Origin of the sequence: Arcobacter sp. CECT 8989 (genome assembly GCF_004116715.1) — a bacterium.
Taxonomy (GTDB): domain Bacteria; phylum Campylobacterota; class Campylobacteria; order Campylobacterales; family Arcobacteraceae; genus Halarcobacter.
Genome location: NZ_PDKE01000001.1, coordinates 115,344 through 173,014, shown reverse-complemented (window position 1 = coordinate 173,014; position 57,671 = coordinate 115,344). Strand labels below are relative to the sequence as shown.

Genomic DNA, 57,671 nt, shown 5'->3' with positions numbered 1-57,671 from the left:
GTTAGCAATAATATTTAATAAGTTAGATATTGACACAAATGCTGTATTAGAAGCAGCAGGTACTAAATGGAATTTTTTACCATTTAAGCCAGGACTTGTAGGTGGACATTGTATTGGTGTTGACCCTTATTATTTAACACATAAAGCTCAAAGTATTGGTTATAACCCTGAAATAATTTTAGCAGGTAGAAGACTTAATGATAATATGGGAATCTATGTGGCAAATCAAGTTATTAAACTAATGATTAAAAAAGGACATAAAATTGAAGGCTCTAATGTATTAGTTTTAGGAATTACTTTTAAAGAAAATTGTCCAGATACTAGAAACTCTAGAGTAATTGATGTAATTGAAGAGTTACAAGAGTTTGGATGCAATATTGATGTTTATGACCCTTGGGCAGATAAAGCAGAAGTAAAAGAAGAGTATAAGCTAGATTTAAAATCAAATTTAGAATTAGAAAAATATGATGGAATTATATTAGCCGTAGCTCATAATGAATTTAAAGATTTAAGTTTTTCAAACTTAAAGGATACAGTTGTTTATGATATTAAATCAATTTTAGAAGAAAGTGATGGGAAGTTATAAAATGAATATAAGAACTAAAGTTCAATGCAAGGAGGCACTAAATGCCTAATAGTAAAAAAAGATTTGCATTAATTGGTGCTTCAGGATATATTGCACCAAGACATATGAAAGCTATTACAGAAACAGGGAATGAACTAGTTGCTGCACTTGACCCTTATGATGGAATAGGAATCATGGATTCTCATTTCCCTCAAGCAAGTTTTTTTACAGAGTTTGAAAGGTTTGATAGATTTATTGATAAGTATCATAGAGAAAATGAGAAGAAAATAGACTATATAGGAATTACTACTCCAAATTATCTTCATGATGCACATATTAGATTTGCACTTAAAAGTGGTTGTGATGCAATTTGTGAAAAACCATTAGTATTAAATCCTCACAATATTGATCAGTTAAAAATAATAGAAGATGAAACAGGTAAAAAAGTAAATAATATTTTACAATTAAGATTACATCCTTCAATTATTACTTTAAAAGAGAAAGTTCAACAAGAGTTAGAAGAGAATCCAAATAAGATTTATGATATTGATTTAACTTATCTTACAAGTAGAGGAAAGTGGTACTTTGTATCATGGAAGGGTGATGAAGATAAGTCTGGAGGAATTGCATCTAATATTGGTGTACATTTTTATGATATGTTATCTTGGATTTTTGGTGAAGTAAAAGAGAATATTGTTCACTTAAAACAGCCAGATGCAAATGCAGGATTATTAAGACTTAAAAATGCAAATGTAAGATGGTTTTTATCTGTAAATTATGATTATATTCCAGAAGAAATAAAAGCACAAGGGCAAACTACATTTAGATCAATCACTGTTGAAGGTGAAGAGATAGAGTTCTCTGGTGGATTTAAAGACTTACATACAAGGTCTTATGAAGAGATCTTATCTGGTAATGGGTTTGGATTAGATGAAGCTTATGGGTCAATAGATATTGTGTCTCAAATTAGAAAAACGACACCTATTGGATTAAAAGATGATTATCATCCTTTTTGTAAAAAGATTATCTAATGTCTAATTATTTTGCCCATGAATCATCTTATATTGATGATAATGTAAAAATAGGTAATGATACTAAGATATGGCATTTCTCTCATGTATTAAGTGGTACAACAATTGGAGATAATTGTTCTTTTGGACAAAATTGTGTTGTTGGACCAAAAGTAAATATTGGAAATGGTGTTAAAGTTCAAAACAATATTTCTATTTATGAAGGTGTTGAAGTAGAAGACGATGTTTTTTTAGGACCTTCAATGGTTTTTACAAATGTTATTAATCCAAGGTCATTTATAGTACGAAAAGAAGAGTTTAAAGTAACACTTCTTAAAAAAGGTTGCTCAATTGGTGCAAATGCAACAGTAGTATGTGGTAATACAATTGGTAAATATGCTTTAGTTGGAGCAGGTTCTGTAATAAATAAAGATGTGAAAGATTTTGCACTTATGGTTGGTGTTCCTGCAAGGCAAATTGGATGGGTTTCTATTTCTGGAAATAGATTAGAGTTTGATGAAAACTACATCGCTATAGATTCATTTGATAATAGTAAATATAGACTTCAAAATGATGAAGTAACTTTGGTAGAGGAATAATTTAATTATGATGATTAAGAGGAATTGCTATGCATAAAATAGATTTTGCAAAATTACAAGATCAGTACCAATTATACAAAATAGAAATAGATGAAGCTATACATGCTGTTTTAAATAAATCAAACTACATAATGGGTGAGGAAATTAGTCAATTGGAAAACTCACTTCAAGAGTTTACTAGTGCTAAATATGCAATCTCATGTAGTTCTGGTACAGATGCTTTACTTCTTGCTATGATGGCACTTGATATAAAACCTGGTGATGAAGTAATTACTACACCTTTTACATTTATAGCAACGGCAGAGACAATTGCTTTTTTAGGAGCAGTTCCTGTTTTTGTTGATATCGATGAAAAGACTTATAATATTAATCCAGATTTAATAGAAGATAAAATTACTCCTAAAACTAAAGCAATAATTCCTGTATCTATTTATGGACAACCATCGGATATGGAAAAAATTCAAAATATTGCAAATAAACATAATTTAAAAGTGATAATTGATGGTGCACAAAGTTTTGGTTCTACTTTTAATGCAATAACAGATTCTGCATGGGGAGATATTTCAACTACTTCTTTCTTCCCTGCAAAACCACTTGGATGTTTTGGTGATGGAGGAGCAGTTTTTACTGATAATAAAGAGATAGCCGAAAAAATGAAATCATTAAGAGTTCATGGACAAAGCAAAAGGTATCATCACAAATATATTGGTATGGGTGGAAGACTTGATACTATTCAAGCTGCAATTCTAAATGTAAAATTAAAATATTATGAAAAAGATTTAGCTCTAAGACAAGAAGTGGCAAGTAAATATACAAAAGCTTTATCTAGAAAAGATTTGATTTTACCTTTTGTTGATAAAAATGCAACTTCCGCTTGGGCACAATACTCAGTAAGAGTAAAAAATAGAGATAATATACAATCCTCTCTAAAAGAGAATGGTATACCAACAGCAGTGCATTATCCTATGCCATTGCATCTTCAGGAATGTTTTGAATGCCTAGGATATAAAAAAGGTGCTTTCCCTATCTCTGAAATAGTTTCAGAAGAGATTATGAGCTTACCAATGAATCCTTATTTAACAGATGAAGAAATAGAATATATTAGTGAGAATATTTAGTAGATGATCTATGATTATTTAATAGTTGGCTCAGGTATTATAGGTATGACAATTGCCTATGAACTAAAAGAAAGAAATTCTTCTTTAAAAATAGCTATTATTGATAAAGAAGAAGATGTAGCAAAACATGCAAGTGGAAGAAATAGTGGAGTTCTTCATGCAGGTTTTTATTACACTGCAAATAGTTTAAAAGCAAAATTTACAGTAGATGGAAATAGACTAATGAAAGAGTTTTGCAAAAAGAATAGTATTTTTGTAAATGAAACTCAGAAAATAGTTGTAGCAAAAAATGAAAAAGAAGTTCAAGGGATATATGAACTTCAAAAAAGAGCAGAAATAAATGGAGTTGAGACAAAAATTATAAGTGAAGAAGAAGTATCAAAAATTGATCCAAATATTAAAACTTATAAAAAAGCACTTTTTTCTCCAAATACTGCAAGTGTAGATCCAAAAGAAGTTTGTTATAAATTAAAAGAGGTTTTAAAAGAAAAAGGAATAAATTTTTATTTTAATACTTCTTTTGAAAATAGTGATTTAGAATATAAATATTTAATAAATTGTGCAGGAGCATATGCAGATAAAATTGCTCAAAGATTTGGTTTAGCAAAAGATTACACTTTACTACCTTTTAAAGGGATTTATTTAAAATATGCAACAAATAAAAGTGATATTAAAACAAATATATATCCTGTACCAAATTTGGCAAATCCTTTTTTAGGTGTTCATTATACAATTACAGTAGATGGAAGTATAAAAATAGGACCTACTGCTATTCCAGCCTTTTGGAGAGAAAACTATAAAGGTTTAAGTAATTTTAATTTTAAAGAAATGATTGAAATACTATACTTCGAAACTAAGTTGTTTATTCAAAATAGTTTTAATTTTAGAAAATTAGCAATTGAAGAAATGAAAAATTATCAATCACATATTTTTATCCAAAAAGCAAAAGATATGGTTAAAAGTATAGGAAATGACTTTACGCCAATTCCTGCTGGAATAAGGGCTCAGTTATTAAATAAAAAAACAAATGAATTGGTTCAAGATTTTGTACTTGAACACAGCAAAAACTCAACTCATATTTTAAATGCAGTAAGCCCTGCATTTACTTGTAGTTTTGCTTTCGCAAAATATGTAGTTAATGAAATTGAAAAAAATAAAGGAAATAATAATGAATAAATTAGAAAATGCAAGAGTTTTAGTTATAGGTGCAGCAGGTTTTATTGGTGGTTTTGTTGTAAGTGAATTATTAAAAGAACCTGTAAAAGAAGTTATTATTTATGATAATTTTACCCGTGGAAAGATGGAAAATCTTGAAGATAGTTTAAAAGATTCAAGATGTTCAATCTTCCCTTATGGTGGAGATGTAAGAGAAGTTGATATTTTAGATAAAGCTATGGAAGGTGTAGATTATGTATTTCATTTAGCTGCTATGTGGCTTTTACATTGTAAAGATTTTCCAAGAACAGCATTTGATGTAAATATTGCTGGTACTTTTAATGTATTAGAAGCTTGTGTAAAACATAAAGTTAAAAAATTAATTTATAGTTCTTCTGCGTCTGTTTATGGAGATGCTGTACAAGTTCCAATGACAGAAGACCATCCTTTCAATAATAAAAATTTCTATGGTGCAACAAAAATAGCTGGTGAAGCAATGTGTACAGCTTATAATGATAGATATGGTTTAGAAATTGTTGGACTTAGATACATGAATGTATATGGTCCAGGACAAGATCAACATGCTGTTTATAGTGGGGTAGTTCCTATTGTTTTAAATAAAATTGATAGAAATGAAGAACCTACTGTAAATGGTGATGGAAGTCAGGCATATGATTTTATTTATGTCGAAGATATTGCAAGATGTAATATATCTGCAGCTAAATCAGATGTAAAACTTGGATACTATAATGTTGGAACAGAGATCCAAACTACTATTAAAACACTGTGTGAAACAATGTTAAAATTAAAGGAGTCTAATTTAAAAATCAATTATATTCCTTATAGTGAAGATGATGCTAGACAACTAGTTCAAAATAGAATTGGATCAAGAGAAAAAGCAGAAAAAGAGCTTGGGTTTAAATATAAGTACTCTTTAGAAGATGGATTAAAGGCCTTAATTAGTTGGAGAGAGAGTAAAGGAATTAGAGGTTAATCTATGAAAATGAATATCCCTATTACAAAAACAATTTTTGGTGATGAAGAAAAAGAAGCAATGGTTAAACCTCTTGAAACTGGTTGGGTTGTACAAGGACCCAATGTAGCTAAATTTCAAGAAATGTTTAGTGTGTTTACTGGTGCTAAGTATTCTCATGCTACAACAAGTTGTACTACTGCCTTGCACTTAGGACTTGAAGCTATGGGTATTAAAAGAGGAGATAAAGTAATTGTTCCTTCTTTTACTTATGTGGCAAGTGCAAATGCAGTTGAATATACTGGTGCAGAAGTTGTATTTTGTGATATTGATTTAAGAACATTTAATATTGATGAAACAAAATTAGAAGACTTAATAAAAGGTGATAATTCAATTAAAGCAATAATGCCAGTAAATCTATTTGGACTTTGCTCAAACATGCCATATATTATAAACTTAGCTAAAAAATATAACTTGAAAGTTATTGAAGATAGTGCTTGTGGTTTTGATGGTTGGATTGGAGATAAACACTCTGGTACTTTTGGAGACTGTGGTTGTTTTTCTTTTCATCCAAGAAAATCAATATGTACGGGTGAAGGTGGTATGTTAATTACTAGTGATGAAGATATTGCAATTAGAGTATCTCAGTTAAAAGACCATGGTGCAAGTAAATCTGACCTTCAAAGACACAAAGAAAAAGGTGGTTCTTTATTACCTGACTTTACTATGAGAGGGTATAATTATAGAATGACAGATATGCAAGGTGCACTTGGGGTTTGTCAAATGAATAAAAAAGAGTATATTCTGAATGGTAGAAGAGTAGTTGCATCAAAATATGATGAAGTACTAAAAGATATATTTCAACTTGTGTCTCCTTTTACTCCTGAAAACTATAAACATGGATATCAATCATATGTTTGTATTTTTACTGATGGAGAAGATATTTCTACTCTTACTAAAGAGCAAATTGATAGAATCAATATAAAAAGAAATATTTTTATGGAAAAATTAGAAGATATGTCTATTGCTACAAGACAAGGTACTCATGCTGTACATACTTTAGGTTATTATAAAAACAAAAATAATTTTAGTGATGAAGATTTTCTTATGAGTTATGCTGCAGATAGATTATCTATTGCATTACCTCTTTATGCTGGTATGTCTGAAGAAGAGTTTGATTATGTAATTTTAAATATAAAAGAGGCATTAAAATAATATGTGTGGTATAGTAGGAGCATTATCGTTAAATAGACCATCTATAGATGTAAATTATATAAAAACTATGGCAGATAAAATCGCTCATAGAGGACCTGATGATGCAGGTTATTTATGCTTTCATACAGGTGCAAGACATAATAAAAGAATTTCTTTTTATCAAAATCTTACAGATGAAAGATTTAAAAATATAGATGATATGCTTCCTAGCATTGAATCAAGTTCTGCACAAAGAGAATTACATTCTCATGATTATGATCTTTACATGGGACATAGAAGGCTTTCTATTTTAGATATTTCTTATGCTGGACATCAGCCTATGAGTGACTTGTCTAAAAATATTTGGATAGCTTATAATGGTGAGATATATAACTTTAAAGAAATAAGAAAAGAACTTGAAGAATTAGGACATCGATTTAAAAGTTATACTGATACAGAAGTTATTATATATGCATATATAGAGTGGGGTATAGAATGTATCAAGCGATTTAATGGTATGTTTGCATTTTCTCTTTATGATAACTTTAATAAAAAGTTTTATCTTTGTAGAGATAGGTATGGAATAAAACCTGTATATTATCATCTATCTGAGGATAAAACTTTTATATATGGAAGTGAGATAAAGTCTATTTTGGAATATAAAGATTATAAAAGTGAAGTAGATAAAGAAGCACTTCTTGAGTACTTTACATTTCAAAATATATTTACAAATAAAACACTCCACAAAGATATCAAAATACTTGAAGCTGGACACTATTTTGAAATTAATTTATTAAGTAAAGAAATAGAGAAAAAACAATATTGGGATTTTGATTTTTCTGAACCAGAAAAAATAAAAGATGAAAGAGAATATATCGAAGAACTAGATAGACTTTTTATTCAAGCAGTAGAGCGTCAACTTGTAGCTGATGTACAAGTAGGAAGTTATCTAAGCGGTGGTATGGATAGTGGAAGTATAACTGCTATAGCTTCAAATCATTTTAAAAAATCAAATGATTTTTTAAAAACTTTTACAGTAGGTTTTGATTTGTCAAGTGCTAGTGGTATGGAACTTAGTTTTGATGAGCGAGCAAAATCTGAGTATATGTCATACAAGTTTAAAACTGAGCATTATGAAATGGTTTTAAAATCTGGCGATATGGAAAGATGCATTAATAATTTTGCTTATCATTTGGAAGAACCAAGAGTAGGACAAAGTTATCCAAACTATTATGCAGCAAAGCTTGCTTCAAAGTTTGTAAAAGTAGTATTAAGTGGAGCAGGTGGTGATGAACTTTTTGCAGGTTATCCTTGGCGATACTACAAAGCAGTAAATAATGATAACTTTGATGATTATATAGATAAATATTATAGTTTTTGGAAAAGGCTTATTGATAATAAAGATATAAAAAATGTATTTTCTCCTATTTTAAGTGATACAGAAAAAGTATGGACAAGAGATATATTTGCAAATGTGTTTAATATTCCTATTAAGAGTCAGACTCCTGAAGAGTATATAAATCATTCTTTATATTTTGAAGCAAAGACTTTTTTACATGGTTTACTAGTAGTTGATGATAAACTTTCTATGTCACATAGTTTAGAAACAAGAGTACCATTTTTGGATAATGATTTAGTAGATTTTGCACAAAAAGTACCAGCTAAATATAAACTTGGTGATTTACAAAAAGTAGTTAAGATGAATGAAAATGAAATAGGTAAAATGCAAAAAACTAATGATGGAAAAGTTATATTGCGAAAAGCTATGAGTAAGTATATCCCAGAAGATATTCATAAAGCGGTAAAACAAGGTTTTAGTTCTCCTGACCAAAGCTGGTTTAAAGGTGAAAGTATAGAGTTTGTAAAAGCAAAACTTTTAAATGAAAATGCAAATATATATAAATATATGGATAAAGATGCTACGTTTAAACTTATAAATGAGCATTTAAGTGGCAAAGAAAATAGACGATTGTTTATTTGGAGTCTTTTAAATTTTGAAGAGTGGAGTAATATTTATGTATAAAAAACTATTAAAACTTTTTTTAAAAAAAAGAGATATTACAAAATTAAAATTTAATAGAGTTTTACCATTTGGAGAATATATAAATGATAGGTGGGAAAAGGCTAAATATTTAGGTTTTGGAGATGGTAGTAGTATTTATGATAGTGCAATAGTCATAGGAAATGTAAAAGTGGGTGAGAATACTTGGATTGGACCAAATGTGCTTTTAGATGGAAGTGGTAATTTAGAAATTGGTTCAAATTGTTCTATCTCAGCAGGAGTACAAATTTATTCACATGATAGTATTAACTGGGCGATAAGTGGAGGAAAAGAAAAATATGAATATTCAAAAACAATTATTGAAGATAATTGTTATATAGCACCAAATGTCATTATTCAAAAAGGTATAAAAATAGGTAAAGGTTCAATAATTGGAGCAAATAGTTTTATAAATAAGAATATTCCTGCTAATTCAAAAGCATTTGGTACTCCTATAAAAATAAAAGGAAATGTAATTGATAATTAAAGAAGAATTAAATACCAATTTAAAAGTTTGTTCTAGATGTATTTATGATGAAAGAGTAGCTTCTATTGAATTTGATGAAAATGGAGTATGTAATTATTGTCATCAAGTTGATAAGTTAGTTAAAGAGTATGGAACAGGGCAAGAAAAAGGGAAAAAAGAATTTTTTGAAATTATTAATAAAATAAAAAAAGCTGGTAAGAATAAGAAGTATGACTGTATTATTGGAGTAAGTGGTGGTACAGATTCTTCTTATATGCTATATCTTGCTAAAAAATGGGGCTTAAGACCTCTTGCTGTTCATTATGATAATACTTGGAATACAGCAATTGCTACTGAGAATATTAGGAAAGTTCTTACTGCATTGGATGTAGATTTATATACCCATGTAATTGATAATAAAGAATCAGATGATATTTTTAAATCTTTTTTTTATGCAGATGTAGCAGAAATAGAAGCTTCAACTGATTTAGCTCTTGCAGAAGTAATGTATAGAGCAGCATGGAAATACAAGGTAAAATATGTATTAGAAGGGCACTCTTTTATTACTGAAGGTATTACTCCTGTAGGAAGAAACTATTTTGATGGTAAATACATCAAATCTATTCATAAAAAGTTTGGTAGATTACCTATGAAATCTTATCCTTTAATGACTTTTAGTAAATTTTTATTTTGGAGTATGTTTGCACAGATAAAAAAAATTAGACCTTTTTGGTACATAGATTATAATAAAGAGGATGCAAGAGCTTTTTTAGAAAAAGAGTATGACTGGAAATATTATGGTGGACATCATTTAGAAAATAGAATGACAGCTTTTTTTCATGGTATTTATGCTCCTCAAAAATTTAATACAGACTTTAGAAATAATACTTTATCTGCACTAGTAAGAAATGGTAAAAAAGATAGGCTTGAAGCATGGGCTGAGTATTCACAAGAGCCTAATGTAGAAAAAGATTTATTAGAATATTTTAAAAAAAGACTTGGCTTAACTAATGAAGAGTATATTAGAGTGATGTCAAGAAACCCAAAAAATTGGTTTGAATATCCTACCTATAAAAAAAGATTTGAATTTCTTAGACCATTATTTAAAATATTAGCAAAAGCAAACTTGGTACCAATGAGCTTTTATCTTAAATATTGTTTTCCTATAAAAAAGGATGATAAAAAATGATTACAATAGTTGATTATGGAATGGGAAATTTAGGTTCAATAAAAAATATGTTTAAATATATTGGTGTAGATGCAATAATTGAAAGTGATATTGATAAAATTAAAAAAGCATCAAAAATTTTACTTCCTGGTGTTGGTTCTTTTGATACAGCAATGAAAAAGATAAATGAAACTGATTTAAAAGAAGTATTAAATGAAAAAGCTTTAAAAGAACAAATACCCATACTAGGAATTTGTCTAGGTATGCAGTTATTGACTAATTCAAGTGAAGAGGGCACTATATCAGGACTTGGATGGATAGATGCTGAGGCTATCAGTTTTAAAGATAGAATTGCTAAAAATTATAGAATTCCACATATGGGATGGAATATAGTTAAAAAATCAAATAAGAGTTTACTTACTAATGGTTTTGAAGAATTTGATGAAACTAGATTTTACTTTGTACATTCTTATTTTGTGAAAGTAAAAAATGAAGATAATTCTATTTTAAAAGTAAACTATGGTTGTGAATTTGATTGTGCTATTCAAAAAGATAATATTTTTGGTGCACAATTTCATCCAGAAAAAAGCCATAAATTTGGTATGAAACTTTTTGAAAATTTTGCAGGGATATAGATATGTTAAGAACTAGATTAATTCCTTGTTTATTATTAAAAAATGAAAGTCTTGTAAAGACAGTAAAGTTTAAAGAATATAATTATATTGGTGACCCTGTTAACACTGTTAGAATATTTAATGAACTAGAAGTTGATGAATTAATGTTTTTGGATATTTTTGCATCAAAAGAAAATAGAGATATTAATTTTAAAATACTTGAAGATATTGCAAATGAATGTTTTATGCCATTAAGTTATGGTGGAAATATTAAAAGCTTAGATGATGCAAAAAAAATATTTAAAATAGGTTTTGAAAAAGTTGTTATAAATTCAAGTTCTTTTAATAACTTAAAATTAATAGAAGAAATTTCTAATTATTTTGGTGTTCAGAGTGTTGTTTGTTCAATAGATATAAAAAATAGTTTTTGGGGTACTCAGAAAATATATTCTCATCATGGAAGAAAAAAACAAAATGTAGATATTGTTTCCTGGGTAAAAAAACTTGAAAAAGCAGGTGCAGGAGAATTATTAGTTACTTCTATTGATAAGGAAGGAAGTTGGGAAGGTTATGATATTGAACTCATAAAAAAGATAACAAGTAATGTTCAGATACCAGTTATTGCAAATGGTGGCTGTGGTAAAGTTGAACATTTAGGTGAAGTTGTAGAAAAAGCAAATGCTTCAGCTTGTGCTATAGGTAGTATGCTAGTATATCAAAAAAAAGGAATGGGAGTGCTTGTTAATTTTCCAGATAAAAAAGAATTAAGTAAGGAGTTAAATGGATAATTTTACTTTTAAGTATTATAAAGAAATATTTCAAACAGCTTTAGCAAATAATTATCAAATAATAACTTTAAAAGAGTTTTTTTTAGATGAATTTGATAGTCAGAAAAAAGTTTTTATTAATAGAATTGATGTAGATATTAAGATAGAAAGATTACGAGATATTTATAAAATATTTACTGAACTTAAAATTAGAGCAAGTATCTATCTTAGATTACATGCTTCTAATTATAATTTATTATCAATTAGTAATATACTGATTATTCAAAAACTAAAATCAATGGGGTGTGAAATATCCTTACATACAGAACTTGAAGATGTGGGAGAATATTGCAATTTAAATAAAAATAATTTATTAAAGCAACAGATAGATTTATTTGAATTACTAATAGGAGATAAGGTTTATGGAACAGCTTCACATGGGGATAGAACACCTTATAATAATTTAAATTTTTGGGATAAAAATAAGCCGTCAGATTTTGGATTAGTTTATGAAGCGTATGACAAAAGGTTATGGAATAACTGTAGATATGTAAGTGATAGTGAATGGACTAAATGGAAGTCTTATGATAATGGAAAGCTATTAGAAAATGATAGAAGAACTCCTATTGAGCATATGTTAGATGACTCTCCTAGTTGTTTTCATCTTTTAACTCATCCCGAGAGTTGGTATTATGAGTATATTTATGAATAAAGAAAGGTAACTATGGATAAATTAGATTTTTTAAATCAATTAAATACTGATTTAACTCATTTAGAGAAAAAATTAAGTAAAAATATTGACTCTACTGAAAAGTTTTCCAATTTATTTATATTAGGACTACCAAGATCTGGGACAACTTTAATAGGACAAATTTTATTCAATTGTCTAAATGTTAATTGTGTAGATGAACTTTCTTCTAAGTTTTGGAAAGTCCCCTTAGTTGGTGCTCATTTAAGTAAATATGTATTAGGTGATTTCAAATCAAATAATTACGAATCATTTTATGGAAGAGCTTTAAATTTTGCAAATCCTCATGAGTTTTCTTGGTTTTGGCATGAGTATTTAGAAAAAGATGAAACTCATAAATTATATAATAGTATTACTAATGATAATTTACATAAACTTTCTAAAAAGATAAATCAACTTTCAAATATATATCAACAATCTTTAGTTTATAAGCCTTTAGATTTATTTTTTCCAGTTTTAGAGAATTTAGAAAATTTTAATAAAAAAAGTTTTTTTATTTATATTGATAGAAATGAATTAGATATTGGAATGTCTATTTTAAAAGCAAGACAAATAAATAATAAAAATATTAATGATTGGTGGAGTTCTTATCCTTTAGAAAATGATTACATAAAAATTAAGAATATGGATCCTTTTACACAAATTGCAGGCCAGATTTTCTTTTTAAAAAGACATTTTTTTAAACTTTTGGATAATATTCCTGAAGATAGACTAATTATTATTTCTTATGAAAAATTATGTAGTGACCCTTATAATACATTAAATTCTATAATAACAAAAATAAATAAAATTAATGAAAATAAACTTTCAATTATAAATAAACCAAAAGAGTTTGTAAAAAGAAAACATAATTATAATGAAAATGATCTCAAGAAAATGGAATCTAAATTAAAATTAATAAAAAAGGAATATAATGATTAAACTTGCAATTCATCAACCGGATTTTTTTCCTTGGTTAGGTTTCTTTCATAAACTTAGTTTAACAAATACATTTATTATTTTTGATCATGTACAAATAACTAGAGGTAAAAGTTGGTCCAGTCGAAATAAAATATTATTAAATAATAAAGAACAGTGGTTAACAATTCCTTTAAAAAAGTCAGGGCAATCATTTCAGTTAATTAATGAAACAGAAATAAATTATGAGCAAAATTTTATAAAAAAACATCTTGGTACTTTAAAACAAGCTTATGGTAAAAGTAAATATTTTAAAGAAGTTTATCCTGAAATAGAAAAAATATATATGAAAAATCATAAATTTTTAAGTAGTTTTAATAATGAATTTATTTTTTTGATAGCAGAAAAAATGGAATTAGATATAAAATTTATTTTTAGTAGCAATTTAGTGAAAGAAAAATCTGAATTATTGGAATTGTCATCTAATGAATTAGTTTTAGGATTATGTAAAGAAGTTAATTGTAATAAATATTATTCAGGAACAGGTTGTTTAGATTTTATTAAACCTGATACTTTTAAAAAAAATAATATAGAATTTATTTTTCAGGAATTTGAACACCCTTCATATAATCAAATTAATAATAAAGAATTCTATTCCCATCTTTCTTCTTTAGATGCTTTATTTAATTTAGGTTTTACTGGATTTTCAAATTTAATTAAGGAATGTGATGGATAATTTAATTTTATATTTTTTTTTAGTATGCTTTTTATATATTTTTAGAATATATGTCATTAAGTTACATTCTTTTCATTTTGATGATGGTATATCTGGTGATGCCTCAGGTCATTATACTATAATTAAAACATTTAAAGAAAAAATAACTTCAATTTATGTGAAACAATTTTTAATAAAAAACGAGGGACCTATGTCGTATGCTGTCTTTTATCATATGATAGCATCTCTCTTTTCTAAAAAAACTATAGAATCAAGATATAAAATTAATTTGTTTTTCTTTTGTATATTTGGACTTATTTATTTTCTTTTAGTGGAACATATTATTTCAAATAATTTGATTCAATATAATAGTTCAAGTTCTTTTTTCATTATTATTTGCTTCTTTTTATTTATTACATCTATAACAAATTTTTATTCATTTGGGACCAATATTGCTTATTTAGATTTAGGTGAACGTTTTTTAGCAAAAATTTTGACTTCTTTTTATTATTTTACTTTATTGATTTTTTTTAGTTCAGATAATGATTATTTTATTCTTTTATCAATACTTTTTTCCTCTTTATCTTTTTTAACATCAAATTTTGCAAGACAGGCATTAATAATACCTACATTGTTTTTTTCATTTTTTACTTTTTCATTTGTACCTATTTTAATTTTATTTTTAGGTCTAATATTAGCTATTATACTACAAAGTAAAAGGTTTCTTCGAAGTTTAAAATTTCAATACCTACATTTAAAACTCTACCAAAAGACATTTGCTAAAAGTGAGCTAAGAAAACATGTATTATCTTCTTTTATTTCTAAAAAAGATTTGGTCGGGTTTTTCAAGAATAAAAATTTAAAAAATTTGTATAATGTAATATTTAAAGAACCTATAAGAGGTATATTATTTATACCCGAAATAATTTTATTGTTTATTACTTACTTTTATACTAATGATAAATTATTAAATAACAGTATCCCTTTGTTTATTTCTATATATTTAACATATTTAATTGTTTCAACAAAAACATTTAATTTTATTGGTGAATCTTATCGTTATATTGAATACACAACATACTTTTTGTTTCCTTTTCTTTTATCTTATATATTTGTAAATGATTTATTACCTAATAAAGAATATTTTTTTATAATATATGGAGTTTATGTAAGTATATTTTTTATTTTATATTTGAAACTATTAAAATTTCAGAAAGAAAATTTTTCTACAAAATATTTATCTGATTTATTAGAAAATATACATTTTTCAGAAACTAATAATATTTTGCCTATTCCATTACGACTTACTTTAGATATTTGTGCAAGAACTGAAGCTAATGGAATATGGTGGCAACCAGGTAATTTGACGGAAAATATACAAAATAATTATTTAGAAGAATATCCTTTTCCTTCAAAAGATTTGTTTTCAATTATTAAAAAGCATAATATAACTCATGTAATTGTTGATATTAACTCATTAACTAAAATAAATTGGGAATATCCTTTTGATAAACTAATATTAATTTATGAAAATGAAACTCATAGAGTTTATAAGGTATAAATTAAGTGAAAAAATATGTAAAACGTTTATCTAAAGATTCAATGCTTTATGGTTTTGGAACAGCAATAGGACAACTATTTTCTTTTGTATTAGCTCCTATTTTAACTGCAGTTTTTTCACCGACAGAATTTGGAATAATATCTTTATTACAAACTTCTTTTGGTTTTATGATTATGATTGCATTAGCTAATTTAAGTTCAGGTGTTTATTTTTATTATTTTGATTTTAAAAAAGATTCTCAAAGAAAAGTTGTTTTAACAACATCTATTATTTTTCATTTTATTTTGGCATTATTTTTTTCTATTTTACTTTGGAGTTTATCTTCTTATATCTCTTCACTATTAAATATTAAAAAATCAATGGATGAATATATAGATTATTCGTATTTTATTGAAATATTATCAATAGGTTTATTCTTTTCTATAATAGATACACAGTTTAAAAATTTATTAAGAATGCTAAGAAAACCTATGTCTTTTACTATTTTAACTTTAATATATGTATTATCAAATTTTATTTTTATTTTAATTTTAGTTATATGGCTAGAAAAAGGTATAGAAGGTGTATTTATAGCAAGTGTAATCTCTACTGCTTTAAGTTCTCTTATTGGTTTATTTTTGGTAAAAAATGAATTTGGGAAAGAAATTTCTTTTATTTACTTAGGTTTATTCTTCTCTTATGCATTGCCACAATTTCCATCTGTTTTTTTTAATTGGGGTATAGCACAAAGTAATAGATACTTTATAAATTATTATTCAGAACTTTCTGAGCAAGGCTTATATGCAATAGGTTTAAAATTAGCCTCAATTTTTTTATTATTTACTGTTGCTTTTCGCTTAGCTTGGGACCCATTTGCATTGTCTGTAAAAGATAAAGAAGATGCAAAAATTATATATAAAAAGTTTTATAATTATTTTATGCTATTTTTTACTTGGTTAGGGTGCTCCGTAGCAGTTTTTTCTAAACCATTATTGATTTTACTTACCCCTGTTTCTTATCATGAAGCATATATACTATCAATAATTTTAGTATTTGCTTTTTTAATAAAAAATACAAATAATATTTTAGGCTTAGGAATTAGTTTAACAAAAAAAACAAAATATATTTCTTATATACAGTTTATTGTATTTTCTATTACAATATTACTGTCATATATACTTATCCCTTTATATCACAGTATTGGAGCAGCAATTTCCTTTTTATTAGGTTCCTTAATTCAAGGGTATTTATATTATTATATTTCTGAAAAACTGTATAGAGTAGAATATGATTTTTGGAAAATGAATTTTTATTTCTTAATAATGATAAGTATTATGATAATAAGTGTTTATTTCATTGACTCTTTAAATACTTTAATTTATTTATTTATTTTTGCAACAATAGTATCTTCTTTCCTTCTTGCCATATCTATTTTATTTTTCAATAAAATAGAAAAAGAATTTACGTTTAAAGGTAATATTTATGGTTAAAATAAAATATTTATTAAAAAAAATTATAGGTAACTTTTTATTACGACAAATATATTTCTTAAAAAAAAGAATTAATTTAGACAAATACGATAGTGAAGTTCTTATATATAAAATTGATAATAATAAGCTAAATAAAATTTATTTAGAAAAACATCTAATAAACAGTTTAATATCAAATAATCAATTAGTTTATGAAAATAAAAATGAATTTGATTTAAAACAAGGATTATACCGAATTTTTTCTTCTTCCAAAAAAAATAATTTCCAGTTTTTAGTAAAAGGGAATTCTTTTTTAGAAGATATGAAGAATTGTATGTATTTATTTGCAAGGGGAAACTATGATAATCCTTTATTACATGAAACAAAATTAGAAATTCTAAAGAAAAGAAAACTTATAATGACATGTAGTAGTGTATCAAGATTTATGAAATTATTTATTGAGCATTATTATCCTTCCATAAAAGTAAGGATTATTTATTTTTTAACTGAAAAAAAATACAATGGTTATAATGATGGTCATACAATTCTTGAAATATATTGTAATGAAAGAGAAAAGTGGATTGTAGTTGATTTTACTCGATCTTGTTTTTATTTAAAAAATAATATTTATTTGAGTGCATATGAATTATTGAATGTTAATAAAGTAACAACTGATATATATAATAAGTTTCCTATTGATCTAAGATTTCAAGAAAAGAATTTAAATTATATATTTTTTGAAGAATATTCCTATTCTGAAGAAGGAACTAAAGATTATATAAAACGCATTTTTAATATACTTATTATTCCCTCATATAATAAAGTTTATGCAGTTTCAAGTATCAAAAATTTAAAAAAAGTTAAGAAGATATATCCTAATATTGTTTTATTGGATAAAAAAGATTTTTTAGACAAATTTTATAAAGGAAATATATGAAAATATTAATTGTTGGAGCAAATGGCCTTTTGGGTAGATATTTAGTAAAATTTTTTAGTAAAGAGAATAATGTATATGCTTCAGTAAAAGATAAAAATAAGTTAAATTTTGAATTAAATAATAATATAGAAATAATAGAACTAGATTTAATGTCTCCAGATCTTTCTAAATTATCAACAGATATTGATGTAATATTTTACTTAGCTCAATCAAATAAGTTTAGAGATTTTCCTGAGGGGAGTGACGACATGATAAATGTTAATATAGTTGCTCCTAATTTAATTGCAGAGTGGGCAGTTAAAAATAATATACCTAAATTTATTTATGCCTCAAGTGGTGGTGTTTATGCTAGTTCAGATAATCCTGTTAAAGAGATATCGAATATTAATGCAAATAAAAAATTAGGATTTTATTTAAATAGTAAGTTAAGTGCAGAGATGCTTTTAAAGAACTATGCGAATATGTTTAATGGTTTTATTGTTATTCGACCTTTTTTTATGTATGGATTAGGGCAAAATTCATCAATGTTAATTCCTAGATTAATAGAAAATATTAAAATAAATAAAACAATTACACTTTCTGGAAAAAAAGGTATTAAAATTAATCCTATTTATATCGATGATGTTGTTAATGCAATGAATTCATTACTTTTTTTAAATGGAGAACATATTATAAATATTGCAGGGAGTGAAATTATTAGTTTGAAAGAGATTAGTGAAAAAATAGCTTTTCTTTTAAATAAAGAAGTATCTTTTTCTTTTAGTAAAGAACAAGAGGATTTAGTTGCTGATATAACAACAATGAAAGAAAAATTATGGGAACCTTCTATTCTTTTAGATGAAGGGCTTTCTAAAATGATAGGAATATACTAATGAATATATTACATCTTCCAACTTCAGTAGGAGGTAATTCATGGGGACTTTCACAAGCTGAAAATACAATATCTTTAAACTCAAAGGTTTTAATTGATTCTGATAATTGGTTAAATTATGACTATGATATTTGTTTGAATCTTGAAAAAAAAAATAAACTTTCTCAAATTTTAACAAGAATTAAAACTTTTTTTCAAATAAATGGAAAATATGATGTATATCATTTTAATTATGGATCTACTTTAATAGATTTTATAAACTACGATGTGCATTTATTAGATTTGCCATTCTATAAAGGAAAAAAGATTATTACTTATAATGGAAGTGATGCTAGACAAAATTTAAATAAATTAAAAAATAAATATATTGATGAAATATATGAACTTTATACTTATAATAATATAAAACAAAACTTGAGACTAAAAAAAAGAATCCAAAAAGTCTCAAAAAATGTTGATCATATATTTGCTTTAAACCCTGATTTAATGTACTTTCTACCTTCTGATAAAACCAGTTTTTTACCATATACAATTGCAGGTTGGGATAAGATTAATTATAATAATTATTTTATAGATGAAAAAATTAAAATTGTTCATTCCCCCACAAATAGAGAAGTAAAAGGTTCTAAGTATATTCTTGAGGCATTGTCAAATCTTCAAAAGAAATATTCTAATGTTGATATTGAAATTATAGAAAACATACCTTATTCTGAAGCGTTAAAAAAATATAATGAAGCTCATATTGTAATTGATCAAGTTTTAATTGGTTGGTATGGTGCTTTTGGTGTAGAGGTTATGAAAATGGGTAAACCTTTAGCTGTATATATAAGAGAAGAAGATTTAAAGTTTATACCTTCTGATATGGCAAAAGAACTTTTAAGTTCAGTAATTAATATCAAAAATGATAATATAGAAAAAATTCTTTCTTATTATATAGAAAATAAAGAATTATTATATGAAAAAAGTAATTTAGTACAAAAGTATGTTAACTATTGGCATTGTCCAAATAGAATAGCAAAAATAGTTAAATCAGTATATGAAAAATGATAAAGGAATAAAATAATAGATGTGTGGAATATTTGGACAAATTTCAAGAACAAAAATTGATGAAGAAAAATTTAATAAATTAGTAAAGCATTCAGAACAGAGAGGGATAGATTCAAGTGGACTTATCTATTATAAAGATGATTCATACGAGATAGCAAGAGCTGATTACAATATAGAAAAGCTTTTAAATAAAATAAAACCTTATAATCATAGAATAGTTTTAGGTCATAGTAGATTAATAACTAATGGTTTAGGGGATAATCAACCTGTAGTAAAAGATAACATTTGTGCAATTCATAATGGAATTATTGTAAATGATAATGACATTTGGGAACAATTAAGTGAGAAGCGTGAATTAAAAATTGATTCTGAAGTAATAATTGCTATAGCTAAAGAACATTTAAAACAGAATAATGAAATTTCAGAACTTCCACATAAAATTCTTGAACTTTGTAGAGGTGTAGTAGCTTGTGCATTAGTATTACCTGAGTATGGAAAATTATTACTTTTTTCAAATAATGGTAGTTTGTATGTTGGATACATAGGAGACGATATATATTTTGCTTCTGAAAGATATGCTTTAGATCAAATTTCGTGTGAAAATGTTCATCAAATAAAAGAAGAATCTCTTATTTTAGAAATACCAGTTTCAAATGAGAAGTTAAATATTTCTAATGATAATCATAGAGTAGAAAATTTAATTCCTGAATTTAAATTTAATAAAGAAGAAGAAAGCCTTTTAGAGTTTAAAGAAGATTTAAATATAAAAAGATGTAAAAGATGCATCTTACCTGAAACAATGCCTTTTATTAAATTTGATAATGAAGGTGTATGTAATTATTGTCATAACTATAAACCAAGAAATAATCCAAAACCAAAAGAAGAACTATTTAAAATAGTAGAACCATACAGAAGAAAAGGAAAAGAATTAGATTGTATTGTTCCTTTTTCAGGAGGAAGAGATAGTTGCTATGGCTTACACTTAATTATAAAAGAATTAGAAATGAAGCCTGTAACTTATACTTACGATTGGGGAATGGTTACTGATTTAGGAAGAAGAAATATTTCTCAAATGTGTGCTGATTTAGGTGTAGAAAATATTATTGTTGCAGCAGATATTTCTCAAAAAAGAAAAAATATTAAGATGAATTTAGAAGCTTGGTTAAAGTCTCCTCATTTAGGAATGATGGCTATGCTTACAGCGGGAGATAAACACTTTTTTAGATATGTTGAAGATATTAAAAAACAAACAGGAATAAGTTTAAATTTATGGGGAGTAAATCCTCTAGAAGTAACACATTTTAAGACAGGTTTCTTAGATATTGCTCCTGATTTTGAAGAAAAAAGAGTTTATAGTCATGGTATTATGAAACAACTTAGATATCATACAAAGAGATTTAAAGCAATGTGTGAGAGTCCAGGATACTTTAATAGTTCTTTATGGGATACCCTTTCAGGAGAATATTATAGAAGTTTTACTGAGAAAAAAGATTATTTTCATATTTTTGATTACTGGAGATGGGATGAAGAGATAGTTGATGATACTCTAATCAATGGATACAACTGGGAGACAGCGATAGATACGAGTACTACTTGGAGAATTGGAGATGGTACAGCAGCTTTCTATAATTATGTTTATTATACAGTAGCAGGATTTACTGAGCATGATACTTTTAGAAGTAATCAAATTAGAGAAGGACAAATAACTAGAGAAAAAGCTTTAGAATTAGTTAATGATGAGAATAGACCAAGATATCAAAATATTAGATGGTATCTAGATACATTAGAAATGGATTTTAAAGAAGTAATAAAAGTTGTTAACTCTATACCTAAATTATATAAGGAAGCAAATTAGTGAAAATTCTTCATTTAAGTTGTATGCGTGAATTAACTAAAGGACAAAGAAAACAATTAGAATTTGAGTATGAAGCATCAAAAGTAAATAGTTTGGATTGGGAAATTGTTGCTTTGCATAGAGGAAAAATTTTAAATAGAAATTTTGAAAAAAAAATACCAAAATTTTTTCAGTTAGTTTTTTTTAGAAATCTTTATGCTTGGTTATTTATGATCAAGAATAAGAATAAATATGATTTGATAATTATTCGACATATGACTTTTGATCCTTTTGTTTTATTTTTTGGCTGGTTAATAAAAAATAGAATATCTCTACATCATGCCAAAGAAGTAGAAGCATTAAAAGCTGTTCGTACAAACTGGATAGGAACATGTGCCTCTTATATTGAAAGGTTTACTGGATATGTTGCTTTAAAACAAGTTAAGGCTGCTATTTGTGTTACTTCTGATATTTGTACTTATCAAGAAAAAAGAGGTAATACTAGAACTTTTTTATATCCAAATGGTATAAAACTATCTAATAATGTGCAGTTAAAAGACACTAGAAAATTAGATGAAATAAATATTTTATTTATGTGTGGAACTTTTTCACCTTGGCATGGTTTAGATTTATTAATTAAATCAGTAAAGAAGTATAATAATTTTTTACATAAAAATAATGTAAAAATACATTTAGTAGGTAAACTTTTAAAAAAAGAAAAAGAGCTGATCTCTCAATATGGATTAGAAAATATTTTTATTTTACATGGCTCTTTGGATGAAGAAAACTATATAAAAATAATTGAAAAAAGTGATATTGGATTAGATTCATTAGCTTTATTTAGAGAAGGTTTGAAGGAAGGGGCAGCATTAAAAGTTAGAGAGTACTTAGCCTATGGCTTGCCTGTTTATTCTGCTTATAAAGATACTGCAATACCTTTATCTTTTGATTTTTATTATGTTGGTGAGGTTTCAGTAGTAGATGTTGTTAACTTTTCTAAAAAAATGAAAAATATTTCTAGAGAAAAGGTAAAATTAGATAGTGAAAAGTATATTTCAAAAGAAATATTACTCAAAAAGCTTTATAGGGAACTTGAGGAATTTTATTGCAAGAAATAGTGTTTTTTTTTGAAATACCTATTGATGTATTTACTTTTTTATTTTTGTTGATATTTGGTTTGTTTTTAATGGAAATATTGAGAAAGTATTTTAAAATAAGTTTTAAAAAAGCAATATTTTTGTTTGTGTGGCATCTTAGTTTTTCAATTATTTATGTTGTTTTTTCGTACTTTGATTTAAATGATAGTACGAGGTATTACTATAAAGCAATAAATGATAATATAGGTTATTCTTTAGGTACGGATATGATTGAAATTTTAACTTGGAGTATGTATAAAACAATATCTTTAACTTATTTAAACACATCAATTTTATATAGTTTTTTTGGTTATATTGGTTTATTAGCTTTTTATGCAAGTTTAAGACAACTAGTAGATAATAAACCTATAGTTTATAAGAGATTAGTGTTTTTTTTAGTATTGTTACCTGGGATAAGCTTTTGGAGTGTATCAATCGGTAAAGACTCTCTTTCTTTTATGAGTATAGGACTTACACTTTGGAGTGTATTGAACCTTAAAAAAAGATTTTGGCTTATAATGTTTGCAATAGGAGTCATGTTTTTAATTCGTCCTCATGTAGGAGGTATTATGATAGGATCTTTATTATTATTGTATCTGTTTGATAAAAATAGAAAAATAGCTACAAAACTTTTTTTAAGTACTATTTTTATATTTATTACTTTGATTGCATCTAGTATAGTTTTGAATAAATTAAAATTAGATATTAGTTCTATTGATTCTGTAGTTAGTTATATTGAAAAAAGACAATTATATAACCAAGATGGTGGTGGAGGGATAGATATCTCTACTATGTCACTGCCTGAGCAACTTTTTACTTATACTTTTAGACCGTTACCCTATGAAACACATTCTGTATTTGCATTGGCTGCTTCTTTGGAAAACTTAATTTTGTTAGTAATATTTTTATTTTTTATCAAATGTTATTTTACTAATAGAATAAGTCCTATTTTTAATAAAAATTTAGTTTTTATTTATAGTTTTGTCATTATCACTTCAATCGCTCTTGCCGTTACTACTGCAAACTTAGGAATATCCGTGCGACAAAAGTGGATGTTTATGCCGTTTTTAATTTATATTTGGTTTTTATATATTGCAGGAGAGAAGAAAGTAAAAAAAACTGTAGATAAGGAAATGATTTGCGAAAAATAGCATTTTTATCACACTTAGATTTAAACTTATATTTGTTTAGGCTGCCAATAATGGTTGCTCTAGTTGAAAGAGGTTACACTGTATATGCGATATGTCCAAGAGGAGAAAAGTTTCATCTTTTTGAACAGCATGGAATCAAGGCCTTGGAATATAGAATAAAAAGAAAAAGTTTAAATCCGATTAAAGAAATAAGCACAATAAGAAGTATTTATAAAGTACTTAAACCTTTAAATTTAGATATTCTACAAAACTTTACTGCCAAACCCAATACTTATGGTTCAATTGCTGGACATCTTGCAAAAGTACCTTTAATTGTTAATACTGTTACAGGACTTGGTAGTTTTTATATTGATACTAGTAAAAAATCAAAGCTTATAAAAAAGATAATGGAAACTCTTTATAAGGAAGCTAACAAAAAAGCTCAATATTGTATTTTCCAAAACAGTGATGATATGCAATATTTTATTGATAAAAAACTAGTATCTAAAGAAAAAGCTATTTTGATTAAAAGTTCTGGAATAAATACTGAAAAGTTTAAATTAGAAAAAAAAGAAGTTACAACTTCTATCAATGTTTTAATGATTGCAAGAGCTATATGGCATAAAGGTATTAAAGAGTTTTATGAAGCTGCAAAGCTTTTAAAAGATGAAAATATTAAATTTACACTTATTGGCGATACAGATGACGGAAATATTTCTTGTGCTAGCAAAGATTTTTTAACTTCTGGTAATGTAAATTGGCTTGGACATAGAGATGATATTAAAGAACAAATAGAAAAATGTGATATATTTGTTTTACCAAGTTATAGAGAAGGTGTACCAAGAACTCTTTTAGAAGCAGCTTCTATGTCTAAACCAATTGTAACTACTGACACAGTAGGTTGTAGAGAAGTAGTAGATGACAATATTAATGGCTTTTTAGTTCCAGTAGCAAATAGTGAAGCTTTAGCTCAAAAGATAAAACTTTTATCAAATGATGAAATGTTAAGAAAAAACATGGGCAAAGCAAGTAGACTAAAGGCAGAAAAAGAGTTTGATATTTCTGTTGTAGTAAAACAATATTTAAGGGTATATAATGCTTAAATCTATATTTGATAAATTTTTAGCACTTTTTTTGATAATATTATTTTCTCCTATTTATATAGTAGTAAGTTTACTTATTTTATGGAAAATGGGAAGTCCTATTCTTTTTAGACAAAAAAGACCAGGGTATAAAGAAAAAATATTTGGTATATATAAATTTAGAACTATGACAAATGATACAGATAAAGAAGGAAATCTACTTCCCGATAATAAAAGGCTTGTTGGAGTTGGAAAGTTTATTAGAAGTACAAGTTTAGATGAACTTCCACAATTATTTAATGTTTTAAAAGGTGAAATGAGTTTTGTAGGTCCAAGACCTTTGTTAGTTGAATACTTATATCTTTATAATGATGAGCAAAAAAGACGACACAATGTAAAACCTGGTATCACAGGTTGGGCACAAGTAAATGGAAGAAATGCTATTTCTTGGGAACAAAAATTTGAATATGATGTTTGGTATGTTGATAATCAATCTTTTTTATTAGATATGAAAATACTTTGGTTAACTTTTTTAAAAGTTCTAAAAAGAAGTGATATTAGCTCTTCTAGTAGTGTTACAATGGAAAAATTTACTGGGACAAAGTAAGATGAAAGAGTTATATATTTATGGAGCTAGTGGTCATGGTCTTGTAGTAGCAGATATTGCAAGAGATAATGGTTATGAAAATATTATATTTATTGATGATGGAGAAAATGAATACCCAACTTTTGAAGATATAAAAAATACTAATAATATTCCTATTGCTTTTGGAATAGGGAGTAATAATATTAGGGCCAAGCTTTTTAAAAAAGTAAAAGAAGAAGGCTTTCATGTAGCAACTTTAATTCATTCAAGTTCAATTATCTCTTCTAGTGTTTGTATTGAAGAAGGCACTGTTGTAATGCCAAATGTAGTTATAAATGCAAATTCGACTATTGGTAAAGCTGTGATATTAAATAGTAGTTCAATAATAGAACATGAATGTAATATAGAAGATTTTGTACATATCTCTCCTAATGTAGCTCTTGCAGGAAATGTGAATATAAAAGAATTAACTCATATTGGAATAGGTTCTTGTGTGATTCAAGGATTAACAGTAGGAAAAAATTCTTTAATTGGTGCTGGTTCAGTTGTTGTAAAAAATATAAAAGATAATATAAAAGCTTATGGTAATCCATGTTGTGAAGTTGAGGAATTATAAAAAATGAATAAAAGACTATTTTTAAGTGCGCCACATATGAGTGGAAATGAATTAAAATATATTGAAAAAGTATTTGAAAGTAATTATATAGCTCCATTAGGAGAGTATGTTAATAAGTTTGAAGAAAGTATTATAAACTATACTGGAACAAAAAATGCACTTGCTGTAACTTCTGGAACTGCAGCAATTCATCTTGCGTTAAGAGTTTTAGGAATAGGAAAAGGTGATGAAGTTTTAGCTTCAACATTTACTTTTATAGGCTCAATTACTGCAATCATCTATCAAAATGCAACACCTGTATTTTTAGATAGTGATAAAAAAACTTGGAATATCTGTCCAACTCTTTTAGAAGAATATTTAAAAACTTGTGATAAAAAACCTAAGGCCTTAATTATTACACATCTTTATGGAATGAGTTCTGATATTCAAAAGGTAAGTGACATCTGTAAAGAGTATGGAGTTTATTTAATAGAAGACGCTGCTGAGTCTTTAGGTGCTACGCAAAATGGAAAGCATAACGGAACTTTTGGTGACTTTGGGGTTTATAGTTTTAATGGTAATAAAATTCTTACTACAAGCGGTGGTGGAATGTTAGTATCAGATAATAAAGAGTGGATTGAAAAAGCAAAATTCTATTCAACTCAAGCAAAAGAACCTTTTATTCATTATGAACATGAAGAGTATGGCTATAATTATAGAATGTCAAATGTTTTAGCTGCAATTGGTGTTGCTCAAATGGAAGTTATTGAAGATAGAGTATCTAAAAAAAGAGAGATTTTTTCTTGGTATAAAGAATTTTTAGATGATATTGAAGAAATAGAGTTTATGCCTGAACTTGAAAATACTAGAGGAAATAGATGGCTTACTGCATTAACTTTTGATAAAACTTCACATAAAAAAATTATGCAAGTATTGGAAAAAGCAAATGTAGAGTCAAGACCTCTTTGGAAACCTATGCATCAACAGCCTCTATTCAATTCTTCAAAGTCATTTTTGAATGGTACAAGTGAAGAGCTATTTAAAAAAGGTTTATGCCTTGCAAGTAGTACTACAATGACAAAAGATGATGTAAAAATGATATGTGATACTATAAAAGAAAACTTGGATAAGTAGATGTTCCACATTGATAAACGAATTTTAAACTTTCTAGTTATTATTTCTCTTACTATATTTTCATTTGCATGGACTTTTTTTATATTTCATAAGTCTTTCGATTGGTTTGTTGTTTTAACAGTTATTGTTTTAAGAATGCTTTCATCACTTATTCTTTTTAAAGATTTTTCTCTTTCTTGGAGTAAGGCAACACAAAAGACATTTATTTTAAAAAGTATAGTTTATATTACGCCTTTCTTTTTATATGCACCATATTTTCATGGAGAAGTTAGATTTGCACTTCTTGCTTCAGAACTTTTCTTATTTGTCTTTTCTGCAAATTTTTTAATGTATTCATACTATTTTGTAGTAAATAGAAGTAAAGTTCAAAAAACAAAAAGAGTAGTAATCTATGGTGCTGGAAAAGCTGGTATGAAGCTTGAAGAAGAGTTTAGACCTAGTAAATATAAAGTAAGATATTTTATTGATGATGATAAAATTATTCAAGGTAGAAGTATTGATGGTATAAGAATCTTATCAAAAGAGAATTTTAAAGAAAAAGCTAAAAAGTACGATCTTCTTGTAATTGCTATGCCAAGTGCAACTCAAGAACAAATAAACTCTGTTTATAAAGAGTTAAAAGAGTATTTCTTTGAAATTCAAATTTTACCTTCTTTAGAAGAGATTTTGAGAGATAAAGATTTTTCAACACAGCTAAAAGATATCTCTGTTGAGGATTTATTAGCAAGACATCCAAAAGATTTAGATAAACAAAGAATCGAAAACTTTATTAAAAACAAAGTTGTACTTATTACCGGTGCTGGTGGAAGTATTGGTAGTGAGATTAGTAGACAGTGTAAGAAGTTTGGAGCTAAACAACTTATCTTAGTTGATCATAGTGAGTTTAATCTTTACAGTATTACTGATGAGTTAAACTCTGAAATAGTAGTTCCCGTTATGCAAACGGTTAGAAATTTTGGCTTTATAGAAGAGACTTTTAAAAAATATAAACCTGAAATTGTTATTCATGCGGCAGCTTATAAGCATGTACCCCTTGTAGAAGGTAATATTTTAGAAGGAATTTCAAATAATATTATGGGAACTAAAAACTGTATTGACCTTGCTATTAAGTACAAAGCTGAAAAATTTGTACTTATTTCTACAGATAAAGCAGTAAGGCCTACAAATGTGATGGGTACTACAAAACGTATTTGTGAACTTTATGCTCAGAATATAAATACAGACAAAAATACCGAAATAGTAGCTGTAAGATTTGGAAATGTTTTAGGAAGTAGTGGAAGTGTTATTCCTAAGTTTAAATCACAAATTGAAAAAGGTGGACCAATTACTGTAACACATCCTGATATTACAAGATATTTTATGCTTATTCCAGAAGCCTGTGAACTTGTACTTCAAGCAGCTAGTATTGGTAAAGGTGGTGAGATATTTATTCTTGATATGGGTGAGCCAATTAAGATTGTTGATTTAGCTAAAAATATGATTGAGTTAAGTGGAAGAAACGAGATTGAAATTGAGTATTGTGGTTTAAGACCTGGTGAAAAGCTTTATGAAGAGCTTTTAATTAACGATAGCGATATGAAAACACAATATGAATCAATCACAGTAGCAAGTCCTACAAAATATGATATAAATAGACTAAATCAAGATATAGAAGAGCTTTTAGTTTGTGAAGATAAAATAGCAAAACTAAAAGAGATAGTACCAGAGTTTGACCATAAATTAAACTGATTTAGAATCTAATAAAAATTTTGCTAAAATAGTATCTTTTAAATTAAAGAGAGAATACTATTATGAAATATACAAATATAGATTTTAATAACAAAACAATACTTATCACAGGAGCAGCAGGTTTTATTGGTTCAAGCCTATGCTTCTACTTTCAAGAAAACTACCCAGACGCAGAAATTATTGCCCTTGATTGCTTCAGAAGTGGAGAGACTTTTTCAAATGGAAACTTAAAAAGCTTTGGACACTTTAAAAATCTTTTAGGGTTTAATGGACAAGTAATAAGTGGTGATATAAATGACAAAGAATTACTAAAAAAGCTTGAAAGAAATTTCAACTTTGATTATATATTCCATCAAGCAGCAATCTCAGATACTACAGTTCAAGAACAAGATTTAATGGTACAAACAAATGTAAATGCATATGAAGACTTACTAAAAATCGCAATTGCTCATGGTGCAAATATGATTTATGCAAGTTCAGCTGCAACATATGGAGATAGCGATAGATTTGAAGTTGGATTTGAGCAACCAAACAATGCCTATGGATTCTCAAAAGTTATGATGGATAACATCTCATACAAATATATCAAAAAAGGTGTAGATATCTCAATTGTAGGACTAAAATATTTTAATGTATATGGTCCAAGAGAATTTTTCAAAAATAAAACTGCTTCTATGGTAGTTCAATTTGGACATCAAATCTTAAATGCTCAAACACCAAAACTATTTGAAGGTAGCGATAAAATTTTAAGAGACTTTATTTACATTGAAGATATCGTTCAAGCAAATATCAAAGCTTGTGCTGCAAAACAAAGTGGTGTTTACAATGTAGGTACTGGAAAAGCTAGAAGCTTTGAAGATATTGTAAATATTTTACAAAAAGAGTTAGAAATTGACAATGGAAAAGAGTATATCCCAAATCCATTTGTAGGTTCTTATCAATTCTTTACTGAAGCAAATATAGACTCTACAAAAGAAAACTTAGACTATGAGCCAAGATTTTCTATGGAAGAAGGAATTAAAGCTTACCTTCCAGAGATAAAAAGACTGTTTGTAACAGAAGTAAAAAAAGGTTAATCATTGGAAAATATTCAAAAACTAGCTTCAAACTATTCGCCAAAGATATTAGTAATAGGTGATTTGATGATTGATGAGTACCTTTGGGGTTCTTGCGATAGAATCTCTCCCGAAGCTCCTGTTCAAGTAGTTGATATCAAAAAAGAGACAAAAGTTCTAGGTGGGGCAGGAAATGTAATTAGCAATCTTGTAGCACTTGGAAGTGAAGTTTCAGTTATGTCTGTTATTGGTGATGATGAAGCAGGACATGAAGTAAAATCAATGCTTGATAAACAAGGGGTGAAATCTTTTTTAGTTGAACAAACTGGAAGAAAAACTTCAAGAAAAACAAGACTTATGGCTTCTCATTCTCAAGTTGTAAGATATGATAAAGAGAGTAAAAATTCTATTTCTGCAACAAGTGCAAAAGCTATTTTTGACAAGTTACAAGAGAAGATTACTAGCTATGATACAATTTTATTATCTGATTATAATAAAGGAGTTCTAACACGTGAACTTTTAGAAAAAATTATTCCTTATGCAAATAAATATAATAAAAAAGTTTTAGTAGACCCAAAAGGAAGTGACTTCTCAAAATACAAAGGAGCATATCTTTTAACTCCAAATAAAAAAGAAGCACAACTAGCTTCTGGTATTGAAATTGAAAATGATGATACTTTAAGAAAAGCACTTGAAAAACTAAAAGCTGATGCAAACCTTGGCGTTTCACTTATAACTCTTAGTGAAAATGGAATTGCCATACTAAATAATGATGAGGTAATAGTTAAGCCGACAGTAGCAAGGGAAGTTTATGACGTAACAGGAGCAGGAGATACTGTTCTTGCTTCATTAGGTTTTGCTCTAAGTTTAGATTGTGATATAGAGACTTGTTTAGAGTTTGCAAACTTAGCTGCTGGAGTTGTAGTTGGTAAGATAGGAAGTGCAACTGCTACTTTAGATGAAATTGAAGAGTATCAAGCAAGTTTACATAAAAGCTCAATTGAACTTCATATAAAATCAAAAGAAGATATAGCAAAAATATCTGCAAGATTAAAAGCTCAAGGTAAAAAAGTAGTATTTACAAATGGTTGCTTTGATATTTTACACAGAGGTCATGTAAGCTATTTAAATGTAGCAAAATCTTTTGGAGATGTTTTAATTTTAGGACTTAACTCAGATGCGAGTGTGAAAAGGCTTAAAGGTGAAAGTAGACCGATAAACAATGAAGAAGATAGAGCATATATTCTTTCAGCTTTAGAGTGTATTGATTATGTTGTTATCTTTGATGAAGATACTCCTTATGAGCTTATAAAAGAAGTTGAGCCTGATATTTTAGTTAAGGGTGCTGATTATGAAGGTAAAGAAGTAGTAGGAAGTGATATTGCAAAACAAACAAAACTAGTTGAGTTTGTTGATGGAAAAAGTACTACAAAAACAATAGAAAAAATCCAAGGAGCAAATTAAGTGAAAAATGTAATTGAAAATGAATTTGAAGCTCATTTAGAAACTATTTTAAAAGTTAAAGAAACTATGTCTGAGCCATTACAAAAGGCTTCAGCTCTTATCGTTGAAACACTTAAGAATGGAAATAAAGTTTTATTCTTTGGAAATGGTGGAAGTGCAGCAGATGCACAACACATTGCAGCAGAATTAACAGGAAGATACAAAACAGAAAGACGTGGGCTTCCTGGTATTGCACTTACAACTGATACTTCAGCTTTAACTGCTATTGGAAATGATTATGGTTATGATAGAGTTTTTGATAGACAAGTAGAAGCTTTAGCACAAAAGGGAGATTTACTTTTTGGTATTTCTACTTCAGGAAACTCAAAAAATGTTATCAATGCATTTAAAGTAGGGCAAGAAATTGGTTGTAAAATTGTTGGTATGTCAGGACGTGATGGTGGAGAGATGAATAATTATTGTGATGTTAATTTAGTTGTTCCCTCAGATGATACTCCAAGAATCCAAGAAATGCATATTCTTTTTGGTCATACAATTTGCCAAATAATAGATAACGAGTTATCATAAATGATTACAATAAACTATAAGACAAGAAATTCTCTTATAAGTAAACTTCTTGAAAAAGAGAATATTCAAGAAGTAAAAAAGCCATCACTTTTTTCTAAAGTCCTTGGAAATAAAGAGTTTGCAGATATCTATTTTCATAGTGGAAACTTAGATGCTCAGGCTATAGAAAACATTAAAAATGCTAAGAAAGTTTTTGTAAATTCTCAAACTGTTCACCACGAGTTACTTAAAAACTTTCAAGAAAACCTTGACAAAGTAGAAGTCTTATATCCAAGTGTAAATATTGAATATAAAAAACCAAAAGAGGTTAAGAAAGCTTTTTGTGAAGAGCAAAATATTGACCCTAAAAAGAAGATTATCTTTTTTACAGCTAAGAACTTTAAAACTTCAGGTGTGAAAGAGTTTATCTCTATTGTATTACAGTTAAGTAGTGACAACTACATTGCAGTAATTGAGAGTGATAAAAAACAAATCACAAGTCTTAGATTTCAACTATCAAAAATAAATGTAGAAGATAAAATTCTTTTATTAGAGGATTATCCAAATAAAGATGAACTATTTTTAGCAAGTGATATTTTTATATTACCTACTCATAGTAAAAACTTTGCTTCAAATATTTTAAAAGCTATGTATTGTAAGTGTGCTGTTTTTGTAACTGCAACAAATCCTGCTAAAGAGTTAGTTGATGTATTTGCTATGATGGAAAGTCCAGATGATAGAAGTATGCAGTTTAAAGTAGAAGCTTTACTTCAAAATAAAAATGATTTAAAACTAATCAAAAAACAAAATAGAAAGATAGCAAAAGAGCACTCTTTAGAAAATGCCTTATCAAAAGTTGAAGAGATAATTGCTACTTTATAATTAATCTTCTCTTACTCTTAAAAATGAAGCAAACTTCGGTTTGCCATTTTTAGTAAAACCATAATATTTAAAGCTAACTATTGTTCCTACTGTAAAAGAGTTTTCTCTTTGCTTTTTTGTAAAACCAGTACCTAGATTAAAAGTTATTCCATTTTCAAGTTTTACTTTTAAACTTTTTAGTACACCCGTTTTTTGAGATATATTTATAGCTATAACTTTTCCTTCCATATCAGAAAAATTTTTAACTTTAAGTATATTTGAACTTCTTCCTTGAAAATACTCTAAGTCAGGATTTTTTACTATTAGACCTTCACCTTTTTTATTTATTATCTCATTCTTATACTTTTCTAGATGGGCTTTGTCTTTTATTTTTATTTGTTTGATTACTTTAATATGTTGCAATTTCTCTTTTTTTATATATTTTTGTACTAACTCTAATCTTGAAAGGAAATCTCCTTTTTGATTTGGCACTTCAAAAATATTGTATGTTATCTCTTTCCATTTCTTTGAGGGTTTTTTATCCATTACTATACTTTGAATATTTTCAAAGTCATCTCTTTTTGTCCATAATTCACCATCAAGTTCAAAATTAGGTAGACTTTTTAAAAACCATTTTGGAGCATAAATCTTATTTCCTTTTCTTGTAAGAAGTTCCTTTGTATTCCAATAAGCTCTTATTCCATCTAGTTTTTCACTCATAACCCAGTTTTTTATGGTATGATGTTGTTTATAGTTTTTGGCCTTTTGTAGGTCAAGAGCAAAAATAAAACTATTTAGTATTAGTATCAAAAATATTTTGTTCACGTTAAACCTTTAAATCAAATAATAAAAAATATTATAATTATATGGCTTTAGAAAAAGTTAAAGATTAAGGTCTTGTTTAAACCAAACTTAAGAACAAAAGGATATAATACGCGAATATTTTTCACTAAAAAAAATTAAGGAAAGAAAATGTCAAGAAGATGCGCTGTATCAGGAAAAGGACCTATGGTTGGAAACAACGTAAGTCACGCAAATAACAAAACAAAAAGAAGATTTTTACCAAACTTAAGAACTGTTAGAGTTACTTTAGAAGATGGTACTACTAGAAAAATCAAAATCTCTGCAAAAGAGTTAAGAACTCTTAAAAAGAACTCATAGAAAGCACATGTAAAGTGCTTTCATGAGCATTTTTAAACGAATAAAAAAAGCTCTTGGCTGGGAGATACGTTCAGCTAAACCAGAATATGATTTAAATCCATTAATCTACTCAAAACTAAAACCAATAAGACTTCCTTTAATCTTAATTCAAGTTGTTTTAATGATAGGAACTATGGGTTATGTATATCTTGAAGATTATTCAATTATGCATGCCATTTTTCAATCAGCTTATACTTTAACTAACACAGGTTTTGGTGCATTAAACGAAGCAAATTTCAAAAATGTTACAATTGTATTTACAGTATGTCTAATGCTTGCAGGTTTCGCAAGTTTAATTTTTGCTGTGGGTATTGTAATTGACGTAATAACAAATGGTACCTTGAGAGAATTATTAAAGGAAAGAAGAATGCTTTACAAGATAGCAAGACTTAGAAGACATTTTGTGATTTTTTATCATAATGAGTATACTGCTCAATTAGCAAAGCAGTTTAATGAAAACCATATTCCATTTGTTGTTGTAGATCCAAGTGATGATTTAGAAGAGATTGCAAAAGAGTGTAACTATCCATATTTTGTAAAAGAAGAGCCTTATAAAGAGGATGCTTTCTTAAAATCACACCTAAGTTCAGCTAAGGGAGTTATTTCATTATCAAAGAATATCTCAAACAATATTACTCTTATTGCATCTGTTAGATTATATGAAAAAGAGTTAGGTAGAAGTCCTTTCTTAATCATTTCAAATGCAGAAACGCAAAATGAGAAAATCAGGCTTAAAAAACTTGGGGCTGATAAAGTTGTTGCAACTCCTTCTCTTATGGCAAAAAGAGTTTCAGCTATGGCTATTAGACCAGAGATGGAAAATGTACTTGAAGAGTTTTTATATAAAAGAGATACTCCTATTGATATGGAAGAAGCTTATGTAAATGAAAACTCATGGGTAATTAATAGAGAGATTAAAGATTTAAGGTTAAGGGATAAAATCAAAGTATCTGTTATTGGAATTACAGAGAAAAAAGGAAGATTTATCCAAATGCCAAAAGGTTCTACTATAATAACAGGAGAATCAAAACTACTTTTAGTTGGAAATCAAAAAGCAATCTCTAAAGCAAAAAGAATTATCTCTTTAGAAGAAAAACCAGAGGATTTATAAAAATGTTTACAATTCTACCAATAAAAGGTTTCATAGACCAAATTGATGGTTTTTACTGTGATGGTATTCATGCAGGATTAAAACCAAATGGAAACAAAGATTTAGGCTTTATTTATTCAGATACACTTTGTGAAGTAGAAGCAGTTTTTACTAAAAATAGATTTCAAGCTGCTCCACTTAAACATTATCAAATGTATGAAAAAGCTTTCCAGTCAAACTTTGTACTTATAAATTCAAAAAATGCAAATGCAATGACAGGACAAAGAGGAATTGATGATATAAATGAAATTTTCTCTTCTATAAATCATAATATTGTAAATCCAATTATGAGTTCAACTGGAGTTATAGGAAATCCTCTTCCAAAAGAGAAGATTATTGTAGGAGCTAACTCTTTTGATTTAAGTTCAAAAAGTGGACAAAATCTTTCAGAAGCTATTATGACAACTGATGCATATCCAAAAACTTGTATGTATGAAGTAAAAATTGATGAGGAGAACTCATTTAAAATAGGGGCAGTTGCAAAGGGTGCAGGGATGATAAATCCAAACCTTGCAACAATGCTTTGTTTTATCTGTACTGATGCAGCTGTTCCTAAAGAAGATATGAAAGAGCTTTTAAATGAAGCTTCACATACTTCATTTAATGCAATTTCTGTAGATGGTGATACATCTACAAATGATACAGTTCTTTTATTAGCTAACAAAAAATCAAATGCATATAACAAAGAGGCTTTTAAAGAGGTTTTAAAACTTGTAATGCATGATATGGCTATGTTAATGGTAGCAGATGGCGAAGGTGCTAAAAAAGCTGTTGCCTTTGAAGTAGTAGGTGCAAGAAGTGATGAAGAGGCTGAAAAAGCTGCAAAAGCTTTATCTAACTCTTTACTTGTTAAGACTGCACTTTTTGGGGAAGACCCAAACTTTGGAAGAATAGCTTCAACTATTGGTGCAAGCCAAATTGAGTGTGATGAAACAAAACTAACTATTTCATACAATGATGTTAAAGTTTTTGAAAAGGGAGTTATTCTTTTTGATGAAGTATGTGAAGCAAAGGCTGCTGAAGTACTTAAAAAGTGTGAATATAAGGTTTTATGTGATATTGGAATAGGTGAGGGTAAATTTACAGCATATGGTTGTGACTTAGGTTATAAATATGTTGAAATTAATGCTGACTATAGAACTTAAATTTAAATACAATTAAGTCCTAGGGTGATATAATTATTTAATAAACCAATATAAGGATTGAGAATGTTTCATGAATATAGAGAAGAAATAACTGAATTAAAACAAAAAGATGCGCATTTCGCAAAAGTGTTTGAAAAACATAATGCATTAGATGAAGAAATCCAAGAAATGGAAAAAAATCATGCTGATCAATTCGAAGTTGAAAAGAAGAAAAAAGAGAAATTACAACTAAAAGATGAAGTTTATAATATCATCGTAAATTATAAAAAATAGAACAATCTATAATTTTATAGATTATTTAACAAAAAGGATGGGAGTTTTTGACTTTCATCCTTTTTTTTTGCTTAAAACTACCGAAAACTAAGCCTTTTTTAGATAAAATATCTAAATTTTAGAACAAAGGCATTTATTAATGGAAAACCTTTTTGAAAATCAAGACATAATCGATATTAATATAGAAGATAGTATTAAGAGTTCTTATTTAGATTACTCTATGAGTGTTATTATTGGTAGAGCACTACCTGATGCAAAGGATGGTTTAAAACCAGTTCACAGAAGAATCCTTTACGCAATGCATGATTTAAATATGAGTTCAAGAAGCCCATATAAAAAATCAGCAAGGATTGTTGGGGACGTAATCGGTAAGTACCACCCACATGGAGATAGTTCTGTTTATGATGCATTAGTAAGAATGGCACAAGATTTTTCAATGAGAGCACCATTAGTTGATGGACAAGGTAACTTCGGTTCTATTGATGGTGATAATGCGGCAGCTATGAGGTATACGGAAGCTAGAATGACTAAAGTTTCTGAAGATATCTTAAAAGATATTGATAAAGATACAGTTAACTTTGTTCCTAACTATGATGATACTATGAGAGAACCAGATGTATTACCAACAAGAGTTCCAACTCTTTTATTAAATGGTTCAGAAGGTATTGCTGTTGGTATGGCAACAAAGATTCCACCTCATAACTTAGATGAGTTATTAGAGGCTATTCTTCACGTAATTGATAATCCAGAAGCTACTGCAGATGAGTTAATGCAATTTATTCAAGGTCCAGATTTCCCAACTGGTGGTACAATCTTTGGAAGAAGAGGTATTATTGATGCATATAATACTGGACGTGGAAGAGTAAAAATTAGAGCAAAACACCATATTGAAACTAAGGGTAAAAAAGAAGTTATTGTTTTAGATGAGCTTCCATACCAAGTAAACAAATCAAGACTTATTGAGCAAATTGCAACACTTGCAAAAGATAAACATATTGAAGGTATCTCAGAAGTTAGAGATGAGTCAGATAGAGAAGGTATTAGAGTTGTAATTGAGCTTAAAAAAGATGCAATGAGTGAAATTGTATTAAACAACCTTTACAAGTCAACTCCTATGGAAACTACATTTGGTATTATTCTTTTAGCTGTACATAACAAAGAGCCAAAAGTATTTACTTTACCAGAGTTATTAAATGTATTCTTATCTCATAGAAAAACTGTAATTATCAGAAGAACAATTTTTGATTTAGAAAAGGCAAAAGCAAGAGCACACATCTTAGAAGGTCTAAAAATTGCATTAGACAATATTGATGAAGTAGTTAAAATTATTAGAGCTAGTACAACTGATGCTGAAGCAAAAGAGAGCTTACAAAATAGATTTGGATTAAGCCCAATTCAATCACAAGCAATCTTAGATATGAGACTTGGAAGATTAACAGGTCTTCAAAGAGATAAGCTAGAAGCTGAGTACCAAGAGTTATTAACTCTTATTGCAGAGTTAGAAGCTATCTTAAAATCTGAAGATAAATTAAATGAAATCATCAGAGATGAATTATTAGAAATTAAAGAAAAATACTCTGAAGAGAGAAGAACTGAGATTGAAGATTCATATGACGAAATTGATATTGAAGATTTAATTCCAAATGAGCCAATGGTAGTTACTATTACTCATAACGGATATGTAAAAAGAGTTCCAATTAAATCTTATGAAAAACAAAGAAGAGGTGGAAAAGGTAAAGTAGCCGTAACCACTCATGAAGATGACTTCATTGAGAAGTTCTTCGTTTCAAATACCCATGATACCTTAATGTTCATTACGAATATGGGTCAGTTATACTGGTTAAAAGTATATAGAATTCCAGAAGGAAGTAGATCTGCAAAAGGTAAAGCAGTAGTTAACTTAATTAACTTAAGAGCTGATGAGAAAATTATGGCTATTTTACCAACATCAGATTTCGATGAGTCTAAATCATTAGCATTCTTTACAAGAAATGGTATTGTAAAAAGAACATCATTAAAAGACTTTAGCAACATTAGATCAAATGGTGTAAGAGCTATCGTTCTTGATGATGCTGATGAAGTTGTAACAGCTAAGATTACAACAGTTGAAACTCAAAACTTAATGATTTTCACAAGCTTAGGTCAATGTATTAGATTTGATATTGAGAAAACTAGAGAGCAAGGAAGAACTACAAGAGGGGTAAGAGGTATTAAGTTTAAACATGATACTGACTTCGTAGTTGATGCAGAAATTATAGAAGATGACCAAGATGAGTTATTAACAGTATCTGAAAAAGGTATTGGAAAAAGAACAACTGTAGATGAATACAGACTTACAAATAGAGCAGGTTCTGGTGTTATTTCTATGAAACTTCACCAAAAAACTGGAAATGTAATTGGTGCTGTACTTGTAGATGAAACACAAGACTTAATGGCATTAACATCTATTGGTAAGATGATTAGAGTTGATATGCAAACAATTAGAAAAGCTGGAAGAAATACTTCTGGTGTAATCATTGTGAATGTAGATGCAAAAGATAAAGTTGTATCTATTGCAAAATGTCCAAAAGAAGAAGATGAAGAGTTAAGCATTGAAAATGCAGATACTATGGATGGTATTGATTTAAATGAGTTTAACCTTTCAGATAAAAATGAAGAAACAAGTGAAAACCAAAACGATGGTTTAGATATAAACAATGACGAAAAAGGAAATGAATAATGAGAAAATTTAATGTAGCAGTCGTTGGTGCTACTGGTGCCGTTGGGGAAGAACTATTTAGAGTTTTAAAAGAGTATGATTTCCCTATCAATAACTTAGTTCCTCTAGCAAGTGCTAGAAGTGCTGGAGACAAAATCGAATATGCAGGAAAAGAGTATACAGTTTTAGAGTTAACTGATACTGTTTTTGAAGAGCAAGAAGTAGATATTGCATTCTTTAGTGCTGGTGGAAGTGTATCTGAAAAATTTGCAAAATTTGCAGTTGATGCAGGTGCAGTAGTTATTGATAATACAAGTCACTTTAGAATGGATCCAAATGTTCCATTAGTAGTTCCAGAAGTAAATCCAGAAGATATTGCAAAATGGAGAGAAACAGGAATTATTGCAAACCCAAATTGTTCAACTATTCAAATGGTAATGTCATTGAAGCCATTAGATGAGTTGTATGGAATCAAAAGAGTTGATGTATCAACTTATCAAGCAGTATCTGGTGCTGGTAAAACTGGTATGGAAGAACTTGTTAAACAAATGCAAGACTTCTTTGCATTTAAATTAGATGAGTCTCAAAAAGAAGCATTTGCTCACCAAATTGCTCTTAATGTAATTCCACAAATTGACGTAGCTCAACCAAATGGATTTACTAAAGAAGAGATGAAAATGATTAATGAAACTCAAAAAATCATGCACAAAGAGATTGCAGTAGCTGCAACTTGTGTTAGAGTTCCAGTATTAAGATCTCACTCTGAATCTATCACAGTTACATTTGAAAATGATGTAGATGTAGATGTAAACGAAGTAAGAGAGTCATTAGAAAGATTTGAAAATGTTGAAGTTATTGATGATTTAGAAAACAATGCATATCCAATGCCAATCATTTCAACTGATACTGATACTACTTATGTAGGTAGAATTAGAAAAGATGTTTATTCTCCAAATGTAGTACACTATTTTAACGTAGCAGACCAAGTAAGAGTTGGAGCAGCAACAAATGCTGTAAGAATCGGACTTAAGTGGGTTGAAATGGAGAATGAAGCTTAATGATGGAAAAAATCTTTGAAGGTGCAATGTGGAAGTCAAGATACCTTGTTCTTCTAGCTGTACTTTTTGGATTATTAGGAGCAGTAGTACTATTTGTAATCGCTAGTATGGATATTTTTGTTGTAGCAAAATATGCCTTTGATACGATAGTTACTAGTGCTCATCCTGAAAACTTTCACGAAGATTTAGTAAGTGGTATTATTGGAGCAGTTGATTTATATCTAATTGCTGTTGTTATGTTAATCTTTTCATTTGGTATTTATGAACTTTTCATATCTCCTATAAAGCATATTCAAGAGATGCAAGATGAACAAAGAGTATTAACAATCACTTCACTAGATCAATTAAAAGATAAAATAGCAAAAGTAATAGTAATGGTTCTTGTTGTAAACTTCTTCCAAAGAGTTTTACATACAGAATATAATGGTGCATTAGAAATGCTTTATTTCGCACTTGCTGTTGCTGCATTATCAGTAGGACTTTACTTCTTAGGTAAAGTTGGTAAAAAAGAAGAAAAGAAATAGATTTTAAAGGTTAATAGATGTCAAAAATTTTTGTAGATGCATGTTTAAGAAAAGAGACTCCTTACACTCCTGTATGGATGATGAGACAAGCTGGAAGATATCTTCCAGAGTATATGGAAGTAAGAGCTCAAGCAGGTAACTTCTTAAACCTTTGCCACGACCCTAAAAAAGCTTGTGAAGTAACTATTCAACCACTTGATATTGTTGGTGTTGATGCTGCTATTTTATTTAGTGATATTCTTGTTATTCCAGATGAGATGGGAATGGATTTAGAGTTTATTAAAGGTTTTGGTCCTAAATTCAATGACCCAATTGAAAAAGAAGAGGATTTAGATAGATTGATTGGTGGTGAAGAAGCTGCTGATAAATTAACTTATGTTTATGAAACTATTAAACTTTTAAAACAAGAGTTACCAGAAGATAAAGCTCTTATTGGATTTACAGGTGCACCTTGGACTTTAGCAACTTATATGATTGAAGGACAAGGAACAAAGACATATAACATTTGTAAAAAGATGATGTATTCAAACCCTGAATTCTTACATAGAATTTTAAGAAAAGTAACTGACGTAGTTAAACATTATATGATTAAGCAAATTGAAGCTGGTGCTGATGTTGTTCAAATCTTTGATTCATGGGCTGCTGCAATTGAACCTGGAAAATATGACGAATTTTCATGGAAGTATATGGTTGAGATTGCTGAGTATATTAAAGAAAAATACCCAGAGATTCCAGTTATTATGTTCCCTAAAGGAGTAGCTGCATTTATCGAAAGAGGTGGAGTTTACGGAAACTTTGATGTATTTGGTGTAGATTGGGGAACTCCAATGGCACTAGCAAAAGAAAAACTTGGTGATAAGTATGTATTACAAGGAAATATGGAACCTTGTAGACTATACTCAAAAGAAGCAACAACACAATGTGTAGAAGCTATTCAAAATGTAATGCAAGGTGAAGGTCACATCTTCAACCTAGGACATGGAATTTTACCTGATGTTCCAGTAGAAAATGCAAAACACTTTGTAAGTGAGTGTCAAAGAGTTTCAAAAAAGTAAATGTCTTATTCAAATAATATTATCTTTGGTCCTATTCCTTCAAGGAGATTTGGAATCTCTTTAGGAATAGACCTTTCCCCTTCAAAAAAACAATGCAATTTTGACTGTCTTTACTGTGAGCTTGAAAAAGCTAAAACAGTTGATACTATGACAACTTATCCAAGTGTAGAAGAAGTAGTCTCAGAAGTAAAAGCTTCTTTCGAAAAACATCCTAAAATTGATGTTATTACAATAACTGCAAATGGTGAGCCAACTTTATATCCAGATTTAGAAAAATTAGTTGATGAACTTAATAAAATAAAAAAAGATGCAAAGACTCTTATTCTTTCAAATGGAAGTACAATCTATGATGAAAAAATTTACAAGGCACTTCTTAAAATTGATACTGTAAAGTTATCATTAGATTGTGTAAGTGAAAAGTGTTTTAAAAAGCTTGATAGAATACATGATGGAATTGATATTGAGAAAATAGTTGATCATATGGCTAAATTTAGCCAAGAGACTAATAATATACTTGTATTAGAGGTTTTATTTGTAAAAACACTAAATGACAAGGAAGAAGAGATAATAGCTCTTTACGAAGCTATTAAGAAAATCAAACCACATAGAGTGGACATTGGTACAATTGATAGACCACCAGCATATAATGTAAAACCAGTCTCTTTTGAGACTTTAGAAAATATTGCAAATAACTTTGAAGGTATTAATGTAAATATTGCTTATAAAAATAGACCAAAACTTGAATCAAATTTCTCAGAAGAAGAAATAAAAGCAATGTTAAAAAGAAGACCTTTAACACAAGAAGACATAGATAATATGTTTGATAGTGATAGTAAAATGAGCTTAGAAAAGCTATTAAAAAATCAAGAAGTTACGCTTGTAGATAGTAGTGGAGTTAAATTTTATAGAAAATTATAAAAATTATAAAAAATCACTTGACAAATCAAGTATTTTTTACTATAATTCCAACCCATTTAAGAGGAAGAATAGATTCCGGCATAGCTCAGTGGTAGAGTAGATGACTGTTAATCATTTGGTCCCTGGTTCGAATCCAGGTGCCGGAGCCACTTATCATTCTTTTAGATGAACAATTTTAAATTTTATATAGATTCCGGCATAGCTCAGTGGTAGAGTAGATGACTGTTAATCATTTGGTCCCTGGTTCGAATCCAGGTGCCGGAGCCACTATTTAAATTTAAAACTTTTTTCAAAACAAATTCCGGCATAGCTCAGTGGTAGAGTAGATGACTGTTAATCATTTGGTCCCTGGTTCGAATCCAGGTGCCGGAGCCACTTTTTATTGTAACCCCTACAAATAGGATATTCCCACCTTAATTTTTTCATTGATTGCCAGTTTGACTGCCAACAATTGACAAATTTTTTATATACTTTTAATTTCTTATAAAAATAATTTTTTTCACTCTTTAAAAAAAGAACAATAAGTGATTGACAAACGACTGCCAAAATGACTGCCAAAATTTGTAATTTAACCTATAATTCAAGTGATATTAGAGAAAAATACTATTAAAAATATACAAGAAATTAAAAAAGAGAGTAAATGAGTTTTTGACTGCCAAAATGACTGCCAAACTAGATAATAGAGTTTAAAAAGACACCTCTTTTAATATGCGGTTTCTTCATGTATCTAGCATATTTAGATAGGGTTGTTGTAGAGTCAATATGACCCATCATATTAGCTACCCAAAGGATATCTTCATTTTCTATCATCATTGTTGCAAAAGAGTGTCTTGTATGATATATAGGTCTATATTTGAAATCACATTTTGCAAGAAGTTTTTTCCAATATGTATTTCTTAACCTTTTAATATCATAATAATGATTACCCTCTTTATTCAAAAAGACAAACTCACTTATATCTGCTGTTCTTTCATATTGTTCTTTTAAAAATGGGATTAGTGTATCAATCATATCAATAGTCCTAATACTATTAATAGTTTTAGGAAGTCTTATTAGACCCATTTTGATACTTCTTCTAATAGTGATTTCTTTTTTCTCAAAATCTATATCTTCCCATTTTAAGCCTATTAACTCTCCACTTCTAGCACCAGTAAAAAATGCAGTTGCAAGAAAGTTTTTAAATTGTCCTTCTGCATTAGATAGAAGAATTTTAATTTCTCCAATTTTGAAAGGTTGTATTTCAGGAGGAGCAACTCTAGGAGCTCTTACTCTAAGTAGAGGATTTTTATCTATAATCTCATCATCTATAGCATCATTGAAAAGTCTAGACATTACTTTTCTAACTGTTTTAACTCTACTAGGACTAAGTTTTTTAATTGTTATTAAATCGCTTTGCCATTTTTTTAAGTCAGATGGTTTTATCTCATATATTCTTTTGTGTCCGAAAACACTTTTTATATGATTCCTATAGATACTTTTATAATCAGCAGTTGTATCTTCATTTCTATATGATTTATGCATCTCTATTGATGTATGAATAAATTCATCAACTGTTAACATTTTACTTTGAAAGAACTCACTTGTATTTTCTTCAAGTGCTAAAAGCATTTTAGGAATAATATGATTTTCTGCTTTTCTAATATTTTCTTTTGTAGCAGGCAAACCAAGTGATTTTCTTTGTCTTCTTCCTTCATCATCGACAAAGTCTACTCCTAAATATTTACTTCCATTTTTTGTTTTTGTTATTCTCAATTTTACTTTTGACATTGATTATCCTTTTTCAGATAACCATTATCATCATAAATACAAATGTAATTATAATCCATAATAGTTAAATAATCAAAATATTATTTTCTAATAGAAGATATAATCTCCTCAATAGTTTCATCTATATTTAGATTTGTAGTAGTCTTTGGACTTTCTCCTTCAATCCATTTATCAAGTTCATATCTATTAAAGATAAGCTTTTTTATCTTTTTATGAAAATGTACACCTTGAACAAACTCCCCAGACCTAATTAGTTTTCTAATACTCTCTTCTGAGTAGCTAATATACTTAGCTGTTTCACTTACAGATAGCCACTTCTTTTCATTAGATACTTTTTCTTCAAGAGTATTGATTTTTTCTAATATAGTGTTTATTTTTTCATGGGTTTCAAATGAGATATACATTTAAAATCCTTTTATCTGTTTAGGGGAGGGGTGTAACCCTCATTTCTGTTTATACTTTTTAAAAAAGTATTAAAAGGTTTAATGCTCATAATGCACCTCCTTAGTTGAAACATTAGGAACTAAATCTCTTTTAAGAGCTTCTTTTAGTGCAACTTCATAAATATCTTTATTCCTTTTTGATTCATGTTGGGTTAGTTGAACCTTTTCTAAGTATCTAAGTAAATCATAATCACTTAGTGTTGATACAGATATAGTCTTAATTGGTTCAATTATTGTCTTATCTTCTAATTGTCTAAGATGTTGTTTTGAGTTATCAGGATTGATAACTTCTATATCTATATATCTTTTCTTTAGTTCTTTATTTGAGGTTGTTTTATTTTGTGATTCTTTTGCTTTTATAAATAAGCTAGATAAGTATTCACTATCTATTAGTAAATTATTTATAAATGCTTTTCTAAGTAAAGCTATATATTCAAACTCAAATTTGTTTTCATCATAAATAGATACTTTTCTTTTTACTCTTTTTAAACAAATACTTGATTGTAAGAAAGAGACTATATTAAACTCATCTTTTACCTCTTGCCATAGGCTGTGAGTTTTTGCTTTATACTTATTATGCTTTAAAGTATCCTCTGTAATAGATGTAGTATCTATTAGTCTTATATCTTCCATAGCTTGATTAAATAGATTCTTTGCATTATGTAGTAAGTCTTCTACTGTTAATATCTCATAGGCTCTTAAATGAGTTCTATTCATTTGAAACTCTATATTAAATAATGGTTCATCTAAACTAAGGTCATTGTTTAAAAAGTACTCATTCATAAGCTCATACTTCTTTGACTTTTTAAGCTCTAAACCTTTATTATAAATTCTTAGTTTAAATGGTTCTTTTCCTACATAGATAGTTTGTGTACTGTTTGCATCTCCTATCTCATTTATAGTTGAATACTTTCTTTTTCTTGTACTAAACATATCTTTTGAAATAAAAGATAAATCATACTGTATAAAACAGTTTATGTCTGCTCTTGTAACTGGTATATAATCACTTATATACCCTTTTAGCATATCTTTTAATAAATCTATCAAGGAACTAATACCAAGGGTATAAATACCATTTCCTTGAAGCTGTACTCTTATATCATTTAAACCTCTGTTTTTATACTTGTCTTTAAATCCAATTCTAAAAAACTCATTTAAATCTTTAAACCAATAAAAGCCTTCTTTCTTTCCTAAATAGTTTAAATGTATATCTTCTATAGTAATAGATATATCATTGTTCTCATATTCAATTTCTCTTTTTTCAAACTTTCCTTTTATATCTTCTATTTGGTCTAAAATATCTAAAAATAAATCATCATAATTTTCATTAGATTCAAAGAAGAAATATAAAGTATCAATGCCATAAAGTTTTTTTATTTCACTCATGTTTTTTTCTCCTTGTGTTTAAGCAAGGGGTATTACTAATAACCCCTAACTTTTTTGTTGCGACACCTTTAAAAAAATTTAATAAACCTCCGTTTATCAAGATTTTTTATAAATAGTGTCCCCATAGATTAAAGACCATAGAAACTATACTTAGATGATATGATTCCTACATCAACTTCAACCTCTTTGTTCTCTTTTCCTTTGTATAACTCAATCTTTGAATCAGGAATAGAAATTGTGTGAAGCTCTTTTACCTTTGTTCCATTTGCTCTTACTACTTCTGCTAAGATTTGAAGCTTTGCTTTTGTTTCAACTTCTAATCCATCATCTTTCTTATACTTGCTTTTACCAATTGTATTAATTAGTATTCCTTTTAGTTTTAACATTGTTTATCCTTTATGTGTTGTTTGGATAACGCGTTATCTTTTAATGTAATTACAAGGAGGATTATAGATTAGATTTTAGAATGATAGAAATGACTTTTTTTGTTTAGGAAGATTAACTTTTTTCGTTTTTAGTACTGTAAAGATACATCAATTCGAGTTTTATATAATCAATATGAGCATTTCTAAAAATATTTATAAATTCATCAATAGGGTATGATTTTAGTTTTTTATCAATAGATATTGCTTTATTTTGAATAGTTTTAGCAAGTTTTTTTTCTTCTTGTTTTGTATAGATGGGTTTATTCTTTTTATTATAATGTGAAAAGATAGGAAGATAGTTAAATACACTATGAACATAAATATCTTGTGATAACTCTTTTTTTGTATAGTCTTTTCTTGAATCTAAATCATAGAGTATATCATTACATAAGCGATTAGTTAAATCAAGTGAATCATTTTCATTTAGACACATTCTTTTTGTAAGAAATGTATATACTATAATCATTGAAGAGTGTTTTATTTTATTCTCTGAATAGTTCTCATACATAAAATAATCAATAGTTTTAAATAAAATATTGACTACATCATCATCTATTTTATTTAAAGATATTAATTTTTCCCAATTAATGACATTAAAGTTTAGGGCAATAGTGTAGATATAAAACTTAGCTCTTTTTTCATACTTCTTTGTAGTAAGTAGTTTTAGAATATTTTTTATTAAAGTATATGAAGCTTTATCTTTTCTATTAAGTCTTAGATTATTAGAAATAGATTCAAACTTTTTATATCTTTGATTCATTTTTCTTTTATCAAAACTAACATTGAAAATAGTATCTTTTAAATCATCTTCATGTTTTGTTCTAATAATATATGCTTCATGATAATTTGTAATAAAATTTAGTAAATTAAAGCACTCTTTTAAAATGATACTATCATTAAATTTAATAGCTTCACTTTCTAAGTGTTTGTTATATGGATAATTTGAGTATATTAAGTCTCTTCTTTTTTTTGAAACATCAAATAACCAATATTCTAGTTCTTTTAATTCTGACTTGGAAAATATATTAAAATCACTATTGGCTATATTTTCAAAATATAAATCCATAGTATTTTTCACATACTCTTTTTTATGAATCCATCCTTCTATATATTTCAGATTTGGTGTTTTTATTTGATTTAGGTAGTTATAAAATTTACTCATAAGTACTATTATAATAAAATGAATTATAAAAATGAATTATAAATAGTTAGTTTGTGGTTTTTATAAAAAGGTGACTTTATGAGTGATTATGATTTTTCAACTTTAAATGATGAAGAGTTTGAAGATTTATCAATAGAACTAATTTCTATTGATAAAGGTCAAAGATTTGAAACATTTAAAGCAGGAAGAGATGGTGGAATAGATGGTAGATTTATATATGATGATGGAAATACTGAGATTATTCAGTGTAAGCATTATCTTGGAACAGGTTATTCAGGATTGATTTCATCGTTAAAAACTAAAAAGAATAATATTAATGAAATAGATAAAGTGAATAATTTAAATCCTTTTAAATATATTTTTACTACATCTTTATCTCTTAGTGCAAAAAATAAAAAAGAAATTAAAGATTTATTTCATCCTCATATTAAAAATGAAAATGATATTTACGGAAAGAAAGATTTGAATTCAATACTATCAAGTAATCCTGAAATAGAAAAAAAGTATTATAAACTATGGTTAAGTAGCACAACTGTCTTGGATAGAATAATAAATAGTGCTTTAGAGAATAGAAGTGAGTCTTTACTTGAAGATATGAAAGAAAAAGCAAAGTATTATGTTATTACTAATAACCATAAGGAAGCTATTGAAAAAATAGAAAGTACAAATATACTTATTATTGCTGGTGAAGCAGGTATAGGTAAAAGTACTTTAGCAGACAATATATGTTTACACTATATAAAAGAAGGATTTAAATTCTATGATATAGAAGATTCAATGAATGATGCTCATAGTGCTTACAAGAAAGATGTAAAACAAATATTTTATTTTGATGACTTTCTTGGTGCAACATATCTTAATGCTATTGAAAATAAAACAGATTCTTCTGTTATGAAATTTATAAACAAAATAAAAAAAGACAATAATAAAAGATTTATTCTTACAACAAGAACAAATATATTCAATCAAGGTATAGAACTTAGTGATAAATTTAAAAGCGGAAAAATTCAAAAAAATGAATTTATTTTAAAAATTCAATCTTTAAAAAATATAGATAAGGCAAGAATTCTTTATAATCATTTATTTTTTAGTCAATTAAATTACAAGTTTCGAGAAGAGTTATTTTTTGAAAAAAGATATAGAAATATTATTAATCACAATAATTTCAATCCAAGATTAATTGAATTTATTACTGATGAAGAAAGAATATCAGATGAAAATATTGAAGTAAAAGATTATTGGAAGTATGTAAAAGAAAAATTGAGTAATCCTAAAGATATATGGGAGAACAGTTTTGATGAAGGTATAAATGAATTTGGGAGAATATTAATTGTTCTAACAGTATTAAATGGGAATAGAATAAAGGAAGAGGTTTTAATAGATAGTTATAATAGATATATTGAATTAGCAAATATTCAATCAGTATCACATCAATCAAAAGATTTTAATACTGTTATCAAGAAAGTTGTAAGATATTTTCTAAATAGAAATAAATTTTTTTCTGATAATAACTATACATTATTCAATCCATCAATAGCTGATTTTGTATTAAATAGATATTCTAAAGAAGAAAAAAAACTAAAATTATATTTCAGAGCATTACAAAATAATACTTCATTATCTGTCTTATCAAGTTTAAAAAGAAACCAAATAATCAATACTACTCTATATTCATCAATATTAGAAGAGTTATTAAAGAATTCTAATGTCTCTGATAATACAAACTATTTAATAAGTTTATATGATAAATGTATAAGGATTAAAGACTTTAATATTGATATAAAATTACTTCATAAATTAGTTCAAGGTGTAATAAATGGGAATTCAAATGTTACACTTGTTGAAGAATTTTATTCTATTGTAAATTTATTTGATGTAGATGACTTTAATATTGATAATTTTGATTTTTTTGATAATATAATTTTTGCAATTGATAAAGATATTGATGAAATAAATTGTGCTATAAACTTATATAATTATTTTAATATTGATGATAGTTCAATAGCTAGTGAATTAAATTATTTGATAAGCGAATATATGAAAGAAGAGTTAATTAATGATGCTGATTCTATATATGAACATGATGTTGATTTTGAGGAATCTATGAATGAAGAAGGTCAATTTGAGGTGGTTAATGATAGTGTAGAAGATTTAATTGATAGTTTGTATGAAGATATAGAAAATAGAATCGAATACTTTAATAATATTGATATAGATGAATATGATATTAAAAGTTCAATCGAAATAGATGATATTAAAAGTAGATTATCTTCAGACTATACTTATGACAAATATCAAAATTATGTAAATGATAATGAAGATACAAATTATTCAACTAGTAACTCTTTAGATGATATAGATGATTTATTTGAAAGGTTTCCACGAGTTTAAGTGTAAAGAATACAATGAATTTAGTCTAAATATATTTTGAAATAATTAATAAAAAATTTATTGTAAAATTCAATAGACTTTGCATTAGTAATTAAATAAACAGTAACAGCTTAAAAAGGAGTTTTAAATTGTTTAAAAATAGTATTTGTGAGAACTTATCAGAAAAGATAGATGAAACCAATTTGTTATTAAAAGAACTTATTTATGAAATAAAAGAAACAAGTACGGCAAATGAAAAAAGTATGGACTTTAATGTTGATTTAATGTTGACTAGATTCTTTAATTTATTTGAATTACATGGTATACATATTAATGAAATACCTATAGTAATTGAGAAGAAATTTAACATTACCTATTATGATATATCTTCAAAGAAAAATTTATTAAATAAAATATCTAATGAATTATTAGATTGGCTTGCATGTTTTTTTTCTGTTAATATTAATTGGTTACTTGGTAAAGATGAGTATATGTACAAAATTCATCATTTTGATAAAGATATTTTAGGTTTTTGTAAAATGCTAAACTCAATATCTAAAGAATATGATGATTATGACATTCATTTTATAAAAGACTTTGAATTCGACGTAAATGTTAATAATAATGAATCCCGACAGCATATTTATCCTATTTGCGAGATAAAGTTATTAGAATTAAATGGAAAGAATATATATAAGTATATTGTTTTTGAAGATTATTATTGGAATTATAATCGAACAAGATTTGAATTGAAAGCTCTTATCTATTTAATATATAAAAGTTATGTTGATTATTATAGGTCTAAAATTTATATAAAAGGTCGCTCACTAGAAGAGAATATTGATTATTATGATTTTATAAGAGGAAAATTATCATATGAAGAAGTAATTAGTTTTGGTTATACATGGTATCCAGATGATTATGTTGATGACCCATTAGAAAGTAGTGTTGCAAAAGATAGTGAAGAAAGAAAAGAAGTTTTAAACTATATTGATGAATGGCAATTAATTAAATATATTACTGAAGAGTTAGAGTATTTTTCAACTAACTCAAAGTTACAAAAGAATGAAAGTAAAGATATTAGTTTACATGAAATTGATAAGAAACCAGAGCAGATTGTTCTTTTTGTTGAAGGAGAAACAGATAAACTACATTTAGAAAAGGCATATAATGTATTATATAAAAAGGCTCATAGCTTTAATATAATTCCTTTTAATGGAGTAGTTAAGTTAGAAAGGTCTTTATTAAACTTTCCAAAAGAAGTAAATAATCATATATCAACTAATCCTATAATAGCAATTTTTGATGCAGATAATACGGGAATAAAGAGCTTTAATAAAGTTGTAAAAAAGAGAATTGATAATAATATTGGAATAATTAAATCATTAGATAATCATTATGCAATACTATTGCCTTTACCCTATAAAGATCTAGAAGGACTCTGTGAAATTGAATATCTATATTCAAAAGAATTTTTAGATAAATATGGAATTTTAGAATATAGAGAAAATAAAAAAATTGTTGAGCTTATAGGAAATGATAAGACTGAATTATCAAAAGTTTTCAGGAAGATTGAATTAAATGAAAAACTTGAAAAATTAAAATATTATAAAATTAATGAGAATTTGAAAAAAGAATTTGCCGAGAAAATCTTTAATGATAGTAATTTAGATGAATCAGTATTTGAATCTTTTCGTCCTTTATTTGAGTTGATTGAAAGAGTATTGAAAATTTAAAAAAGGTTGTTCTTTAAAATTAAGAAAAATAATTTTTTTACTTAAAAAAATTGATTGCCAAAAATTGTTTTTAAATACTATTGGATACTAAATAGTACAAAATAGAAAAGTCATAGAAAGTCTGTATTTACGATGATATAGGCTATCTATTGATTTTATTTGGTATTTCCAGGTGCCGGAGCCATTTTTTACTTTCAGAAAAAAAGAAATCAATTTATTAAACAATCTTTTAAAATATTCCTTCGTTAAATCAATTTTTTAATATAGTCATTATCAGACGATAACTCCTACACTAAAAAATTAATTTGCCTTGAACTCTTTCAAAATCTAATTCACTAAATTGATTTTTGGCTTAGTATGTATAATATTATAAATTTAAAATATTTTATTTAGAATACTATTATTTTCAATTCTATAAATATATAATATGTTATTATAAAATTATAATTATATATAGTATTAATGGAGTTGTGATGTTTAATTTTGGTAAAAAATATACTTTTGATGATATTCCACTAAGTGATGTCAATGATTTGAAGAAAAGAATAAAAATTGTAGTTATTGATGATGATAGTAATAGTTTTCCTATGGAAACAATGCAGGACTTTGGTTTTACATTAGAATATTGGAATATAATTGATTCTAAAAAGTTCAAGAGACTAGAAAACAATGAGTTTGATATTATTATTCTTGATATTGAAGGAGTAGTAGATAAAAATGAATTAGGAGAAAAAGATGGTTTAGATATTCTTAAGTCATTAAAGAATAAAAATAAGGAACAAATAATTATTGCATTCTCTGGAAGTTCATATGATATTAGTAAAGGTGAATTTTGGAAAATAACTGATGGATTTCTAAATAAACCTATAAATTCTTTTGATACAAAAGAAATGTTAGAAGAAATTATTTTAACTCATTACTCAACAAATATTTTAATTGAACAACTTCAAAAAATTATTACGACACAGGTTGATAATGCAAGTGATGCGGAAAAGTTAGAGAACTTAATTGTTAAAGCAATAAAGGAAGAAAAAACTCTTGATATAAAAAAAGTTATTAGAGTTGGAATTGCTGATACATCAGGAATAATGACTATATTTACCACCTTAAGTGAAATATATAAAAAGATTAATAATGAATAGAATGCTAGAAGAACATATAAAGTATTCCTTGTATCCTATATTAGATGTAAAAGAAAATCATTATGATGGGATTTTATTTACAAAAAATGAATTATGTAACGAATGCTTAAGTAAACAATGCATGAAAGTTAAAAATAAAAAAGATTATCATATTGAAAAATGTCATAAAGAACTTTTATCTTTTAAAGTAACTATTCAGGGGAAAATATTCATTGTATATGGTTTTAAAAATGATTATAATGGATTATCAAGAACAGATAAAAAAAAATATCAATCTAAAATATACTTCAGAAATTTACATTCTGTTCAAAGATGGGTAGAAAAAGTTAATGAAAATATGAATATACATCATGAAAAGTTAGATGAGAATGAAAAAAACAATTCTATTTTTATTCATGATATAAAGAAAATTTATTCTAGTATTTTAAGAAAAATTGAGTCATATATAAAGAATAATTGTGATACTCCTAAAGATCTGGATAATTGTATTAAAAATGCAGATCCTGATATTCTTAGTATATATAAAGCAATTAATTTACTAGAATATCAATTTAATGTTATAGATTTTGTTTCTAATCCAGATTCTGCAACATTTGGTCATACTAGGCAAATTCATATATATAAAGTAATTGATAAGTTAGTTAGAATTTTTAAAAGTATTTCTAGTAATGAAATTAGAATAGTTGGGAATTCTTTTAATAAGTTATATATATATCATAGTTTTATAACACTAATGTTTATTTTAATTGATAATGCAATTAAATATTCACATGAAAACCAAGATATTGAAATACAAATTGATGATATTGCTTATGATAAAACAAGTATTAAAGTTATCTCATTCAGCCCATATTTAACTCCAGCAGAAAGAAGTGATATATTTGAAAAATATCATCGAGGTAAAAATGTTAAAAAAATTATTTCAGAAGGGCAAGGAATAGGATTGTATGTTGCTAATATAATCGCAGATGCATTAGATACTAAAATACATGTTGATTGTAGTAATAGTATTAATAAAATAGATAATATTAATTATTGTAGTGTATCTTTTGAATTTGAACTTCATCATTTAGATTAATAGCTTGTACCTAGTTAATCTCATATATAAAAATGATATTAACTAGCCTATATTTAAGATGAATAATAAATGTATAAATAATTAAGACAAGTTACGACGAGCAACTCACATGAGAAACTCCAGCTATACCAAAGAAGTCTGAGTCTTTTTTAGCATAATATTTAGTTTCTATTTCAAGTGTTTGTTCTGAATATGGATTTGTCATTATCTCTTGTAGTTCATTTACAAGATTGTAATTTCCTTGTTCAGCTTCTTTATAAGCAGGAACTAATATCCACTCCCTTAGAGTATACTTTGGATTTATAAGCTTCATTTGTTTTGAAAGCTCTTCTTTTTCTTCACTAGAATTTATGTTTAGTAAAGAGTTCCAATTTTTTAGCCATCTATTCCATTTTGATTTGATATCTTCATTTTCAATACTAGTATAAAAACTTTTTTCAAGCTCTGTTATATCTTTTGGTATATTTGATAATTCCCTAAAGAATATTGTGTAGTCAACTTTTGTTTCAATCATCAGATTAATAAGTTCATCAAAAAGTTTAGAATCAAATTTTTTAATACATAGTTTACTTGCCCACATTTTTTCAATTTTTGATTGCATGATTTTAGGAAAATCATTTTCTATTTTTTCAAGTTCATTTATTGATTCTAAGTTTGAGATAATTAGTGGTTTTAAAGCAGAACAAAATGATTTGAAATTCTTTTGTGCAGCTTGTGGTTGATTGAAAAATGAAAAATGTATTCCCCCTCCAGTCCACGGCTGATAGTTTGGTTCAAACATATCTATAAAACCAAAAGGCCCATAATCAAGTGTAAATCCACCAGCTGCACAGTTGTCACTGTTGAAGTTACCTTGGCAGTATCCTACTCGTATCCAGTTGGCTACTAAAGAAGTAAGTCTATCTTGGAACTGTTTAGCTAGTAAAAGTACTTTTTTTTCTAAATCTAAATTATCATCTATAGTTTCACTATATTCCCTATCAATTAGATGTAAAACTATCTCTTCTAGCTCTTTTAAAGCATTTGGATGTTCATGTTTTCTAGCACGTCTTCCAAAAAGTTCAAGTTGCCCAACTCTTATAAAAGAAGTTGCGACTCTTGTAGTAATAGCAACATCTTCTTCAATCATAACTTCAGGGTCTCTTGAATGAGAATCATCTCTAAACCATGGTCTTTGAACTTGTTCTTCTTTTGATGTAAACAGAGTCAATGACCTTGTTGTAGGAATACCTAAAGAGTACATATGCTCTTGAGCTAAAAATTCTCGTACACTTGATCTTAAAACTGCTCGCCCATCTGCACCTCTACAGTATGGTGTTCTTCCTGCACCTTTTAGTTGAAACTCCCATCTTTTGTTATTTAAAACTGCTTCAAAAATAGAGATTGCTCTTCCATCCCCATACCCATTTCCTGTTTGAAAAGGGCACTGTGCATAATACTCATTTCCATAAATAGATAGTGCATATCCTGTGGCCCAACCTTTAGTTCTCATAGGACTTGGTACACTTGATAAATTTCCTGAAAACATTTTAATAAAGTTTTCTTCTTTTAGAAGATTTTCATCTAAACCTAATTGTTCAAAAAAGTTTTTACTATGTGAAATATATATTGGGTTTTTTATTGCAGTTGGCTCAACACATACATAGTGTCCAGAAAATACTTCTCTAGGATTTTTATTTTCCCCGTGAAATTTTTCATCTGGGTCACTAGTAAGGTTTTCTACAAAAGAGTAGTTACTAGTAGTTGCTAATTTTTCAAAGTTATTTATATTTTTATTCATTTTTATTAATCCATTAATCTAGTTAATAAGATTTTTAACATAACTATTTGAAATACATAGAAAAATTAGCATTTAAAAATTTTTATTAAGTGAAAAATAAATATTATTCACCAAAAAGCACATTCTCCTTTTGATGAATAATATTTGATGTAAAAAAGCTTACAACCAAAATAGTTAGTATTGGTATTAGTAAAAAGTAAAGCAGCAAAATATCTGCTCTAAAATCCCAGTAGGACTCAAAAAGTAAATCACTTATAAAGTATGAACCAACACTTCCTAAAACTATTCCTAAAATACTAGCAGTAAGTGAGATAAGACCAAACTCTAGTAAAAAAGAGTTTTTAATAGTCTTATTTTTTATACCAATCATTTTTAGTCTAAGGATATTGTTTTTTTGTAAGTTCATTTGATATTGAATTATAATAAAACTCATAAGTAAACCAATAAATACAGAATAAAAGCTCATCTTTTCAGTGATTGATGAAACATCTTTTACTACAGTTGCAAAGGATTCAAAAAGGTTTTTAACATCTATAACAGTAAGGCTAGGAAACTTATCTGTAAGATTTAAAAGCATTTTTGTTGCATCATACTCTCCTGTAGAGATAGTTGCTAACATAGTTTTTGGAGCATCATTTATAGCTCCTTCTTGAAGTAGTAAAAAGAAGTTAGGAGTAAATTCAGTCCATTTTACTGTTCTTATATTTACAACCTTAGCTTCAAGTTCAAGTCCTAAAACATCAAAAACTACAATATCTCCTAAGTTAATACCTCTTCTTTTTGCATATCTTTTTTCTACACTTAACTCAATAGGTTTAGAAAAATCACTTGAATCATATACTCCACTAAACTCTCTTCCTTCTATAATCTGTTCACTTAGTTTTAAATCATTTCTATATGATAGATTTACAGCTGAATTTCTGGCATTTTCACCTTTTTGTGATTGTTCTTTTCCATTTATTTTAAGAACCCTTGCTCGTATCATAGGAGCTACATTTTCTAGCTTTGCTCCTAGTTTTTCTACTTGCTTATTTATATCTTTTAGTTGTTCTTCTTTTGCATCTACTACAAAAAATCTAGGTCTCTCTTCTACACTTTTTGTTAAAACATTTGATAAAGAACTTCCCACTTGAGGAATAAGACTAAAAAATGCTGTACATAAAAGTATAGCAGTAAATAGTGTAAGTGAAGTTCTTTTTTGTCTTGTGATATTTTTTAAAGCTAGTGATAAAGCTATGATTTGAAGGTGTCCAGTAAAATCAAATCTTTTTAATAAAAAAGAACCTATTGTAAAAAGTAGGGCGATTATTACAAGT

The 57,671-nt window shown here is 27.3% G+C and carries 53 protein-coding genes and 3 tRNA genes (2 of these 56 cut by a window edge); 48 read left to right on the top strand and 8 right to left on the bottom strand.

The genetic code is table 11. The features are described from left to right. The 32 genes from tviB to CRV02_RS00560 form a co-directional block, all read left to right on the top strand. A protein-coding gene (gene tviB / locus CRV02_RS00715; RefSeq protein ID WP_129088724.1) for a Vi polysaccharide biosynthesis UDP-N-acetylglucosamine C-6 dehydrogenase TviB crosses the window boundary here: on the top strand, positions 1-586 show its end. It extends 662 nt beyond the left edge of the window; the window shows 586 of its 1,248 coding nt (coding positions 663-1,248); its start codon lies off the left edge, out of view; it ends in the stop codon at positions 584-586. Positions 587-627: 41 nt separating this feature from the next. Further along, a complete protein-coding gene (locus tag CRV02_RS00710) occupies positions 628-1,596 on the top strand; it encodes a Gfo/Idh/MocA family oxidoreductase (RefSeq protein WP_129088723.1) in 969 nt (322 codons plus the stop codon). Continuing rightward, positions 1,596-2,174 carry an acyltransferase gene (locus tag CRV02_RS00705; RefSeq protein WP_129088722.1) on the top strand — a complete coding sequence of 193 codons (579 nt, stop codon included), beginning with the start codon at positions 1,596-1,598 and terminating at the stop codon, positions 2,172-2,174. The genes CRV02_RS00710 and CRV02_RS00705 overlap by 1 nt, the downstream gene beginning before the upstream one ends. Before the next feature lie 29 nt (positions 2,175-2,203). Further along, positions 2,204-3,292, top strand: coding sequence for a DegT/DnrJ/EryC1/StrS aminotransferase family protein (locus CRV02_RS00700; RefSeq protein WP_129088721.1), 1,089 nt, complete (start codon positions 2,204-2,206; stop codon positions 3,290-3,292). A gap of 3 nt (positions 3,293-3,295) precedes the next feature. Then, a complete protein-coding gene (gene lhgO, locus CRV02_RS00695) occupies positions 3,296-4,468 on the top strand; it encodes an L-2-hydroxyglutarate oxidase (protein ID WP_129088720.1) in 1,173 nt (390 codons plus the stop codon). Beyond that, on the top strand, positions 4,461-5,441 hold the full coding sequence (locus CRV02_RS00690; RefSeq protein WP_258239197.1) for an SDR family NAD(P)-dependent oxidoreductase: 981 nt from the start codon (positions 4,461-4,463) through the stop codon (positions 5,439-5,441). Before lhgO ends, CRV02_RS00690 begins: the two co-directional genes overlap by 8 nt. A 3-nt stretch (positions 5,442-5,444) precedes the next feature. Next, entirely contained in the window at positions 5,445-6,635 is a 1,191-nt protein-coding gene (locus CRV02_RS00685; protein WP_129088718.1) for a DegT/DnrJ/EryC1/StrS aminotransferase family protein, read from the top strand. A gap of 1 nt (position 6,636) precedes the next feature. After that, positions 6,637-8,637: an asparagine synthase (glutamine-hydrolyzing) gene (gene asnB / locus CRV02_RS00680; RefSeq protein WP_129088717.1), complete on the top strand. Its 2,001-nt coding sequence runs from the start codon at positions 6,637-6,639 to the stop codon at positions 8,635-8,637. Then, positions 8,630-9,142, top strand: coding sequence for a DapH/DapD/GlmU-related protein (locus CRV02_RS00675; protein ID WP_129088716.1), 513 nt, complete (start codon positions 8,630-8,632; stop codon positions 9,140-9,142). The genes asnB and CRV02_RS00675 overlap by 8 nt, the downstream gene beginning before the upstream one ends. Then, on the top strand, positions 9,132-10,310 hold the full coding sequence (locus tag CRV02_RS00670) for an N-acetyl sugar amidotransferase (protein ID WP_258239196.1): 1,179 nt from the start codon (positions 9,132-9,134) through the stop codon (positions 10,308-10,310). Before CRV02_RS00675 ends, CRV02_RS00670 begins: the two co-directional genes overlap by 11 nt. Then, the gene (gene hisH / locus CRV02_RS00665) at positions 10,307-10,924 is read left to right on the top strand and encodes an imidazole glycerol phosphate synthase subunit HisH (protein ID WP_129088715.1); all 618 of its coding nucleotides are present in this window, start codon (positions 10,307-10,309) and stop codon (positions 10,922-10,924) included. The genes CRV02_RS00670 and hisH overlap by 4 nt, the downstream gene beginning before the upstream one ends. Before the next feature lie 2 nt (positions 10,925-10,926). Beyond that, positions 10,927-11,691, top strand: a complete 765-nt coding sequence (locus tag CRV02_RS00660; protein ID WP_129088714.1) for an AglZ/HisF2 family acetamidino modification protein — start codon at positions 10,927-10,929, stop codon at positions 11,689-11,691. Next, positions 11,684-12,382, top strand: coding sequence for a hypothetical protein (locus tag CRV02_RS00655; protein WP_129088713.1), 699 nt, complete (start codon positions 11,684-11,686; stop codon positions 12,380-12,382). Before CRV02_RS00660 ends, CRV02_RS00655 begins: the two co-directional genes overlap by 8 nt. Positions 12,383-12,394: 12 nt before the next feature. After that, positions 12,395-13,339 (top strand): sulfotransferase, encoded by a 945-nt coding sequence (locus tag CRV02_RS00650; protein ID WP_129088712.1) that lies wholly within the window; start codon positions 12,395-12,397, stop codon positions 13,337-13,339. Then, positions 13,332-14,051: a WbqC family protein gene (locus CRV02_RS00645; RefSeq protein ID WP_129088711.1), complete on the top strand. Its 720-nt coding sequence runs from the start codon at positions 13,332-13,334 to the stop codon at positions 14,049-14,051. Before CRV02_RS00650 ends, CRV02_RS00645 begins: the two co-directional genes overlap by 8 nt. Continuing rightward, positions 14,044-15,591: a hypothetical protein gene (locus tag CRV02_RS00640; RefSeq protein ID WP_129088710.1), complete on the top strand. Its 1,548-nt coding sequence runs from the start codon at positions 14,044-14,046 to the stop codon at positions 15,589-15,591. Before CRV02_RS00645 ends, CRV02_RS00640 begins: the two co-directional genes overlap by 8 nt. 5 nt (positions 15,592-15,596) lie before the next feature. Next, the gene (locus CRV02_RS00635; protein WP_129088709.1) at positions 15,597-17,060 is read left to right on the top strand and encodes a lipopolysaccharide biosynthesis protein; all 1,464 of its coding nucleotides are present in this window, start codon (positions 15,597-15,599) and stop codon (positions 17,058-17,060) included. Then, positions 17,053-17,976 (top strand): hypothetical protein, encoded by a 924-nt coding sequence (locus CRV02_RS00630; protein ID WP_129088708.1) that lies wholly within the window; start codon positions 17,053-17,055, stop codon positions 17,974-17,976. The genes CRV02_RS00635 and CRV02_RS00630 overlap by 8 nt, the downstream gene beginning before the upstream one ends. Then, positions 17,973-18,848, top strand: a complete 876-nt coding sequence (locus tag CRV02_RS00625; protein WP_129088707.1) for an NAD(P)-dependent oxidoreductase — start codon at positions 17,973-17,975, stop codon at positions 18,846-18,848. The genes CRV02_RS00630 and CRV02_RS00625 overlap by 4 nt, the downstream gene beginning before the upstream one ends. Then, positions 18,848-19,894: a hypothetical protein gene (locus tag CRV02_RS00620; RefSeq protein ID WP_129088706.1), complete on the top strand. Its 1,047-nt coding sequence runs from the start codon at positions 18,848-18,850 to the stop codon at positions 19,892-19,894. The genes CRV02_RS00625 and CRV02_RS00620 overlap by 1 nt, the downstream gene beginning before the upstream one ends. Before the next feature lie 19 nt (positions 19,895-19,913). Continuing rightward, positions 19,914-21,749, top strand: a complete 1,836-nt coding sequence (locus CRV02_RS00615) for a glucosamine 6-phosphate synthetase (protein ID WP_129088705.1) — start codon at positions 19,914-19,916, stop codon at positions 21,747-21,749. Next, positions 21,749-22,846, top strand: coding sequence for a glycosyltransferase (locus tag CRV02_RS00610; RefSeq protein WP_129088704.1), 1,098 nt, complete (start codon positions 21,749-21,751; stop codon positions 22,844-22,846). The genes CRV02_RS00615 and CRV02_RS00610 overlap by 1 nt, the downstream gene beginning before the upstream one ends. After that, positions 22,834-24,015: a hypothetical protein gene (locus tag CRV02_RS00605; RefSeq protein ID WP_129088703.1), complete on the top strand. Its 1,182-nt coding sequence runs from the start codon at positions 22,834-22,836 to the stop codon at positions 24,013-24,015. Before CRV02_RS00610 ends, CRV02_RS00605 begins: the two co-directional genes overlap by 13 nt. Further along, on the top strand, positions 24,003-25,097 hold the full coding sequence (locus CRV02_RS00600) for a glycosyltransferase family 4 protein (RefSeq protein ID WP_129088702.1): 1,095 nt from the start codon (positions 24,003-24,005) through the stop codon (positions 25,095-25,097). The genes CRV02_RS00605 and CRV02_RS00600 overlap by 13 nt, the downstream gene beginning before the upstream one ends. After that, complete coding sequence (gene pglC, locus CRV02_RS00595) at positions 25,090-25,683, top strand: undecaprenyl phosphate N,N'-diacetylbacillosamine 1-phosphate transferase (RefSeq protein ID WP_129088701.1); 594 nt, start codon at positions 25,090-25,092, stop codon at positions 25,681-25,683. The genes CRV02_RS00600 and pglC overlap by 8 nt, the downstream gene beginning before the upstream one ends. 1 nt (position 25,684) lies before the next feature. After that, positions 25,685-26,278 carry an acetyltransferase gene (locus CRV02_RS00590; protein WP_129088700.1) on the top strand — a complete coding sequence of 198 codons (594 nt, stop codon included), beginning with the start codon at positions 25,685-25,687 and terminating at the stop codon, positions 26,276-26,278. 3 nt (positions 26,279-26,281) lie between these two features. Beyond that, entirely contained in the window at positions 26,282-27,391 is a 1,110-nt protein-coding gene (gene pglE, locus CRV02_RS00585; RefSeq protein WP_129088699.1) for a UDP-N-acetylbacillosamine transaminase, read from the top strand. After that, entirely contained in the window at positions 27,392-29,119 is a 1,728-nt protein-coding gene (locus tag CRV02_RS00580) for a nucleoside-diphosphate sugar epimerase/dehydratase (RefSeq protein WP_129088698.1), read from the top strand. It abuts the gene before it with no gap. Positions 29,120-29,181: 62 nt separating this feature from the next. Further along, complete coding sequence (rfaD, locus tag CRV02_RS00575) at positions 29,182-30,195, top strand: ADP-glyceromanno-heptose 6-epimerase (RefSeq protein ID WP_129088697.1); 1,014 nt, start codon at positions 29,182-29,184, stop codon at positions 30,193-30,195. A 3-nt stretch (positions 30,196-30,198) separates the two neighbouring features. After that, a complete protein-coding gene (rfaE1, locus tag CRV02_RS00570; RefSeq protein ID WP_375137072.1) occupies positions 30,199-31,638 on the top strand; it encodes a D-glycero-beta-D-manno-heptose-7-phosphate kinase in 1,440 nt (479 codons plus the stop codon). Then, positions 31,639-32,205 (top strand): D-sedoheptulose 7-phosphate isomerase, encoded by a 567-nt coding sequence (gene gmhA, locus CRV02_RS00565; RefSeq protein ID WP_129088696.1) that lies wholly within the window; start codon positions 31,639-31,641, stop codon positions 32,203-32,205. After that, complete coding sequence (locus CRV02_RS00560) at positions 32,206-33,066, top strand: glycosyltransferase (protein WP_129088695.1); 861 nt, start codon at positions 32,206-32,208, stop codon at positions 33,064-33,066. Here CRV02_RS00560 and CRV02_RS00555 read toward each other — a convergent pair whose 3' ends face one another. After that, the gene (locus tag CRV02_RS00555) at positions 33,067-33,870 is read right to left on the bottom strand and encodes a DNA ligase (RefSeq protein ID WP_129088694.1); all 804 of its coding nucleotides are present in this window, start codon (positions 33,868-33,870) and stop codon (positions 33,067-33,069) included. A gap of 147 nt (positions 33,871-34,017) precedes the next feature. Here CRV02_RS00555 and rpmB point away from each other — a divergent pair, with 147 nt between their 5' ends. From rpmB to CRV02_RS00495, 12 genes are all read left to right on the top strand, one after another. After that, the gene (gene rpmB / locus CRV02_RS00550) at positions 34,018-34,206 is read left to right on the top strand and encodes a 50S ribosomal protein L28 (protein WP_129007240.1); all 189 of its coding nucleotides are present in this window, start codon (positions 34,018-34,020) and stop codon (positions 34,204-34,206) included. A gap of 22 nt (positions 34,207-34,228) precedes the next feature. After that, a complete protein-coding gene (locus CRV02_RS00545) occupies positions 34,229-35,356 on the top strand; it encodes a TrkA family potassium uptake protein (protein WP_129083693.1) in 1,128 nt (375 codons plus the stop codon). A 2-nt stretch (positions 35,357-35,358) separates the two neighbouring features. Then, the gene (gene argJ / locus CRV02_RS00540) at positions 35,359-36,540 is read left to right on the top strand and encodes a bifunctional glutamate N-acetyltransferase/amino-acid acetyltransferase ArgJ (RefSeq protein WP_129088693.1); all 1,182 of its coding nucleotides are present in this window, start codon (positions 35,359-35,361) and stop codon (positions 36,538-36,540) included. A 63-nt stretch (positions 36,541-36,603) separates the two neighbouring features. After that, a complete protein-coding gene (locus CRV02_RS00535) occupies positions 36,604-36,813 on the top strand; it encodes a YdcH family protein (protein ID WP_129083691.1) in 210 nt (69 codons plus the stop codon). A 139-nt stretch (positions 36,814-36,952) separates the two neighbouring features. Next, positions 36,953-39,532, top strand: a complete 2,580-nt coding sequence (gene gyrA / locus CRV02_RS00530; protein WP_129088692.1) for a DNA gyrase subunit A — start codon at positions 36,953-36,955, stop codon at positions 39,530-39,532. After that, positions 39,532-40,569: an aspartate-semialdehyde dehydrogenase gene (locus tag CRV02_RS00525; protein ID WP_129088691.1), complete on the top strand. Its 1,038-nt coding sequence runs from the start codon at positions 39,532-39,534 to the stop codon at positions 40,567-40,569. The genes gyrA and CRV02_RS00525 overlap by 1 nt, the downstream gene beginning before the upstream one ends. Next, a complete protein-coding gene (locus CRV02_RS00520; protein ID WP_258239195.1) occupies positions 40,569-41,093 on the top strand; it encodes a YqhA family protein in 525 nt (174 codons plus the stop codon). The genes CRV02_RS00525 and CRV02_RS00520 overlap by 1 nt, the downstream gene beginning before the upstream one ends. Positions 41,094-41,110: 17 nt before the next feature. Next, the gene (gene hemE, locus CRV02_RS00515; protein ID WP_129088690.1) at positions 41,111-42,148 is read left to right on the top strand and encodes a uroporphyrinogen decarboxylase; all 1,038 of its coding nucleotides are present in this window, start codon (positions 41,111-41,113) and stop codon (positions 42,146-42,148) included. Continuing rightward, entirely contained in the window at positions 42,149-43,066 is a 918-nt protein-coding gene (locus CRV02_RS00510; RefSeq protein ID WP_129088689.1) for a radical SAM protein, read from the top strand. A 74-nt stretch (positions 43,067-43,140) separates the two neighbouring features. Further along, positions 43,141-43,215: transfer RNA gene (locus CRV02_RS00505), tRNA-Asn, on the top strand. Between the two features lie 43 nt (positions 43,216-43,258). Next, positions 43,259-43,333: transfer RNA gene (locus CRV02_RS00500), tRNA-Asn, on the top strand. 33 nt (positions 43,334-43,366) lie between these two features. After that, positions 43,367-43,441 (top strand) — tRNA-Asn (locus CRV02_RS00495). Positions 43,442-43,738: 297 nt separating this feature from the next. Here the strand turns inward: CRV02_RS00495 and CRV02_RS00490 are convergent. The 5 genes from CRV02_RS00490 to CRV02_RS00470 form a co-directional block, all read right to left on the bottom strand. After that, a complete protein-coding gene (locus tag CRV02_RS00490) occupies positions 43,739-44,833 on the bottom strand; it encodes a site-specific integrase (protein ID WP_129088688.1) in 1,095 nt (364 codons plus the stop codon). A gap of 80 nt (positions 44,834-44,913) precedes the next feature. Then, positions 44,914-45,237 carry a helix-turn-helix domain-containing protein gene (locus CRV02_RS00485; protein ID WP_129088687.1) on the bottom strand — a complete coding sequence of 108 codons (324 nt, stop codon included), beginning with the start codon at positions 45,235-45,237 and terminating at the stop codon, positions 44,914-44,916. Between the two features lie 78 nt (positions 45,238-45,315). Next, positions 45,316-46,662: a hypothetical protein gene (locus tag CRV02_RS00480; protein WP_129088686.1), complete on the bottom strand. Its 1,347-nt coding sequence runs from the start codon at positions 46,660-46,662 to the stop codon at positions 45,316-45,318. 128 nt (positions 46,663-46,790) lie between these two features. After that, positions 46,791-47,048 carry a hypothetical protein gene (locus tag CRV02_RS00475; protein ID WP_129088685.1) on the bottom strand — a complete coding sequence of 86 codons (258 nt, stop codon included), beginning with the start codon at positions 47,046-47,048 and terminating at the stop codon, positions 46,791-46,793. Between the two features lie 112 nt (positions 47,049-47,160). Next, positions 47,161-48,249, bottom strand: coding sequence for a hypothetical protein (locus CRV02_RS00470; RefSeq protein WP_129088684.1), 1,089 nt, complete (start codon positions 48,247-48,249; stop codon positions 47,161-47,163). A 78-nt stretch (positions 48,250-48,327) separates the two neighbouring features. Here CRV02_RS00470 and CRV02_RS00465 point away from each other — a divergent pair, with 78 nt between their 5' ends. The 4 genes from CRV02_RS00465 to CRV02_RS00450 all read left to right on the top strand — a co-directional run bounded on the left by CRV02_RS00465 (position 48,328) and on the right by CRV02_RS00450 (position 54,575). Continuing rightward, positions 48,328-50,640 carry a hypothetical protein gene (locus tag CRV02_RS00465; protein WP_129088683.1) on the top strand — a complete coding sequence of 771 codons (2,313 nt, stop codon included), beginning with the start codon at positions 48,328-48,330 and terminating at the stop codon, positions 50,638-50,640. Positions 50,641-50,768: 128 nt separating this feature from the next. Further along, a complete protein-coding gene (locus CRV02_RS00460; RefSeq protein WP_129088682.1) occupies positions 50,769-52,355 on the top strand; it encodes a hypothetical protein in 1,587 nt (528 codons plus the stop codon). A 473-nt stretch (positions 52,356-52,828) separates the two neighbouring features. Then, positions 52,829-53,497, top strand: coding sequence for a response regulator transcription factor (locus CRV02_RS00455; protein ID WP_129088681.1), 669 nt, complete (start codon positions 52,829-52,831; stop codon positions 53,495-53,497). Beyond that, on the top strand, positions 53,490-54,575 hold the full coding sequence (locus CRV02_RS00450; protein ID WP_129088680.1) for an ATP-binding protein: 1,086 nt from the start codon (positions 53,490-53,492) through the stop codon (positions 54,573-54,575). Before CRV02_RS00455 ends, CRV02_RS00450 begins: the two co-directional genes overlap by 8 nt. 91 nt (positions 54,576-54,666) lie before the next feature. Here the strand turns inward: CRV02_RS00450 and CRV02_RS00445 are convergent, their stop codons facing one another. After that, positions 54,667-56,355: a protein adenylyltransferase SelO family protein gene (locus CRV02_RS00445; RefSeq protein WP_129088679.1), complete on the bottom strand. Its 1,689-nt coding sequence runs from the start codon at positions 56,353-56,355 to the stop codon at positions 54,667-54,669. 103 nt (positions 56,356-56,458) lie between these two features. After that, positions 56,459-57,671, bottom strand: the end of a protein-coding gene (locus CRV02_RS00440) for an ABC transporter permease (RefSeq protein ID WP_129088678.1). Its footprint extends 1,256 nt past the window's final position; 1,213 of the gene's 2,469 nt are visible here — the last part of the coding sequence; its start codon lies off the right edge, out of view; its stop codon occupies positions 56,459-56,461.

Coding starts and splice junctions, on each gene's coding strand:
- CRV02_RS00545 (WP_129083693.1), top strand. CDS start 34,229: ATGAGCATTTTTAAACGAATAAAAAAAGCTCTTGGCTGGGAGATACGT.
- CRV02_RS00615 (WP_129088705.1), top strand. CDS start 19,914: ATGTGTGGAATATTTGGACAAATTTCAAGAACAAAAATTGATGAAGAA.
- CRV02_RS00650 (WP_129088712.1), top strand. CDS start 12,395: ATGGATAAATTAGATTTTTTAAATCAATTAAATACTGATTTAACTCAT.
- CRV02_RS00625 (WP_129088707.1), top strand. CDS start 17,973: ATGAAAATATTAATTGTTGGAGCAAATGGCCTTTTGGGTAGATATTTA.
- CRV02_RS00560 (WP_129088695.1), top strand. CDS start 32,206: ATGATTACAATAAACTATAAGACAAGAAATTCTCTTATAAGTAAACTT.
- asnB (WP_129088717.1), top strand. CDS start 6,637: ATGTGTGGTATAGTAGGAGCATTATCGTTAAATAGACCATCTATAGAT.
- CRV02_RS00580 (WP_129088698.1), top strand. CDS start 27,392: ATGTTCCACATTGATAAACGAATTTTAAACTTTCTAGTTATTATTTCT.
- CRV02_RS00705 (WP_129088722.1), top strand. CDS start 1,596: ATGTCTAATTATTTTGCCCATGAATCATCTTATATTGATGATAATGTA.
- CRV02_RS00470 (WP_129088684.1), bottom strand. CDS start 48,249: ATGAGTAAATTTTATAACTACCTAAATCAAATAAAAACACCAAATCTG.
- CRV02_RS00445 (WP_129088679.1), bottom strand. CDS start 56,355: ATGAATAAAAATATAAATAACTTTGAAAAATTAGCAACTACTAGTAAC.
- CRV02_RS00685 (WP_129088718.1), top strand. CDS start 5,445: ATGAAAATGAATATCCCTATTACAAAAACAATTTTTGGTGATGAAGAA.
- CRV02_RS00455 (WP_129088681.1), top strand. CDS start 52,829: ATGTTTAATTTTGGTAAAAAATATACTTTTGATGATATTCCACTAAGT.
- pglC (WP_129088701.1), top strand. CDS start 25,090: ATGCTTAAATCTATATTTGATAAATTTTTAGCACTTTTTTTGATAATA.
- rpmB (WP_129007240.1), top strand. CDS start 34,018: ATGTCAAGAAGATGCGCTGTATCAGGAAAAGGACCTATGGTTGGAAAC.
- CRV02_RS00640 (WP_129088710.1), top strand. CDS start 14,044: ATGGATAATTTAATTTTATATTTTTTTTTAGTATGCTTTTTATATATT.
- CRV02_RS00700 (WP_129088721.1), top strand. CDS start 2,204: ATGCATAAAATAGATTTTGCAAAATTACAAGATCAGTACCAATTATAC.
- rfaD (WP_129088697.1), top strand. CDS start 29,182: ATGAAATATACAAATATAGATTTTAATAACAAAACAATACTTATCACA.
- CRV02_RS00630 (WP_129088708.1), top strand. CDS start 17,053: ATGGTTAAAATAAAATATTTATTAAAAAAAATTATAGGTAACTTTTTA.
- CRV02_RS00450 (WP_129088680.1), top strand. CDS start 53,490: ATGAATAGAATGCTAGAAGAACATATAAAGTATTCCTTGTATCCTATA.
- gyrA (WP_129088692.1), top strand. CDS start 36,953: ATGGAAAACCTTTTTGAAAATCAAGACATAATCGATATTAATATAGAA.
- CRV02_RS00710 (WP_129088723.1), top strand. CDS start 628: ATGCCTAATAGTAAAAAAAGATTTGCATTAATTGGTGCTTCAGGATAT.
- CRV02_RS00525 (WP_129088691.1), top strand. CDS start 39,532: ATGAGAAAATTTAATGTAGCAGTCGTTGGTGCTACTGGTGCCGTTGGG.
- CRV02_RS00520 (WP_258239195.1), top strand. CDS start 40,569: ATGATGGAAAAAATCTTTGAAGGTGCAATGTGGAAGTCAAGATACCTT.
- CRV02_RS00475 (WP_129088685.1), bottom strand. CDS start 47,048: ATGTTAAAACTAAAAGGAATACTAATTAATACAATTGGTAAAAGCAAG.
- CRV02_RS00535 (WP_129083691.1), top strand. CDS start 36,604: ATGTTTCATGAATATAGAGAAGAAATAACTGAATTAAAACAAAAAGAT.
- hisH (WP_129088715.1), top strand. CDS start 10,307: ATGATTACAATAGTTGATTATGGAATGGGAAATTTAGGTTCAATAAAA.
- CRV02_RS00675 (WP_129088716.1), top strand. CDS start 8,630: ATGTATAAAAAACTATTAAAACTTTTTTTAAAAAAAAGAGATATTACA.
- CRV02_RS00590 (WP_129088700.1), top strand. CDS start 25,685: ATGAAAGAGTTATATATTTATGGAGCTAGTGGTCATGGTCTTGTAGTA.
- hemE (WP_129088690.1), top strand. CDS start 41,111: ATGTCAAAAATTTTTGTAGATGCATGTTTAAGAAAAGAGACTCCTTAC.
- CRV02_RS00510 (WP_129088689.1), top strand. CDS start 42,149: ATGTCTTATTCAAATAATATTATCTTTGGTCCTATTCCTTCAAGGAGA.
- CRV02_RS00465 (WP_129088683.1), top strand. CDS start 48,328: ATGAGTGATTATGATTTTTCAACTTTAAATGATGAAGAGTTTGAAGAT.
- CRV02_RS00655 (WP_129088713.1), top strand. CDS start 11,684: ATGGATAATTTTACTTTTAAGTATTATAAAGAAATATTTCAAACAGCT.
- CRV02_RS00485 (WP_129088687.1), bottom strand. CDS start 45,237: ATGTATATCTCATTTGAAACCCATGAAAAAATAAACACTATATTAGAA.
- lhgO (WP_129088720.1), top strand. CDS start 3,296: ATGATCTATGATTATTTAATAGTTGGCTCAGGTATTATAGGTATGACA.
- CRV02_RS00690 (WP_258239197.1), top strand. CDS start 4,461: ATGAATAAATTAGAAAATGCAAGAGTTTTAGTTATAGGTGCAGCAGGT.
- pglE (WP_129088699.1), top strand. CDS start 26,282: ATGAATAAAAGACTATTTTTAAGTGCGCCACATATGAGTGGAAATGAA.
- argJ (WP_129088693.1), top strand. CDS start 35,359: ATGTTTACAATTCTACCAATAAAAGGTTTCATAGACCAAATTGATGGT.
- CRV02_RS00620 (WP_129088706.1), top strand. CDS start 18,848: ATGAATATATTACATCTTCCAACTTCAGTAGGAGGTAATTCATGGGGA.
- CRV02_RS00660 (WP_129088714.1), top strand. CDS start 10,927: ATGTTAAGAACTAGATTAATTCCTTGTTTATTATTAAAAAATGAAAGT.
- CRV02_RS00490 (WP_129088688.1), bottom strand. CDS start 44,833: ATGTCAAAAGTAAAATTGAGAATAACAAAAACAAAAAATGGAAGTAAA.
- CRV02_RS00645 (WP_129088711.1), top strand. CDS start 13,332: ATGATTAAACTTGCAATTCATCAACCGGATTTTTTTCCTTGGTTAGGT.
- CRV02_RS00480 (WP_129088686.1), bottom strand. CDS start 46,662: ATGAGTGAAATAAAAAAACTTTATGGCATTGATACTTTATATTTCTTC.